Below are 56,303 nucleotides of genomic sequence, written 5' to 3'. Positions count from 1 at the left end.
CGGTGCGGGCGTCACCTTCGGCGCATCCGCGCCCTCCGGCACCCCGCTCACCTCCACCGCCTCGCTCGACGGATCGGGACACGGCTTCCTGACCCCGGGCGCCCCGGCCGTCACCGACACCGCGAAGACCTTCGCCGTCGGCGGCTGGGTGCGGCCGGGACGCGTGGACGGCACCCGTACGGCCCTCTCGCAGGACGCGGGCACGGCGCGCGCCTTCACTCTGGGCCTGACCCAGGTTGCGGGCGGCCCGAAGTGGTCCTTCTCCGTCGGCGGAGCACGGGTCACGGGCGGTCTGCCCGAGACCGGCGCGTGGGCGTATGTGCTGGGCCAGTACGACGCGGAGACCGGAACGGCACGGCTGTACGTCAACGGCCGCGCGGCCGGCGAGGAGGTGGCCGCCGTCCCCGTGGCGGGCGAGGGCGCCTTCCAGATCGGCCGGGCGCGCGGCGCGCAGGGCTACCGGGACCGCTGGCAGGGCGAGATCGGTGACGTGCGCGCGTACGACCGGATCGTCGTGGCCTCCGAGGTGGAGGACCTCGCCACCCGTGCCGCGCGGCGGCTCGGCCACTGGGCGCTCGACACCGCGCCGGGCGGCCTCGCTCCGGAGGAGGGCGGCGGTGCACCGCTGAAGCTGGGAACGGGAGCCTCGCTCTACCGCCTCGACGACCCGTGCGACCCGCTGGACCTGGAGTGCGGCTGGGACTTCCCGCTGGAGGCGGACGGTGACGGCCACCTCCGTCTCGACGGCGTCGCCGGCCACGCGGTCACGGACGCGCCCGTGGTCGACACCTCGGGAAGCTTCACCATCAGCGTCCGCGTCCGGCTCACCGACGACGCGCCGACGAAGCCGATGACCGCGATCTCCCAGGGCGGCGAGCACGGTGACGCCTTCAAGGTGCGCTACGACCCCGAGAACTTCAGCTGGGACCTGGTGATGTCGCACGCCGACGAGCCGGGCGCGCCGGAGACCGTGCTCAGCCGTATCGAAGGGCCGGACGGCAACCAGGGGATCGGCCACCGGCTGACCGTCGTTTACGACGCCTCGGTCAAGCAGGTGTCCTTCTACGTGGACGGGGTGAAGCTCGGCGAAGGCGGTACGGCCGACTTCGCCGCCGCCTGGAAGAGCACGGGCGGGCTCCAGCTCGGCCGGGGCCGCACCGCCGACGGGTGGGGCGAGTATCTGCACGGCGCGGTGGACAGCGTGTTCGCCTACGAGGGCGTGCTGTCCGAGCGGGACATCAACCATTTGCCGTGGCTTCTGGCCGCCGGCCACTGACCGCCGACCGCTTACCGCCGGCCACTGACCGCGGGCCGGTGACCGCTGTTGAAAGCCACCGCCGCCCGGATCTCATGTCCGGGCGGCGGTGGCGTTGCCGCACAGTGGGACGTATGACGACACCCGCAGGGACTCCCTCAGAGATGACCCCCTCAGAGCCGCCGACCCCCGCAGAGCTGCTCCGCTCCCTCGCCCGCACCCGCGCCTCGCTGGACGGTGAGGAGGTCACGTACTGGTGGTCGGGAGACGTGTACTCCTGGGCGCCCGACGAGCCCTATCAGCGCCTCTTCGGCTTCGAGGGGCTCAACGTCGCCCGCCTGGTCCAGGACGCCGAGGCCGGTCCGGACGCGTACCGGCTGCTCACCAGGGAAGCCGCGTTCTACCTGGACCCCGCCACCCGCGAGATCCTGGAGACCTGGCAGGACCGGCCGGTGGTGCACGTCTGGAACGACCCGGCCAACCAGAAGTGGCGGCCCTTCCCCGTCCCGGTGACCGAGCTCGGCGGGCAGGTCTGCTTCAGCCTGGAGATCCCGCTCGCCTACCCGTCGCCGCTGCCGGTCGACCGGTATCCGGAGCACTCGGCCGGTGACACCTACAAGGCGCTGGAGCTCTTCCAGTTCTTCGCCGACCGCGCCGACCTGGCCGGACCGGCGCCGAGCGTCCCGGCCACCATGTCGTGGTCCCGCATGTCGCCGTGGCTGCCGTGGATGGCCCAGGGGCAGCGGCCCGGCGGCCTCACCTTCCACTGCCGGGGCCGCAAGCTGGGCTCGTACGGCGAAGTCCCGGAGCGGACCCGCGCGTACATCGCGGACCGCCACCCGGAGTTCGCCCACGCCCCGGCGGAGTGGAGCGAGCCGAACGAGACGAGCTGGACGTACTTCCGCAAGCTCCACCCGATGCCGTGAGCAGTCATGCCGTGAGCAGTCATGACGCGTACCCCGACCGGCGCCGCCGACTCGCGCATTCCACCCCGAAGGTGTGGGCTGGGACACAAAAGGGAGTGCGCTCCTCCGGTGCTGGGCAGCAGCCTCGTACGAGCAGTTCGGGTCGACACGCCGTACCGGGTTGTGGGCGGGACATCTCACCATCTGGTAGGGACGGGTCGATTCCGGGCTGCTCGTTAAACTGAGCCGACCGCAGTAATGACTGAGCGAGGAGCGCACGTGGGCCTTGTCGTGCAGAAGTACGGAGGCTCCTCCGTAGCCGATGCCGAGGGCATCAAGCGGGTCGCCAAGCGAGTCGTCGACGCCAAGAGGAACGGCAACCAGGTGGTTGTCGTGGTGTCCGCGATGGGTGACACGACGGACGAGTTGATAGACCTCGCCGAGCAGGTTTCGCCGATCCCTGCCGGCCGTGAATTCGACATGCTGCTGACCGCCGGCGAGCGGATCTCCATGGCCCTGCTGGCGATGGCGATCAAGAACCTGGGTCACGAGGCCCAGTCGTTCACGGGCAGCCAGGCCGGTGTCATCACCGACTCGGTCCACAACAAAGCGCGCATCATCGACGTCACGCCGGGCCGCATCCGGACCTCGATCGACGAGGGCAACATCGCCATCGTCGCCGGGTTCCAGGGTGTGAGCCAGGAAGGCAAGAACATCACCACCCTCGGCCGCGGCGGGTCGGACACGACCGCCGTCGCGCTGGCCGCCGCGCTGGACGCCGAGGTCTGTGAGATCTACACGGACGTCGACGGCGTCTTCACCGCGGACCCCCGGGTCGTGAAGAAGGCGAAGAAGATCGACTGGATCTCCTTCGAGGACATGCTGGAGCTGGCCGCGTCCGGCTCCAAGGTGCTGCTGCACCGGTGCGTCGAGTACGCACGCCGTTACAACATCCCGATCCACGTCCGCTCGTCCTTCTCCGGACTGCGCGGAACCTGGGTCAGCAACGAGCCGCAAGGGGACCAGAAGGTGGAGCACGCGATCATCTCCGGAGTCGCCCACGACGTCTCGGAGGCCAAGGTCACCGTCGTCGGCGTCCCGGACAAGCCGGGCGAGGCGGCCGCGATCTTCCGCGCCATCGCCAACGCCGAGGTCAACATCGACATGGTGGTGCAGAACGTCTCCGCCGCGTCGACCGGCCTGACGGACATCTCCTTCACCCTCCCCAAGGCCGAGGGCCGCAAGGCCATCGACGCCCTGGAGCGGGCCAAGGGCGCCATCGGCTTCGACTCCCTCCGCTACGACGACCAGATCGCCAAGATCTCCCTGGTCGGCGCCGGTATGAAGACCAACCCGGGCGTCACGGCCGGCTTCTTCGAGGCGCTCTCCGACGCGGGCGTGAACATCGAGCTCATCTCGACATCCGAGATCCGTATCTCGGTCGTCACGCGTGCCGACGACGTCAACGAGGCCGTGCGCGCCGTGCACACCGCCTTCGGCCTCGACAGCGACTCCGACGAGGCCGTCGTCTACGGAGGCACCGGACGATGACCGTACGCCGCCCTTCGCTCGCGGTCGTCGGTGCGACCGGGGCGATCGGCGGCGTCATGCTCCGGATCCTCTCGCAGCACGCGGACGTCTGGGGCGAGGTCAGACTCGTCGCCTCACCGCGCTCGGCCGGCCGGAAGCTGGTCGTGCGCGGTGAGGAGAGTGAAGTCCTCGCGCTGAGCGAGGACGTGTTCGACGGCATCGACGTGGCCCTCTTCCTGGTGCCGGACGAGGTGTCCGCCCGCTGGGCGCCGATCGCCGCCTCCAAGGGTGCCGTGGTGATCGACGACTCGGCTGCCTTCCGGCTCGACGACGACGTACCGCTGGTCGTCCCGGAGATCAACTCGCACGCCGCCCGGCTCAGACCGCGTGGCATCGTCGCGTCCCCGAACTGCACCACGCTGTCGCTGATCGTCGCGATCGGCGCGCTGCACGCGGAGTTCGGGCTGCGCGAGCTGATCGTCTCCTCCTACCAGGCGGTCAGCGGCGCCGGCCGCGACGGCGTCCGCGCTCTGCGTGAACAGCTCTCGCTGGTGGCCGGTACGGAGCTGGGCACCCACCCCGGCGACGTACGGCGGGCGCTGGGCGACGGCGCCTCCGCCGCGCCGAACAGCCCGAACACCCCGAACAGTCCGTTCAGCCCCTTTGCCGCGCCGGTCGCCCTGAACGTCGTGCCCTGGGCCGGTACGGACGCCGGCGACGGCTGGTCCTCCGAGGAGCTCGCCCTCCGCGAGGAGTGCCGCAAGGTGCTGGGCCTGCCGGACCTGAAGACCACCGCGACCTGCGTGTACGTCCCCGTCATCGCGACGCACTCCATGTCCGTCCACGCGCGCTTCGAGAACGAGGTCGCCGTCGACCGGGCCCACGAGATCCTGGCGACCGCGCCCGGCGTCGTCCTCTTCGACAGCCCGGCCTCCGGCGATTTCCCGACCCCGTCCGACGTCGTGGGCACCGACCCCACCTGGGTCGGCCGGGTACGGCGCTCGCTGGATGATCCCCGGGCCCTGGAAATGTTCATTTGCGGCGATAATCTCCGTAAAGGTGCCGCTTTGAACGTGGCGCAGATCGCGGAATCGGTGGCCGCCGAAATTACTTCTGCCTGAACAGGCCTCGATCTCGTGCGGATTGGTCGAACCTGTTTTGTAGGATCTGTGAACGCCCTATGAGCAATTACCTCGTCGAAACCCCTTGAGCTGGGGCGTTGTCATATCCGACGATGATCTCCCGGCCTTCTGCAACCGCACGTCGGCCGGGCGGCGTCTCAGACGTCACTTCTTGCGTGACGGGGACGCGTTTACGGGGCATTTGGGGAAGAGCAGGTACGTATGAGGGCATGTCGCACAGTGCCGAACGTGGCGCCGTACGCGTACAACCCTGGCGGGGGGAAGCGTGTCCAACAGGCGTGGCAGAGGTTCTCGACATCACTGTGGTGGGCCCGTTCCGAGGTCCGACCGTGCGTCCGCCCCGGCGGCTTCGCGCGCCCGGCGGCATGCCGGTGATCGCGCCCATGCCCGCTGCGCGCCCCGCCCAGCTGCCCTCGCAGCGCGGGGGTGCTGACGAGACGGTGGCAGCAGGAACCACGGTCGACCACCTCACCGAGACCTACCGCGCCCACTACCGCTCGCTGCTCGGCCTCGCGGCGCTGCTGCTGGACGACACCGCGTCCTGCGAGGACGTGGTGCAGGAGGCGTTCATCCGCGTGCACTCGGCACGCAACCGCGTCCGGGAACCCGAGAAGACCCTCGCGTACCTCCGCCAGACCGTCGTCAACCTCTCGCGCTCCGCGCTGCGCCGCCGCATCCTGGGGCTCAAACTGCTCTCCAAGCCGATGCCGGACATGGCGAGCGCGGAGGAGGGCGCGTACGACCAGCTGGAGCGGGACGCGCTGATCAAGGCCATGAAAGGGCTCCAGCGGCGCCAGCGCGAGGTGCTGGTGCTGCGCTACTTCGCGGACATGACGGAGGCTCAGGTCGCGGAGACGCTGGGAATTTCGCTGGGCTCCGTCAAGGCGTACGGTTCCCGCGGTATCGCGGCGCTGCGCGTCGTGATGGAGGCCCAGACGTGAGCGGGCCCCGCCGGCACCACGAGCACAGGCACGAGAATGACCCGACGGGAAACGGAATTGTGAACCACGGGCCGGAGAAGACGCCGCAGACCGGTAAGGACCATCTGGGCCGCCCGGACGGCTTGGACGGTACGGACGGCACGGACCGGCAGGACGGTACGGATCACTCGGGCCGCCCGGAGGCTGCCGAGGCCAGGGACTCCGGTGGCCCGGGTGGCCCGGGTGGCCCGGCCGGTCCTGGTGACGCGGCCGACCTCAGCGCTCCCGCCGACCCTGCGGACCTCGCCGAGTCCGCCGCCGGACCCGCCGGTACGCTCACCGACCTCTTCGGACGCGTCCGGAGCAGGCGCTCAGCCGGTGCCGGACCAGGCTCTGGCGGCGGCCCCAGCGGCCCCAGCGGCTTCGGCGCCGACGGCGAGCTCGACGAGGTCGTCCTGCGACGGATGCTGCACGGTGCCGTGGGGGACCTCGAACCCTCCGACCGGACCCTGGAACATCTCCAGCGCGCGGTGCCCGCCCGGCGGGCCCGTCGGCGCCAGGCCGTCGTCGGCGCGGCCGCGGCGGCACTGCTGATCGGCACAGCGGTCCCCGCCTTCGTACACGTGACGAACTCCGACGGCCCCGCCACCGCATTCCCCGCCATCGCCGGTCACGGCGAGCAGGCCCAGGGCGGCAACGGCGAGGAGCCCGACCCGCAGGCACCGGCAGACCGGACCGTGGAGCCCACCGACCAGGAGAGCCGGGGCGGCACCGGCGAACCGACCCCCTCCGTCAGCCCTTCGGCGGACCGCACCAAGGACCCGGAGGGCGGCGCCGCGACGGGCGGAGTCTCCACGCCGCCGAACATGGACTTCGCCGCCCTGCCGGTCTGCGACCCGAGCCAACTCGGCGTCGCCTCCGCGGCAGCAGGCGCCCCGGGCCCCGACGGCAAGGTGTACGGCAGCTTCAAGATCGCGAACGTCTCCGGCGCCGACTGTACGGTCAGCAGCAACGGCACCGTCGGCTTCACCGCCCTCGGCGCCGCCGACCCGCTCAAGATCACGGTCATTCAGCACACGGCGGGCGACGCGGCCCCCGGTCTGCCCGACCCCTCGCAGGAGCCGGGCACGGTGCTGCTGAAGCCCTCCATGGCCTACGAGGTGCAGTTCGCCTGGGTCCCCGCCGACACCTGCCCGACCGTCGCGCCCTCACCCACCCCGACCCCGTCACCCGACGGCAGCGCCACCGGTGGATCAACGGGCGAAGACTCCGGCCAGTCCGGCACCGACACGCAGTCGCTGCACCAGGACGGCTCCACGGCGGACGGCAGCATCGCCGTCACGCACACCCCGGAGACGGGCGCACCCACGGCCGAGACGAAGATCGAGAACGCCTGCTCGGGCACGATCTACCGGACGGGCGTCCTGGCCACCTCGTAGCCCGCCAGAAGCCCCGCCCTACCCGAAGCCCCGCCCTACCCGAGGGCACGAGCGACCGAGGGCACGAGCGACCGAGGCCACGAGCGAGCCCGAGGCCGCGACCGACCGAGGCCGCGACAAGCTCAGCCCGCCCTGTCGGCGAACCGCGCCTACGACCCCTGCACGCTCCCCGGCGCCTTCGCCGCCACTGCTGCGCCGCCCACCGCTCCGGCCTCGGGCTCCGCAGGGCCCCCGGCCTCGCCCTCGGGCTGAGCCTCGGGCTCCGCAGCGTCCGCCGCCCCCACGGCCTCCCCACTCTCCCCGCCCTCCGGGACCAGCCCGAGAGCGACATCGCGGACGGCCTCGGCCTCCCGGCGGACCAGCCGGAACCACATGAAGAGCACGAAGCCCGCGAAGACGAACCACTCACCCGTGTACCCCAGGTTCTGGAACGCCTTCAGGTCGAGCCCACTGCCCAGCGGTGCGGCGGCGGGCACCGGCTTCATCGCGCCGCCCGTACCGCCCGTCTCCGCCTCGGGCAGCGTCACCCAGGCGTCGTACACGTCGTAGTCGACCAGGTTCACCAGCGACGCGGCACTGATCATGCCGAGCTGGCCCGCCGGGAGCCCGCCCCTGGTGTTGACGCCGTCGCTGTGGATGTTCTCGGAGGCCTGGAGGTCGCCGGTCACGGTGACTTCGCCCTGCGGCGCGGCCGGTACGGGGACGCTGCCCGCGGTGCCGGGCAGCCACCCGCGTACCACCGGCAGGGCCTTGCCCCCCTCGGTCCGCAGCAGGTTCAGGACGTAGAAGCCCTGCCGCTCGTCCAGCTCACGGCCGGGGACCAGGAACTGTTCGCCGTACGTTCCGGTCGCGACGGCCGGGCGGCCGGACGTCACCTTGTCGACGGGCAGCAGCTCGTCCAGCGGCTTCGCGGCCCGGGTGCTCGGATCGGGCTGCTTCTCCGCCTGCTCGTGCGACTGCACACGATCCTCGAAGCGGCCGAGCTGCCAGGTGCCCATGAACACGCAGAACGGGATGGCCAGCACGACGAAGAGGTTGATCCCCCACCATCGCGGGGTCAGCAGGAACCGGTACACCCCACCAAGGTACGGTTCCCCGCTCCGGCCCTCCGGAGCGGGGTCGCCCCTTTATCCACCCCTTACGCCTCCAGCACGTCACCACCCCCCAGATGCTTCAGGGCGAACTCCAGCTCCAGCCGCACCTGCTTGATGCGCTCCTCCACCACGAGCGACCCGTGCCCGGCGTCGTACCGGTACACCTCGTGCACCGCGCCGCGCGCCGCCAGACGGTCCACGTAGTTCTCCACCTGACGGATGGGGCACCGCGGATCGTTGACGCCCGCCGAGATGTAGACGGGGGCGCGCACCGCGTCGACATACGTCAGCGGGGACGAGGCCTCGAACCGCTCGGGCACCTCCTCCGGCGTCCCGCCCAGCAGCGTGCGGTCCATCGCCTTCAGGGCCTCCATCTCGTCGTGGTACGCCGTGACGTAGTCCGCGACCGGCACGGCCGCCAGGCCCAGCGCCCAGGCGTCGGGCTGGGTGCCGAGGCCGAGCAGGGTGAGATAGCCGCCCCAGGACCCGCCGGCCAGCACCAGGCGCTGCGGGTCAGCCAGCCCGGACTTCACCGACCACTCCCGCACGGCCGCGATGTCCTCCAGCTCGATCAGGCCGACCCGGTGCTTGAGCGCGTCCGTCCAGGCGCGGCCGTACCCGGTCGAGCCGCGGTAGTTGACCCGTACGACGGCGAAGCCGTGGTCCACCCAGGCGGCGGGCCCGGAGGCGAAGGCGTCGCTGTCGTGCCAGGTCGGCCCACCGTGGATCTCGAAGACGGTCGGGAACGGGCCGTCCCCGGTGGCGGGCTTCTGCACGAGGGCATGGATCCGGCCCCCAGGCCCCTCCACCCACGCGTCCTCGACGGCCACCGACGCCGGCGCCTTGGCACCGGGCGGGTCCAGGACCACCGCACCGCTCGTCGACCGCACCACCGGCGGCTGCGCGGCCGAGGACCAGAGGTACTCCACCGTCCCGTCCGGCCGGGCCGTGGCGCCCGACACCGTCCCGGCGGGCGTCTCCACCCGCACGGGCTCCGCGGCCCCCGGCTCGTACCGCCACAGCTCGCTGCGGGCCTCGAAGCTGTGCTCGATGAGCAGGGCGGAGCCGTCCGGATACCACTCGGCGCCCACATCACCGGGCAGGTCCACGGGGAGCGCGGTCTCCGTACCCGCGACCGGGTCCCAGATCATCGGCTCCCAGCGGCCCCGGCGCTGGTGCCCCACGAGCAGCCGGGTGTCACCGGCCACCGGCACGAAGCCCAGCACGGCGAGCCCGAGCTCCTTGGTGCCGCCCTCGGTGTCGTCCAGCTCGGCCACCGTGGAGCCGTCGGGCCGCACCACGCGCAGGGCGGAGTGCATGGCGTCGCCGTGCTCGGTGTGCTCCAGCGCGATGAGCGTCCCGTCGTACGAGAGGTCCCCGACCCCGGCGGACTCCCGGTGCCGGTAGATCTCGTGGATCTCGACGGCCGTGCTCCCGCTCCCGTCGCCCGGCTTCCGCACCAGGTGGACGGTGGTCCCGTCCTCATCGGTGGACCGGCCGATCACCGAGGTCCCGTCGCGCCCGATGGCGAGGCCCGCCGGATAGGAAGGCGCGAGGCCCGGGGCGGCGGGCTCGTCCTCCCCGCCGCCGAAGGGCTGGCGCATCCACACGCCGAACTCGTCGCCATCGGTGTCGCTGAACCACCAGATGGCCTCGCCGTCCGGCGTCAGCACGCCGTCGGTGGTCCCGTTGGGCCGGTCGGTGACCTGGCGCTGTTGCCCGCTCGCCCGGTCCCAGGCGTACAGCTCGTAGGTCCCGGTGGCATTGGAGACGAAGAGCGAGCGGTCAGGCGCGTCCTCGGCCCAGTCGGGCAGGGACACCCGGGGCGCGCGGAACCGCTGCTCCCACTCCGGCATGGTCGAGATGTTCTCCGATTCGCTCATGCCTCCATCCAACCCGATCACCGACTCGGCCGGAGAAGCCTGTCCACAACCACGCTCTGATCATCGGACCGGCCCATCCGATGATCGGACCAACCCTGTCCGCCTGTGGATAACGGCTCGCGCCCCTCCCACCCGGTGGGTAACTTTTCGGATATGCACTCCCCGACCCCGGACGACTGGCAGGACGCCAACCGCGCACGCTGGGACGAGCGTGTGCCGATACACGTGGCGAGCGACTTCTACGACCTGGAGGCGTTCCGCGCGGGCACGGACGTGCTGCGCCCGTTCGAGCTCGTGGAGGTCGGCGACGTCACGGGAAGGACCCTGCTCCACCTCCAGTGCCACATCGGCCTCGACACCCTGTCCTGGGCGCGGCAAGGCGCCACGCAGGTGGTGGGCCTGGACTTCTCCGAGCCCGCCGTGGAGACCGCCCGGGGCCTGGCCGAGTCGCTGGGCCTGGGGCCGGACCGCGCGGCGTTCGTGACGGCCGACGTGTACGACGCCCCGACGGCCGTCCCCGACTCCTCGTACGACATCGTCTACACAGGCACCGGTGCGCTGAACTGGCTGCCCGACATAGGTCGCTGGGCCGAGACGGCGGCCTCGCTGGTCGCGCCCGGCGGCTTCCTCTACCTGGCGGAGTTCCACCCGCTCACCGACGCGCTGGACGACGGCACCGGCTCGGTCGTCACCCATGACTACTTCAGCCGCGAGGCTTGGGTGGACGAGACGCCCGGGACGTACGCCGACTTCGACGCGCCGACCGTGCACAACCGCAGCGTCGAGTGGCAGCACCCGCTGAGCGAGGTGGTGACGGCGCTGGCCGCGACCGGCCTGCGGATCGAGTTCCTGCATGAGCACGACGCCACGCTCTTCCCGCGCTTCGGCACGCTGGAGCGCGGCACGGACGGCCACTACCGCTTCCCGGCGGACCGCCCGAGGATTCCGCTGATGTACTCGCTGAAGGCGACGCGCCCCAAGCCGCAAGGGACATGACCACAGCTCAGCGACGGCTCTCCGGCCGATTGTCAGTGCCGCACGACACACTCACTCCCATGACGCACGAGACAAGCGGGAACACCACCACGGCCGGCCTGCGCACGGCGGTGGAGACGTACTGGGCGACGGCCGACGCCCGCGACTGGGACGCCTTCGCGGCGACTCTGGCGGACGACGTGGTGTACGAGCTGCCGCAGACCAGGGAACGCATCCACGGCAAGGAGCGTTACGTCCGGTTCAACCAGGAGTACCCGGGCGACTGGCACATCCGGATCGAGCGGATCGTCGCGGACGCGGAGGGCCGGCAGGCGGCCGCCCGGACCGAGGTCACGGTCGGACCCGAGGAGACACACGCGATCCACTTCTTCACCTTCGACGACCGCGGCCTGATCACCGGTGTGACGGACTTCTGGCCGGAGTCGTACGAACCCCCTGCAGGCCGCGAGCACTTGGTGGAGAGGTACTGAACAAGCGGGCTGGGGAAACGCGCGGAGGCGGCCCGCCGAACCACCCGGCGAACCGCCTCATTTCAGGTACCGCTGCCGCTCCTCCCCGCTACGCCGCGGACCGGAAGGCAGGCAGGTAGCCGCCCGACTGCCCGGCGGCGGTGGGGTGGTAAGAGTTCTGGACGGGCACGGTCACGCTGTGGAGCCAGGGGTCGCCCGAGCACAGCTCATGCCCGGTGAACTCGTCGACGACGCTGGAGAAGGCGAACCCGGCATCGGCGGCCCGCTTGGCGAGCACCCCGTTCAACACGTCCGACGCATCGTTGATCGCGGCCCGCTCGGCCTCGGTGAGCCCCGCGACGCAGCTGCCCGACAGCTGGTAGAAGCGCGGATACCCGAGGACGACGACCTGGGCGGAGGGCGCCCCGGCGCGGATACCGGCATACAGCGAGTCGAGGCTCCCGGGCAGAGAGCTGTTCATCTTGGCGACCGCGGCATCGACACTGCTGATGCAGGTGGCCTCGCTCCCCAGTACGCAGTCCTGCATGACATCGGCGAACCCGACGTCATTGCCCCCGGCCGTAACGCTGACCAGCGAGGTGGAGGCGTCGAGCACCCCCAGCTGACCACTGGCGACGGAGGAAGTGGTGGCGCCGGAACAGGCGACGAAGGCGAACGAGGTGGGGGAGTTCGCCGCCGCCCACAGCTGCGGATAGGCGTTGGCGCTGCGCCGGCAGTCACCGCTGTCGGGGAGATAGTCCCCGGCGCCGACACCGGAGGAGTAGGAGTCACCGAGCGCGACATAACCGCCGGCCGCGACCGAGTCCGCCGCGACGGCGCTCCCGGCAACACCGAGCGTGGCCACGGCGGCGAGAGCGAAAGTGGAGAGGGACGCCCAGAACCTGCGTACGGACATGGCTGCCGACCTTCGAAGTGTGGGGGGCGGGTGGGGGGTTGAAGGAGCGATGCAGTGTCTAGCAGCTCCCGGTACCCACCGGTAATGCCCACGCAAGAAGTCGTCTGATATGCCCGGATGATCGCGCGGGGCCCTATGCTCCGCGCGTAGATAAACGCTCAACTCCGTGTCAAAGCAGTCGAGTTAAAGGACATATTGTGCGCCTGGACGCCCCATGCCCGACCGCGATCAGGCCCCGTGCGAAGGGAGGAGGCGCCGCCACGCCCGACACCGTTTCATCCGTACGGCCCAACCGTGCCAGCCGCCCCTCACCGCCCTCCCCGGACCGCCCGACGTGCCGTGGCGGGCACATCGCGGCACCCCGCCGCGTCGCCCACGCCGCGGACACCCCTCGGAAGGGGAGCGAGCCCCCGCGACCCAGCTGGTCGTTTCCGCCCGCAGGTGTGAGCGTGCGCCTGTGTTCTCTCTGCCCCCAGAAACCACTCAGGGGCCTGATCCACTTAGTGGATCAGGCCCCTGACCTGGTACTTCAGCTGTCGGGGTGGCGGGATTTGAACCCACGACCTCTTCGTCCCGAATGAGGGTCGGGCGAGATCCTGAGCGGCCAAGATGGGTATCAGTGCTGGTCAGGGCCTTGGTCCTGAATGCTTTCGCGTGGTCTCGGCGAGCTTCCAGATGAAGATCATCTCCCAGATTTCTCCCACGCTGGGCGGCGATGACGTCTGGGCAGCGATCGTGTGCAACGTTGCGTGAGCAAGTTCGCGCCAGGTGCGGGGATCCTTGACGTGCTTCAGCAGCGCGGTTGCCCTCCGGGGAAGACTGTCGACCTGGATGCAGCAGTCATCATGGGGCGTGGGAGGAACTGGGCGAAGCCCGGAGTCGATGGAGCTGCCTGCAGAGGCCACCAGCTTGATCGCGTCCTGTTTGAACTCTTCCGGATACCGAGCTGTACCGACCGCGCGCACCTCCACGTCGGATCGCACGATCCGATGCTATGGAGATGTCTCGTCGAGCAGTACGTACTCCGGTTCGTGCTCGCGAAGCACCTTGAGCAGGCCAGGCGCGCACGGCTGGGAGGCCAATCACCGTGACGGTGTAGGCGTCGGCGGTGCCGACCGTATTTCCAAGCCGGCCGCCATCAGGGTCAGGGTGTCTGTTGTGCTTGCGCAGGTACACGAGACAGACGAGCGCGCGTTGGTGCGGCGGGAGCTTGCAGCGGCGGTCACCCTCGCGGGTGACGATGAGCCTAGTGACCCACTCGACCAACACGTGGGGCAGGTCGAGTGGGATACAAGACCCAGGAGGCACCTGTGCTGATGAGCTGAGGCTTCGAACACCTTCCTCAACGGCACGGGTGCCTCGTGCGTTGCGCCCTCGTCGCCGTCACTCCATTAGTGATCGCCCTGAAAACACTCAATGACTCTGCTCGCAACACTCACCAGTGCCATACTTACTACGCCGTCTAGAGGCAGAGAAAGTGGGGGAAAATGACCGAGGAACCGAACTCTACGTACACGCTACACAAGCTCGCCGGGCGCTATGACGTTAGTGATTTCCTGTCTGCAATCAAGAAGTCGCACGACTCCGGCGCAAGCAGTTTTGTGATTGATGCGAGCGACACGAGAGCGATTTATCCGGCGGGGGCCGCACCTACGGCGGCAATCATTGATCACTTTAGATCAGAGGGAATGGATGTAAAATTCACGAACATCCCAGCAGGATCCTTCATTGAGCGCGTAAGGATTCGAAACCCGTTCGTTGCTAGCAAACAAAACTTGAACGAACCCGGCTCCCGACTCAATACCGTGTGGGCCTACACCGAAGACTCGGTATTCGATTTGACGAACTGCGTAATGGAGGAGCTCGCCGAACGCATCGAGTTTGGTAATGGAGTCTACGCCGCCTTGAATTGGTGCCTATTCGAAGTGCTCGACAATGTATTCCAGCATTCCAGTAATGAAGTCGGCTTCTTCATGGCTCAAATCCTGAAGGCGAGCAACAGGCTCCTCCTGTGTGTAGCGGATGCTGGAATTGGCGTGCACCGCTCTTTCTATGTGGGAGGAAAGTACCGCCCGCCCACCGCGTTCGACGCCATCACCCTCGCAGTGCGCCAGGGGGTAAGCAGCACCGGGGACAAGCGAGGGAACGGCCTATACGGACTCAAAGGGGTTATCGAGGCTAATGGAGGGAAGTTGGAAATCAGATCCGGTCGAGGATATCTTCAGATCTCCCCAAATGGCGCAGATGGCGGCGAAACGAGGGGTCTGGTCGTAAATTCAAACGCGCATTGTACGGTTGTTGACTTCGAACTAAAGGTCGGGGCGCCGGTAAACCTAGGTGAAGTGCTGGGCGTGCCAATGCAGGACCTACGGCTTGAGTCTATCGAGAATGAATACGGCGAACATACAATCCACCTTATCGATCATGCGCAGGGGACTGGGACCAGGGCTGCAGCAGAACGGCTTCGCAATTTCCTCATGAGCTACATCAACGATGGTGCGCAGTATCTAATCCTGGATTTTACAGGCGTACCCATGGTGAGTTCCAGCTTTGCCGATGAAACCATCGGAAAGCTAGCTGAGAGGTTTGGCCCGGTGGGATTTGCGCAAAAATTCCGCTTGATCAATATGAATCCAGACGTTCACATGCTCCTAGATCGTGCGATTGCCCTGCGGATCTCGGCTCAATATTACCGAGACGACAGGGTTCCGAATCGCAAATAGGGACTGTCATCCCTCGCGGCACGCGTTGTCGTAACCGTATTTCCTCATCCGTTCCATGAATGCTGTCGTGCGGTCGCGCGGAGCGCGATCGAATATGGCCGTCGTGCCTGCAATCGGGCTCAAAGGGCCACCGGGTGGTGAACTCACTTTGGCCCAGCGCGCCGTCAACCGAGCCTTGGCTGCGGCGAGAGAGCCAGTCGTACGCGGCATGGCACCGCTGTATTCCTGGCAGATTTTCCGCAGATCCCGGGTCAGCCCTAACCGCATGACCGTCATCGCCAAGGCTGTCCTCACACTGGAAAGGCCACGCTGAAAACGCTCACTGTCAGGCGCGTACGCTCTTCGTTCGGATAAGGTATGGGTAGACAGCCTTGGCGTGTACGAGGGCTCGACGCGCGGCATTTCGCGCGTCGAACTACGCATAGGTGTTGCCCCTGATGTGTAGTGCTGCTTGCAAGACGAAGCCTCTGGGAGCTGATGCCAAATACGGCATGTGACGCCTGAACCGTTGATAGCCGGCCGTGCCGAGGTGTCTGGTTTACGTCGGTCGGCGCTTCGGTGGGACGGGCCCTGGGATCACGTCAAGGTTCAAGTGCTCTTTGAACAGGTGGACCAGGTTGGCGCCGTCGAGCAGTTCAAGTCGTCCATGCTCATTGGCGAATGCCTCGCTGGCCCGCCCGAACCACGATGTCGTCACTAGGATTCCCTTCGCCGCCCGTTTGTGTTCCACGACGCCGGCCAAGGCCGAGACGGTTTCGAACGGCACCACGTTCTTGGTGCGCTTCGCCTGGATGATGCACAAGCCCCTCATCACCGGGTCGGTGTTCATCGCGATGGCGTCGACACCCTCGTCCTTGGAGGGCTGAGTGTTCACGCTGTCCAGACCGATAGCCTCGAACAGCTGCCGAATGAGGTGCTCGAACTCCGTGGGCGTCAGGTCCATGAGGACAGGGCGGCTGTCCAATCCTGCCACGACGTCCAAGCTGTCCATGAGGCGGAACTTGCTGAGGTCAAACGTGACCAGAGGCCGCACGGGCTCCAATTCGTAAGGGTTGGGCGAGATCAGTGAGCGGAGCCGCTTCAGGCAGGCGCGGGGGTCTACCTGGGTCAGGACTAGCTGCGCGAATTCCTCGCGATCCGTCTGGAGAGTGATCAGGCAGGGATGGACCTCGCGCCCTGTGGCCCGGTCAATGGTGGCCACATGCCCGTTGAGAGCGATGGACTTGACGGCGCCCTCCGTGTCGGCGGCGAACAGTTCGTGCACCGTGCGCAGCGCGGTTTGGGCAAGGACGGAGGCGTAGAGCTCCTTGCGCTCCTTGTCGGGTCGTGGCACGGGATTGATCTCGTCGCGGGACTTCACGTAGCGGTACGCGCGGGCCGTGGGAACGACGTCCTCAAGCGGGAGGTCGATCTCGACGAGCAGGTCGCCGGTGTCTGCCTGATACGAAACTCGGTGCGCCTTAGGGAAACCATGTGGGTACTTAGAGGCGGCAAGTGCCTGGTCGATGAACCACTCCACGGCTTCGACGTCCCGCTCGCGATAGGCAACCCGGCGTTCTTCGATACGGACGTTCCACTCCTCAACCCGCGCGGCCTCCTGCTCATTCTGCTCCGCATGTCTGGCGCGGAGCTTGTCCAGCTTCTCGACGCGCTTCTTTTCTTCCCTCGCATGGTCACGCAACGCCTTGTCGAACCGCTCGCGGGCCGATTCGACGTCGGCGTCGTATCCCTTGCGCCCGAAGCCCAGCGCACCGAAGAGACCGCGAGGTGGCTCCGGTTCGTACTCCTCCCACCGGGGCTGCGGGGCAGCCTTGGACCGGCCCTTGGGAGGGCTGAACACCGTCGGCGTGAAATCCTGCTTGAGCCGGTCGAACGTCAGAGGGCTACCGTCTAGCACAGCCGTTCGCAGATGATTCGCCAATTGCTCGACGTCGCTCTCGAGCACGTAGGTGCGATCGACAGCGTCCTGTGCGCGCGCTGCCTCATACGCCAGCTTCTCCTCGCGTGCCCTGCGCTTGGCCGCGGCCTCGGCGGCCTTCCGCGCCTTGTCGGCCTCCCTTGCCTGCCGTGCGCGTTCCCTAGCGTAGGGATCGTTCCCGCCGACCCCACTTCTGCCTGCCACTGCGCCCCCAGGTCAGTGCATGATCCTTCTGTCGAACCTCCGCAGTATCGCCTATCCATACGGCTGCGTCAGGAGGCCCCAAAATGTTCGGCGTCTCTGTCGCAGAGACTGGCCAGATGGCGGCCGTGCTCCAATTGGTGCCGGTGGCTCATCGGCGTGGTGGCAGTGGTCTGTACTCACCTACTCACCGGAGCAACGCGCCTGACACACCGGCTCGCCTCTCAAGCGAGCTGCCGCATCTCCCATCGGTCGAGACCGAACTCGGTCATCGTTACGGGTGGGCCCACGCCTGACTGGTCTGGCGGTACTCCTTGACCGGCACCGGGGCGACACAGTTCCTCGTACAGCCGGTGTAGAGCAGGCCGTCAAGGTGGCGGTATCTGTGGGAATGAAGCGTTTAGACCTTGGCCCTGCGCCACGGTGCGGTGGGGTCCGACAGGGTGTCGAGGATCAGCTCGCACCAGGTGACGGCAGCGTTGACCGTGAGTCGGGCGTGGCGTACTCCAAGGCCGGACGGTGCGCTCACCTGGCCGTGACCGCTGCCGAAACCCTGGTTGCGCAGTTCGGCGACTCCGACGGCGATGTTCACTGAGCCCGAAAGGATCTTTTTCACGGCCTTGCTGCCGTCTGGTCCGTCAGGCGCCGAGCCGGCGTCAAGCCTCAACGCCTTCTGGACAGTGCTGATCAGAGCGGGAAGGGCGGCGTTCTTGTCGACCTCGATGCCGAGTTCGTTGAGAGCCGTCTTTGCAGTCGCCTCGATGAGCTGCTTGGCTGCGCCAATGGCACCGTGGGGATCTGTGGTGAGGTCTCTACGGATACGCTCCAACTCGATCGTGATGCCTGAGGCGTCGCTCAGGCCACTCAGATCACGGACGAGCACCGGCGGGTTAGACCAAGAGATCCTGCCCTCCTGATCGAGAGCGAAGCCGTCCCGTTCCAGGCGCGCCCTGATGTCGTCCAACCACTTGGGTGTGCCCTGATCGCCGGGGTCGCGGTACGCGCGAATGAAGTCCTCGAAGACCAGGAGCGCACGCCGCACCTGGTTAGAGTCTGACCAGTCGACACCTTCCGCGTAGAGCATGAACTCGGTTCGACGCTGGCCCGAGTCCTGATACTTCAGCTCGTCAGGGGGGATGGGAGCGAACCCGTGGTCCTCCCACAGCTCGGCCACGATGCGGATGGTCAGGTCCGTGGCAAGAGAACGAAAGGCGTTGCGGGTCGCGGGGCTCACCAGATCCCGCCGCGCGGTAACGGTCATAGTCTGAAGATAAGAGCAGGCGCTGGCGCTCGTCTCGGTCTTTTCGCAGTGGGACGTTTATCGCTGACGAACGTCGACCCTCTACTGTTGCTGGGCCTATGCCTCTCTGAGGAGTGCGAGCCTGAACGCAGCGGCCCGCTTGGCCATCCTCTGCTTCCAGGGCGTTGGGTCCTCCTCGGCGATCTCCTGCCACAGCGCGGCAGATGCGGAACCGAATGCCGCCAGCGCCTCCGGGTCGGTGTTCCGCCACGACGGGAAGCGGCCTGCGAACGCGATCGCGTTCTCCGCCGGGTGGCCGGCGTCCATGAGCCTCAGTGCCAAGGTGCCTGGATCGATCCACGCCGCACCGCGCGTTGGCCACGCCCAGTCGATGAGGCGGGCACGCCCGTCGGCGATCAGGACGTTGTGCGGTTCGAAATCGGTGTGCAGCAGGGTGTTGCCACTGAAGTACTGGAGCGTTCCAGGCGGAGCGTAGCCCGCCCAGCGGTCCATCGCGTCCTTGATCTCGACGTCGGCCGGAGCGGTGGTCCGTTGCAGTTCGGTGAGCGCGGCTTCTACGAGCACCAAGTCGGCGGAGCCGGAGCTGTAGTCGGCGTGGCGACCGCTGAGGACCTCGTATCCGAGAAGGCTCCATCCACCGACTTCCAGGTGCCAGTACAGGCGGGGACAGGACGTGGGCAGGTGGGGGGCGATCTCCGCCTCGCGGCGCTGTGCTGCGAACTGCGCATGATCACTCGCGATGCCCTTCACGAAAACGCTGCCGCTCTCGGTCTCCAGGACGGAGGCGACGCCGGAGTTCATGCCGCCGGTCATGGTCACCGCCTGATGCACGGGGCCGGTCTTGTCAGTGACAGCCTGGCGGACGTCGGCTGGGAGCTGATCGAAGGGAATGCGAGACATGGACACGCGCGGTTCCTCATGGGGCTCGGAGACAGGGGAGTGCCGCCCCGGCCAGGGTACGGCCGGGGCGGCACTCAAGGGGCGCAACGGGCGGCACGTGGGCCCACCCGCGGTGGGTCAGTAGGGCTGGTCGTCACCGGCCGAGCAGCTGCACTCGGCGCCCTCGGCGGCCTCGTCCAGGTCGGTGATGATCTGGACCTCGTCGTCGCGGATGGCCCCGGCCGGCAGTGGCACGGGCAGGGTGCCGGTTGCACCATCGGTGGGGCGCCGTCCGATGGTGAGCAGCATCGGTTCGCGCGGCGGGGTGAGGGTTGTGGTGGGTGGAGTCATGATCCGTAGCCTCCGTGTTGGCAGTAGAGCTCTCGTCGGTCCCCCGCATCCTGGTAGAGCTTGGCCAGCGGCCGGCAGGTACGGCAGGTGCCGACCTTCGTGCAGCCGGAGCATCCACCGGTGCGGAGCTGTAGGGACTCGGCGATGGCGCCGAGCCGGGTGAGGGCGGCGACGCCCTCGGTCACGAGGTTCACGCTCGGGTCGCGGCCGACCTTGCAGACAGACGCGATGCCGTGCGGGTTGACGTGGAAGAACGTCCGGCCGGCATTGCAGCCGGTGAAGACGCTCCGGGCCTTGATGTGGCCCTTGGCCTGCGTCGCCAGCGGGTTCGCTTCACCGTCGATCGTCGGCGACATGTTCGTGAAGACCTGGTGCGGGAAGCTGTAGCGTTCACACAGAGCCACCATCGCGTCGACCTCATGGGCGTTGTCGTCCGAAACGATCACGTTCAGCCGGACCGGCAGCCGGTCCTGGTGGGCCGCGTCCAGACCCTGGATGAACCGGCCGAACGCGCCGCGGTTGCGAGTGACCTTGTCGTACGTGTCCGCGGTCGCGCCGTAGACGCTGAGCGTGAGCCGGTAAGGGCGATGGCGTGCGAACAGCCCGCGGATCGGCGGCTTGCGCAGGGACGAACCGTTCGAGGAGACCTGCACCATCATCCCGAGCTGGTGGGCGTACTCGTAGGCCGCGCCGAACTCGCGGTCGATCAGCGCCTCGCCGCCCGTGATCTGCAGCCAGAGCACGCCCGCGTCGCGCATCGTCCGCAGGAGCTGCTGTTTGCCCGCCCAGTCCAGGCCCTCGAATCGCTTCTCGCCGAGGTAGCAGAACTCGCAGTCGTAGTCGCAGCCGAGGTTGATCTCCCAGGACGCCTTCGCGTACCCGTACGGCGACCGCTCACGCACGAGGACGAAATCGCCGACCGGCCCGTACGGCAGCTCAGTGCCCCACGCCTGCCGCGCGGCATCAACAAGCCAGGCTGGCAGAGGGCCTCCGACGCGGCTCGCGGCGCGCAGCTCCTCATAGCGGACCCCAGGAATGCGCACACCGACCGCTCGGCCTGGCTGAAGAAGGAGGTGCTGGGCGAGGAACGGGCTGGCCACGAGACGCGTGCTTGACGCGGCAGGCGCCGCCGGATCCGGTGTGCCGGTTACGGTCATCGGACCTCCAGAGGGCGGTCGTCGTGGTTTGGGACGGGAGGGCTGATCGACTGTGAGGCGTCGTCCGCGGTCTTGAAGCAGGACCAGATGATCTTCCCGAGCGGCGTACGGTCCCTCACTCCCCACTCGTCGGAAAGCGCGGCCACCAACGTCAGGCCCCTCCCGGAGATGTCTGTGGCGGTCGGCTCGCGAACGACGGGCTGCTGACGACGGCTGTCGTGCACTTCGAGACGTACGCAGTTGTCGTCGATGTCGAGCCGGACGAGGAAGCCGTGCCCGCGGGCGGTGCCGTGGAGAAGGGCGTTCGTGGCGAGTTCGGAGACGCACAGGCGGATGTCCTCGGTGCGGCTCGTCAGGCCCCAGCCGTCCAGCGCTCTGGTGGCGAACTCCCGTGCTTTGCGTACGGACTGGCGGCGGGCCTCGAAGAACTGCTGAAGCGACTCGGGCATGGGGTGCCTCATGACTCCGTGCTCAGGAGGAGGAGTGGCGCGGGAAAGCGGCGGTGGGCGGTCTGCTGACGAGGTACGTGGCCAGGCCCGATGCGGGGGCGGCGGGCCAGCAGCAGGCGGGCGCCGGCGGCCTCGATAAGGCGGGTGCGTTCGGCGGCGAGGTGCTTCGGCCCCAGATGAGACAGGGCGGGGGCGATGACGCCGTAGACGTCAGGAAGGGCCAACGCGTCCAGCAGGCCGGTGAACGCGGTGGAGCTCGGTTCGGTCGTCGCGAGCTTGTCCTTGAAGACGCCGGAGAGCTGCAGCTCATGGATCCGGCAGTACTCCGTCAGTGACGCCTGTAACGCCGTTTGACGGGCTGCGGAGACTCCGGCCAGCCGCAGGAAGCCGTAGACGACGGGCCCGTTGACCGGGCGGTGCTCGGTAAGGAGTTCCATGCTGGTGACCGTCCAAGGGACTCGGCGAAAAGAGACCCCTTGAGCGTCGCCGTACCTCAATGCGCAGGGAATCACCGGCTGTTCCACTTGCGCTCTACTTCCGCCCCACCGGCCGCACGCTTCTGCTTCCATGGCTGGTGGAAGGGAGCGACGCGTGGCGACCGTGCACCACTGGACCGGCCTGGAGGCCAGAGCCCTACGGCTCGCCCTCCGCCTGAGCGTGCGTGCTTTCGCCGAGCGCCTCGGTCTCGCCGTCGCGACCATCTCGAAGTGGGAAAAGCTCCGGTCCGCGACCGAGCCCCGCCCCGACACGCAGGCCATTCTCGACACCGCGCTCGGTCGCGCCGATGCCTCCGTGCACCTGCGCTTCGAAACGCTCCTGTCGGAGATGGCCGGCCCCGGGCAGGTGGCAGCCGGACGCCGGGTGACGGCTGCCGGGCCCAGAGCCTGGGAGTACGAGTCGTGGACCGACGACCTGGACCGTGCCGTCGTCGCCTTGTCCCGGCAGAACTTCACCTTCGCCGACAGCCTGCTGGGCCGATGGCTCAACCGTTTCACGGCCGCCGAACTCGATGACAAGGGCCTGTACCTCTACGCCCGATCCACCGCGTTACTCGGAGACCTCAAGCGCGATCAGGGCGCGGTGCTCGGACCACTGTCCGCGCGCCACTCCTACGCGGGCGCGCGCTCGATCTTCACCCAGCTCGACATTCCCCGCCGTGTCGCCCAGCTCGATCTGTCCCTCGCGGTCGTCGCGGAGATGTCCGGTGACCTGGAGACGTCGGCCCGTACGTACGAGACGCTCGCCGTCGACGACCGGCTCTCTCGCCGTGACCGGGCCAGAGCCCGCCTGTGGGTGGGCACCGCACTCAGCAAGGACGGCAACCACGACTACGCGACCCGCGTGATGCAGGCCGCGACCCGTGAATTCGAAGACCTCACCGAACCCGACGATTGGTCGGTGGCCCATCAGAAGCTCGCCCTGGCCCGCCGGGGCGTCGGGGACCTCACCCAAGCCCTGCACTTCATCGACATTGCCCGAAGCAGCGGGAGCAGCGACTCACCGATGCAACGTGTACGACTGGACACCGCTCACGGCCACATCCTGCTGTCCGACGCGGCGACCCGCGATGATGGGTTACGCGTTCTCGGCCAGGCCGCTGGGACGGCCGCGCAGTACGGCCTCGTGCACCAACTGCGCAGTATTGAGAGCGTCAAGGCCAGCAGTGAGGGGCCGCCCGGGGCCCCGCCGACGGTGATCAGGGAGACGAACGCATGAGTGACAGCCAGCAGGTCATCACTGAAGACCAGTGGCACCAGGCCAAGGCGATCTGGGACTACCACCAGATGCACCACCAGGCCCACCCCGCGGACGTGGCGATCGGCCTGGGCAGCCACGACCTGGGGGTGGCCACGCGCGCCGCCGAGCTGTACCACGCGGGTCTCTTCCCCACGCTGGTCTTCACCGGCGGCAACAGCCCGACCACCGCCAAGGTCTTCCCACGCGGCGAAGCGGTCCACTTCCGCGAGCACGCCATCGACCTCGACGTCCCCGCCTCAGCGATCCTGCTGGAGCCCCACGCCGCGAACACCGGGCAGAACATCACCCTCGCCCGCGAGGTCCTGGCCGACGCCGGCATCACCCCGGAGAAGGTGATGCTGGTCTCCAAGCCCTACATGGAACGGCGGTCGTACGCCACCGCCCGCAAGCTGTGGCCCGAGGCCGAGATGGTGTGCGCCTCGGAAACCCTGGAGTTCGACGACTACCTCAAGTCCATCGGCGACGAGAAGCTCGTGGTGGACATGCTCGTCGGCGACCTCCAGCGGGTGATCGAGTATCCGAAGCTCGGGTTCGCCATCGAGCAGGAGGTCCCGGAGGACGTGCATGCTGCGTACGAGTCCCTCATCCACGCCAGCTTCACCAGCCGCCTCATCGCTTCCTGAACTCTCCTCCCCGGGCAGCCTGTGTGCCATCCACCAGCCCAACTTCATGCCCCGGCTGACCACGCTGGCCAAGTTATTCGCGTCGGACCACTGGATCGTCCTGGACGACGTGCAGTTCGCCCGCCGCGACTACCAGCATCGCGCCCGCATCGCCACACTCGACGGCCTCGGCCCGAACCGGTGGCTGACCATCCCCACTCACCGCCCCTCCGGGCGCGCCACCCTCATCCGAGACACCCTGATCGCCGACCCTGCCACGGCCCGACGCAGAGCCTCATCGATCCTGCGCCAGCAGTACGGGCCCAGTCCTCACTGGCCCGCAGTTGACCGTGCCCTTCAGCCGGTCTGGAATGCGTTCGACACAGGAAGGGTCGCGCCGGTCGCCACGGCCTCGACTCGCGCCCTGCTCGAACTGCTCGGCTGGCGGGGGCAGATCTTCACCAGCAGCGCCCTGCCCGCACGCACGGGTCGATCCGAGCGGCTGGCTGACTTGGCCGACGCCACCGGCGCACGCGCGTACCTGTGCGGCACCGGCGGCATGACCTACCTGGACCATGCCCCCTTCACCGAGCTGGGCGTAGCCGTCGTCCCGTTCCTTTCCCCGGCCACTGGGATGTGGGCCTCGGGGCGACAGGTCAGTGCTCTGCGGGCGCTGGCCTTCCGTGGCCCCGACGCTGTGGGCGCCCGGTTCCGGGCTCTCGCGTTTGCCCACGATGCGCTGGGGTGCGCGGCCTGACACCCGCTTCGGGTACGGAGACGGGTGTGATCAGCGTCGACGTGCCTGGGGCGGCTGTGGCTCCGAGGCCGCGACCGCTGCCGGGCTGACCGATGTGCCTTGCCGCCGTGCCGCGCTCCGCATCCGTGCCACTCGTGCACGGTCGCTCGGAACCGGCCTGGTGCTGAGCCGCTCGATGCGCCAGGTCAGTACCCGTGCAGGGCTGCGGGCGTCGTTGAGCGCCCGCTCGTCGGTGGCCTGCTGCAGTAGCTGCTTCGGATCATGCCCGGCCTTCTCGGCGGTTTCGAGGGCGGCGGTGAGGGCGTCGAAGGCCGGGTCCTCGACCACCTGCTCGGCGTGGGCAGGCATGGCCTGTCGGATGAGGAGGATGTGCCGTTCCACGATCTGCTGGGGTGGCCGGCGCTGGGCGAGGGCGGTCAGGGGTGCGGTGGCTGTCTGCTCGTAGGCGGCTTGCAGGTGGATCAAGGTCTGGTGGGCTGCGGCCACCTGTTGGTCGTGGTGGCGGAGCTGGTGCCAGCGGGCGGCGGCGATGACGGCGAGGATCGCGGCGTCGAGGAACATCGCCAGCAGCGCGCCGTCCTTGGGGGCGGGCTCGCGGACCATGGCTCGTACGGCGCTACGCAGGGCGCGGGCGTGCTGGTGTTCGGCCTGGACGCGGGAGCGGGTGGCGCGCTCGAACGCCTCGGCTGCCTGCCATAGCTGGGGACGAATCTGCTGGGGTGCGCGCATCGGCAGGGCGTCGAGGGCTTCGCCGAAGGCGGCCAGGTGGGCCTGAGCGGCTGCATCGTCATCGCCGTCGAGGTGGTGGGGGATGCGTTCCGCGGCGGCGGTTGCCTGGTGCCACGGGTTGACCCGACGGGGGCTGTGCTGGGGTTCGGTGGTTTCTAGACGCTTGCGGATCTTGGGGAGGGACAGGTCGGGGGAGAGTTCGGAGCCGGAGTACCAGATCAGCTCCTGCTGGGCGTTGACGTCGCCGTCGAGGGCGACGGTGTAGCCGCGTACATCACCGGACGGGAAGTGCTTGATGTCCAGGAGGATGCCGTCGGCGTGTTCCAGCAGGTGGAGAAACTCCTCGGTGCTGGTGGCGGCGGCCACGGCGGTGCGCACGGTGGTGCGCAGGTGTCCGCGGGCGGTGCGAGCTTGGCCGGCGCGCTTGGCCTTCTCCTGCTCGGCACGGGTAGGCCGTTTCGCGGCTGTGCGATCCCCGCGTATCACCTGGAAGAGGCCGTACTCCTTTTCGACGGCTGCGAGTTCGCGGTCGGCGGTGAGGTAGTCGTTCCAGTGCCGGGCGGTGCGCAGGTCGGCGCGAACTGTGCTGGCGGCGATGTGGATGTGGTCGGGGGCGTGGCGGACGGCGACCCAGCGGCAGCCGTCCGGATCGCCGTCGGGTGCGATGCCGGTTGCGGCGACGATCCGGCGGGCGATGTCGCCCCATTCCTCGTCGCTGAGGTGGCGGTCGGTCTTGGTGGCGCGGATCGAGCAGTGCCACACGTGCTTCTCGGGTGCCCGGCCGAGCCGCGCGGCCTGTTTGACGTGCAGGTCGAGGTCGGCGACGAGAGCCCGCTTCGTGGCGTCGAAATCGGGGGCGCGGCCGGGGTCGGGGGCGAAGCCGTCCCAGGAGGCGACCAGGTGCGGGTCGGTGTGGCCCTTCTTCTTCGTGTTGTAGAGGTAGCGGATCAGGTTAGCGGTGTCCTTGCCTCCGGTGATCTTCGCGATCATCGGGCCGCCTTGTGGCTGACGGCCTGGTTTGCGGCGGTGGCGATGTGGCGCACGGCTTCACCCACGGCATTCAGGCTCCGGTCGGTCTGGGCGAGGAGGGCGCTGTCCCCAGGGTGTGGATGGCCGCCGGAGTTGAGCTTCTTGGCGATCTGGTTGACGTTGCGGCCGATGGCGGTGACCTGCTCGCGCAGGGCATTGATCTCGTCGATGTAGTCGTCGAGCTGGGTGCGCTGGCCGGCCAGGGTGAGGTCGCCGTGGACGTGGGCCAGAGTGGCTGCGGCAACGTAGTGGGCGCCGCTGAGGTTCAGCGACGCTGCCTTGGCGCGTATGTCGGCCTCTTCCTTTTCGCTGTAGCGGACGTCGACTCGTCCCTCGCGACGGCCGTTGGGGTCGGGCTTGCGACGTTGGGCGACGCGGTGCAAGGCGGCTTCTTCTGCGGCACGCGGCAATGGCATCTCGACGGCAGCAGTGCTGTCGGCGACGGCGGTGGGCTGTTCCTGCTTGGGCACCCCCTGGTGCCCGAGTGCCTCCGCCACCCCCGGGGCGGAGGCTTCCGCGTGAGGCCGGCCCTTGGACGGTCCAGCGGGATACCTTGCTGCGCTGTTGAGGCCAGTGTTCATCACCTGCTGGTGGACGGGGAGTTCGTGGTGCGGATCGTGCATGGGCTGGTTCTCCTACGGGTGCTGGGGTGTCGGGGTGCATCGCTGCGCCGGGCCCCCGTGTCCCCAGTGCCTGGCTGCACGGGGGACACGGGGCGAGCCCGGAGGCGGGGCGACCGGCGTGGACGCAGGGGTCAGGCGGCGGTACTGGCGGGGACCGCTTCGAGTTCCTGCGGCCGCTCGGCGGCGGCTGCGTCGAGCTCGGCCTGCAGGGTGTCCTTGAGCTTGTCCGCCTCCGCCCTGCCGATGGTCAACTCCCTGCTTCGGAAGGTGGCTTCGATGTGGCGACGCGAGGCGCGGCCCTTGCGCCCGAGTGGCGCGGTGCGCGCGAGGGCGAGCCGTTCGGGAGAGATCTCACGGGGCTCGTGATCCTCTGGGTCGGCAGGGGGCTGAGGGGTGTCGGCCACATCTGTGGTGTCCGAAGCCACGTCGGCAGAGTCCCGCGCCACATCGGCGGGGCTGTGGGCAGCGGGGTGGTGGTGGATGACGATGTAGAGGTGGACGGCGCCGGCCAGAGCGAGCGGGGCGATGGCGGACAAGGCGCCGACGGTGACGTTGTCGAGGCGGAGGCCATCACCGTGGCGGGCCTGCTCGTTGAGGCGGACGGCGTGTACGGCGTTGGCCCAGATGCTCGTCATCGTGGCCGTACCGACGAGCAGCCACACGTACAGGCGGGAGTACCAGGGGGCGGTGCGAAGCATGAGCAGGGCGCCGACGCCGACGGCGATGAACCCGTCGATCACCAGCGGGAAGGCGTAGGTGAGCAGTCCGCGGATGTGGATGGCGACTCCCATCTGGCGCAGGGCGTCGTAGGAGAGGGCGAAGGCGAATACGGCGAGCAGGGTGATGCCGAGGCGGATCAGGTCGGTGCCGCGTATGGCGGCGATACGTGCGAACAAGCGGGGTGCTCCAGGTGGCTTGGGGCGGCGGCTGCGGTGCAGAGGGAGGGCAGGGCGTGGCCGCCGTGGGGTGCTGGGACTCGTACCACTCGTCGCGTGCCAGGTCAGAGCAGGTACGAGTGGCGTGGTGATGTCGACTCGACTCGTTGCGGGCTGCTCACTCGTCCCCGCGCTGACCTGCGCAGGGACGAGTGATGCGAGTGGAGTCGGGTCAGGCTGCGGCGCCGGATTGCGGCTCGTCCGCCGACTGCGCGGGCTCGGCCGATGGCTTCGGCTCGGGGCAGTAGCGCGCCCAGGTGTCGAGGAATTGGTTGCGCGCGAAGCCCTTGGCCTGGGTGCCGTCGGGGAAGCGGCGGTTGGCCGAGCTAATGCCGTAGGGCTTCAGGAGCAGCTGCAGTCCGCGCGGGGTCAGGCCGTTGGCGCCGTACTCCGCCCAGGGCGCTTCCTTGTCCGCGTTGAGCGCCTCCAGCAGGAACTTCGTGCTGAGCACGGCTGGATCGTCCACGGTGGCGAAGGCGCGGCGGATGCCGACCAGGAGGCGGGTGCGCAGACCGCCCTCCTCGTCCTGGCCGGCCTCGTAGTCGGTCATGGCGCGACAAGCGGCGCGGGCGAGCACCGGCCAGTCGCCTCCTGCGAGGTCGGCGATGGTGACCAGCGGCTCCCAGGTGTCCGCCGCGCGGTCCTCGACCGGCATGGGCGGCTCCATCTCCATCGCCTGCGCGTACAGCGGCTGGAGCCAGGCATGGAGGCGGTCACGGATCGCGTTCAGGGCGGGGGTGTCCCGGCCGGTGCGGAAGGACGCCACCTTCTCGCCCGCCGCACGGCGCCGCATCCGGATCACCACCGCACGGTCCATGATCGTGTCGGGCAGGTCACCGATCCCGGCGAGCGCGGCCATGGCGAAGGTGGGGAACTCCTGCACCTGGTGCTCGGGCCCGGACACCCGCAGGGTGGGCCGGCCGCGCTGGTGTCCGGCGTTGATCAGGCCGCGGACCTCCTCGTTCTTCTCCGCGGCCTTGGTGGTGCTGAACATGGCGTCGGCCTCGTCGACCAGGAGGGTCGGCGGGTCATCCCCGTCGATCGACCGGAAGATCGCCGCCGCGGTGGCGTTGACGGTGATCAGGCGGTTGTGCACGGTCTCGGTCACCACGTCCAGCAGCCTGGATTTACCGCACCGCTTCTCCGGCGCGACGATCGCCAGGCGCGGTGCGTGCTGCCACGCACGCTGTAGATGCGTCGCCGCGATCCACAGCGCCACCGCCGTGACGGCCTCCTCGCTCGGCATCGCCACGTACCGCTTGATCTGCGTCCGCAGGTCGTCCAGGACCTGCGCCCCCTCGAGCAGGGGTGTTGACGAGGCGTCGTCGTCGCGGTCCTCCTCTGCCGAAGGCGCAGCGGCGCCGGACGGTTGGCCGGGCACGGCGACTGGGGGCCACGGCGTGCCGGAGCCGTCGGGAAGGGATGGCGTACTCGGCTGGGTATCGGTCATACTGGGCATCAGCTCCTCTGCTTGCGGGCCATATGGGACGGCAATCCCGGTCTCCGCAGGTTGATCGCTAGGGATGGCGGTTGAGAGGTTTGCTCTTGAGCCCCCGGCATCGCCGGGGGCTTCTTTCATGTGAAGTGCGGGCGTGCGGACTCCTGAGGTTGGCGGGGTGGGGTGCCATCACTATGCCACACGAATTGCAGATCGCAGAAGCGCTTTGCTTCTCGCAGTGGCGATGCTACTGTTTAGGCTGCGCTGCAAACCGCAGTGCATCGCTACGAACGGAAGGAGGTGCTGGTGGCGGAGGAAGAACCGTCCGAGGGCGTCCTGCTCAGCGGCGAGGCGAACGTCGCGACCCGCATCCGGGTGGAGCGTGAGGCGCGCGGCTGGAGCACCAACGCTCTGTCCGACCGGCTCAACGAGGCTGGCTTCGAGATGAACCCGTCCGCGGTCTGGCGGATCGAAAACGGGAAGCGCCGCATCAACCTCGACGACGCCATCGGCTTCGCCGAGGTCCTCGGCATCGATCTGCGCAATCTCGTCGGGCCGCCGCAGCTGGCTGCCAAGGCCCGCGCCATGGAGCTCATCGACGAGGTCGTGGATGCGTTCCGCGCGACCCAGAGAGCCAGCATGGCCTTCACGCAGGCGCGCGAAGCGTTCGACGCCTACCTAGCCGAGCACCCCGACATCCGCGAGGAAGCCGACCTCATGGTCCAGAGCGCCATCGCGGAGGAGGCCAACAAGACCATGCTGAAGATGCACGGCCCTCCGCCCGGTGACAGCGACGGCCACTCCACCGACGAGGCATAGCTTCCGGCACCCCCTCCCTGTCTGGGCCCGCAAACCCCCAGGCAGGGCATCTCACCTTCATCCCTAGCGATCGACCGGCGGGTCGGCGTTGCCGCGCCCACGCCCGCCACAACCTGTAGAGGACTCACTCCTTGCGCCTACCCGCAATACCCCCTGCCTCTGTTCCGACTCCGTACGCCGAGGTCGCCCTGCCACGCCTCTACGTCCCCGAGGAAGTCGCGGCCGTACTCGGCTGCTCCGCCTGGTGGGTCAAGGACCGAGCGCGGCGTCGGCTCATCCCGTTCACCCGCGTCGGCCGCGCCTACCGCTTCTCGGACGAGCATCTCGCCGAGATCATCCGCATGCACGAAGAGCGCCCGGCCCGGACTCCGCAGCGCCCTGGCGTCATTGCTGCCCCGACCCGGAAGCCTCGCGCCCGGCGGCAGGCCGAGAGGGTTGTGTCCACCGTTCGTCTCAAGGCCCGGCCACCGCGCCGGATGACCAAGTCCCAGTTCGGAACCGCTGCTTAACGCGCCCCACACGACAGAAGGGAGGGAAAACTGTGGGGTACGCAGAGAAGCGCGGCGGCTACTGGCGAGGTCGCTACAAGATCGAAGACGGCAAGTACGGCACCGTCGCCGATTCCGCAGGCGTCGTGGTCAAGTTCGCCACCAAGCGGGAGGCCAAGCAGGCCGCAGACGCGGAAGAGGTGACCGTTCGGCGCGGTCAGTGGCGCGACCCGGGGCTCGGTCAGGAGACGTTCGGCGAGTACGCGAGCCGCTGGTACGCGGCCCAGGATCTGGCCGCCTCGACGATGCAGAACTACAAGCGCCACATTGAGGAGCACCTGCTCCCCGACTTCGAGGACAAGGCGCTTGTCGGCATCCTGCGCGCGGACGTCGATGCCTGGGAGAAGAAGGAGCGGGCCGCGTACGCGGCCTCCAGCGTCAAGACCTGGCGCTCCACGCTCCACCTGATCTTCGAGGACGCGATCGACGAGGGCCTGCTCACGTCCAACCCGGCAGCGAGGCGCCGAGGCCGGGGTAAGCGCGCCGGCCGCTCCCGCGACCGCGGCCCGGAGAAGGTCGTCACCGACGCGCTCGGCATCCTGCTGACCGCCGAGCGGGCTTCCCTGCTCTCCGGTCGCGACGACGAGTTCGTCGCCACGGTCCTCAAGGGTTACACCGGCAAGCGCTGGGGCGAAATCGTCGGCCTGGAAACGGAGTTCGTTCGGCCCCGCGCCTTCCGCGTCGAGTGGCAGCTGTACGAGCTTGACACCGGCGAGCTGGTCCGCTGCCCGCCCAAGGACGACAGCTACCGCGACATCGACTCGATGGACTGGCTGTCGGCCTTGGTCTTCAACCACATCGCCCGCACGAAGCCGACGCCCTGCCCCTGTCACGGCAGGACGTACGTCTTCCGCGGCCAGGGTGCGGCGCGCACCGGCGGCCACCAGGGCGCGAGGCTCGTCGACGTCGCCCGCCGCGCCGAAGTCTCCACGGGCACGGTCTCAAACGTCCTCAACTACCGCGACCGCGTACGCGAGGACACCCGCGTACGCGTCGAACTCGCCATCGCAGAGCTCGGGTTCGTACGCGGAGGCGCCCCGTCCGAGCACGCCGCTCACTGGCGCCGCAACGGCTTCGCGACCTGGCTGTTCACCCCGGCGTCCTCGGGTTGGTACCCGAAGAAGGCCCCGCAGGAGGCCCGCCCGGTACCGATCCTCGGCGAGCCGTGGCCCGGCATCCCGGCACGAGGTCGAGGGGCAGCTGCTCGGGCGGACGCCTGCTGGCTCCCGATCGCCAAGGGCCTCACGCCCCACGGGCTCCGGCACACCCACCGCACGATGATGGAGGACCTCGGCACCGAGAAGGTCCTCATGGACGAACGTATGGGCCACATTGACGGCTCGGTCTCGGCGCGCTATGCGCATGTCACTCGTGGCATGCGTGAACGCCTGATGCTCGGCCTGACGCAGCAGTGGGAGGCAGCACTCGATGCTCGTCTGGCCATGTGTCCGACGTCCCCTGTAGAGGTGCTCAATGATCTGCTGCGCACACACGCGGCAGACCTCCCCTAGCCCCGCCTGGTGCCCACGGCCGTGGGCACCAGGCGGGGCTAGGGGAGGTCCATGTCATGGAGTAGCAGGTAGTGCCGTTTCCTGTGGTGTTCCTGACCTGTTGTGTGCTTGTGCTTGTGCTGATGCGACCGTTGGTGTGACCCTTCTTATGGACGAGAAGGACGCACGACATGGCATACGCGAGATGGCGCCACATCCTCCTGGAGTCGCAGCGGCACGCCCTCAAAGCAGTGGATGAGTGGAATTGCACGACTGGTAACTACAGCGATTTCCTCACGCACATGCACAAGGCGTGGCACTACCTGCTTCATGCGGAGTTCCACAAGGCGAAGATCGACTATCACTATAGGGACCCCAAGACGGGTCACCACCAGCTGATCGACGGCGAACCCAAGGCTTGGGATCTGGACCGTTGCTTGAGAGAGCGCTTTCCCGACAATCAGGATCCTGTGCGCTTGAACGGGGAACTCTTCGTGGCGCTCCGCAACAAGGTGGAGCACCGGTACGAGCACAACCTGAAGATCGTGACGGGTGGCCGGGCTCAGGCGCTCGTCATGAACTATGAGCAGGAAGTGGTCGCTCGCTTCGGCTCCGAGTGCAGCCTCGCCGATCGGCTCCGATTCCCGATCTCGGTTCAGGCCCTTACCGCTGAGGGGCGGGAACAACTCCAGGCTGCGGCCAAGAAGCTGCCGAAGCACACTCGTGATCTGGTGGCGAAGTTCGAGGCCGCCATCGATCCTGCACTGCTCGACGATCTTCGATACGACTACCGCGTGCGGCTCGTGCCCATTATCGGGTCGAAGACGGACGCCGACCTCGCAATTAACTTTGTCAAGCTCGACGAACTGAGCGAGGAAGAGCGCAGGACGATGGTCGAGGCCGGGCGCCTCGGAACGGTGATCGAGAAGGTCAAGCATGTCGAAGTGGCAGACAAGGACAAGCTGCTTCCGGGGCAGGTGGCTCGCCTCGTCGAAGACCAGGTGCCCTTCGAATTCAGCGCCAGCCACGAGCACGCGCTGATGTGGCGACGTTTCGGAGTCAGACCTGCCACCGGGGCTCCCGATCCCTGTGCCACGGACGCGAAGTACTGCATCTACAGCGAGGCGTTCGGCGCGTATGTCTACACACCCGCGTGGGTGAAGAAGATCGTCAGGGAGATCGGCACGGTCGAGAAGTACCGTTCGGTCTTCGGTAGGGAGCCTCGCACGAAGAGGGTTACCCAGTTTCCGAAGCAGCCGAAAGCGAGCAGCCCGCAGCAGCACAGCAAGTCCGCCTGAGTACGCAGCGGGAGCGTTACTCACCCGCCGAACAGACCGTCCTGCACGTACTCGACGACCTTCCGCTCCGGATAGAAGACGGCCAGCAGCATGAACGTCTTGGGGTGGGCCGCGATGTTCCCGACGAAGAAGTGAACGGCCCTGTTCGGGGCACACATCCGGGTGTACCAGCGTTCGCGGAGCGCATCACGGACCCCGTGCTCGCCGTACTTACGCAAGAACTTGCGGTACGACTGGCCTGCCTCCCAGTCCTTCAACCCCATGTCGTGTGTCGGGCAGTCGTCCTCGGCGCAGTGAAAGCTGTAGCGGAGGTCGAGCGGCACCCACTCCAGTGGGCTCAGCTCCTGCTCGAACAAGTCGAGTTGGTCGGCCAGCGCAGCTTTGGAGACGGACCAGGGCTCGGCGGCCTCCAGCCGGAAGCGGGTGATTTCGGCGGGCCGGAAGACGCCGAGGGACGTTCCTCGCTTCTCCTGGTCCCGCTTGATGGCGCAGAGCGACGGGGCAACCAAGGGCTCCACGTGCCGGTACCGCTTCCGCCAGCCGCCGTCGGACGGCACCTCACCCACCACCTCTAATGTGTCGAGATAAGGCCGGAGACTCTCCGGGCGAGAGTCCCGTTCGGGGCGGTGTGGTTCGACGTCGACTTCGATGATCGAGTACTTGGAGAACTGCGCCTCTTCGCTGAGGAGCCGGAAGGGCACAGGGAAGAGCCGCACGTGCTGTGGCTCGCCTTGGTCGAGTCGTATACCGGCCACACAGCTTGTCTCGCGGTACTTGCTGGACAGCTCCGGATACGTCTTGACCGTGATCATGATCCGTGCACGCTGTCGCTTCCCGGATGCCGACGACGCCATGGTGTGCCCCCTCCATCGATCTCCCCGATCTGATTGGACGAGAGGCATGCACCGCTGGCAAGGGCGCCTGCGAAAGCCGGGGGCGAAGTCAGGCCAAGGGATTCACGGGCACTTGGACCCGGCTGCGGACCGTCTCCAAGACGACCTGCCGGTGACAGCGACTCTCGTCCTTCTCGAAGCACAGCACCGCGACCCGTGACGCTCGGGCGTGTTCTGCCAGGCGGTCGAGGTCGGCCTGCGCCTCTTGGGATCGCAACAGGCCACGGAAGCGCGCGCACCCCACTTCGACGCGGCCGTCCCAGAAGGGCTCCCGATTGTCCTTCGGATTACCCAGGCCACGAAGGTGCGTGTACTCGATGCCGGCTTCGGCCAGAGCCTCCCCGAGGCGGGTCTTACTGAAGCCCTTCTTGCGGCTGATCGGGGTGAGCCGTACGTCCGCTACGACACCGATGTGACTGTCGACGAGAGAGGCGACGAATGAGTCGATGTCTCGGCCTTCGTATCCGGCTGACCAGAGACCGGGAGTAACGGGCGGGACCTGGGTCACCCGGAAAAGATCATCGAGGGAGATGGAAAGAGCCTCAGCCACCGCGCCGACGGTGAAGAAACCTGGCTGGATCGCTCCCTCGCTCTCCAGGCGGCGCAGCGTTACGGCGGCGATACCTGCTTCTTTGGCCAGCCGTTCACGCGTCCACCCGCGGTCCTCCCGTAACGCCCGTACTCGCTGGGCAAGCGCATGGGCGGGGCCTTGAGGAGGAGCTGAGCGATGACCTGCCATGTGCGGTGTTCCTAACGACCGTTGGGGCGGCCCGCCGCGGCGTTCCTGGTCAGCTACGAGCCCTGGATTCGCGAACGCGCAGGTCCGAGAGCGCTTGGGCGTCACTCATCCTGCGGCACTGGAGACCGGTCCTGGGAGAAGCCGACCAAGATCTTCTCCCAGATTTCTCCCAAACGATCTCCAGGAACCACTCAGGGGCCTGACCCGCTCTGCGGATCAGGCCCCTGACCTGGTACTTCACTGTCGGGGTGGCGGGATTTGAACCCACGACCTCTTCGTCCCGAACGAAGCGCGCTGCCAAGCTGCGCTACACCCCGATGTCCACCGGTCTCCCGGCGACATCGATTACTTTAGCCCACCTGCGCCCGGAGGCGAAATCCGCTTTCTCCGGGCCCGGCCTCCGCCCCGCGAGAGCGTCACTCCCGCCCCGTCAGCGTCAGCAGGGTGACCTCCGGTGGGCAGGCGAAGCGGACCGGGGTGTAGCGGTTGGTGCCGCAGCCTGCGGAGACGTGGAGGTAGGCGCGGTGGCCGCCCGCCGTGTGGGTGGACAGGCCCTTGACCCGGTCGGTGTCCAGGTCGCAGTTGGTGACCAGGGCCCCGTAGAAGGGGATGCACAGCTGGCCGCCGTGGGTGTGGCCGGCCAGGATCAGGGGGTAGCCGTCGGCCGTGAAGGCGTCCAGGGAGCGCAGGTACGGGGCGTGGACCACGCCGATGGAGAGGTCGGCGCCGGTCTCGGGGCCGCCCTGGACCTCGGCGTACCGGTCGCGCTTGATGTGCGGGTCGTCCAGGCCCGTGAACGCGATCTCCATGCCGTCCAGCTTCAGCCGGCCGCGGGTGTTCGACAGGTTCAGCCAGCCCGCCTCGTCGAAGGCGTCCCGCATCGGCTCCCACGGGTTGTGCACCACGCCGACCGCGGGCTCGTTGCCGTTGAGGCCGTGCTTGCCCTGCACCTTCTCCAGGAGGTAGCGGCCCGGGTTGCGCAGCTTGGGCCCGTAGTAGTCGTTGGAGCCGAAGACGTACACCCCCGGGAACTCCATCAGTGGCCCCAGCGCGTCCAGCACCTCGGGCACCGCCTCCGGGTCGGAGAGGTTGTCACCGGTGTTCACCACGAAGTCGGGGCGCAGGCCGGCCAGCGACTGGAGCCAGGCGCGCTTCTTGCGCTGCCCGCTCACCATGTGGATGTCGGACACCTGGAGGACGCGCACCGGACGGGCACCGTGCGGGAGCACCGGAACGGTGACCCGCCGCAGGCGGAACGAGCGGGCCTCGAATCCGGCGGCGTAGGCCAGGCCGGCGGCACCCACCGCTGCGCCGACTGCCGTGACTTTCAGGGGTACTCCGTAGCGTGCGCGCATGGGCCCATCGTCGCAGACGCGGTGCGGCGAGCGGAAAACCGGAGGGCGGCGGGCGCCCCGTACCTGTCACAATCACGGCATGACCACGCTCAAGTCCAAGCTCAAGGAAGACCTCCACACGGCCATGAAGGCGCGTGACGAGCTGACCTCGTCCACCCTTCGGCTCACCCTCACCGCGATCACCAAGGAAGAGGTCAGCGGCACGTCTGCGCGTGAGCTCTCCGACGACGAGGTGCTGAAGGTGATCGCCAAGGAGGCGAAGAAGCGCCGCGAGGCGGCCGAGGCGTTCGCCCAGGGCGGTCGGACCGAGCAGGCGGAGCGGGAGAAGGCGGAGGGCGAGCTGCTGGACGGCTACCTCCCCAAGCAGCTCACCGACGACGAGCTGAACGCGATCGTGGCGTCCGCCGTCGAGGAGGCCAGGGCCGCCGGCGCCGAGGGGCCGCGCGCCATGGGCGCCGTCATGAAGATCGTCAACCCCAAGGTGGCCGGTCTCGCCGAGGGCGGCCGCGTCGCCGCCGCGGTGAAGAAGCTCCTCGCGGGCTGACCGTACAACGTACGAACGGGTGACCGTACCAACGTACAAAAGGGTGGGGCGCCCCGGTCCGTCGACCGGGGCGCCCCACCCTTCGTATGCCGTACGTGCAGGTCAGGGCCCGGACCTGCCGCCGCCCCGCTGGTCGTCATCGCCGCCGCCGGAGCCGCCGATCAGGCCGCCCGGGAGCTGGATGCCGCCGGGGCGGTCGGAGCCGGGCTTGCCGTCCTCGCGGTCCTCGTCGCCGCCACGGTCACCGTCGCGGTCGCCCTTCTCCTTGTCCTCCTTCTCCTTCTCCTTCATCCGGGGGACGGAGACGGGGTTGAACTGCGGAGTTTCGGAGGCGTCCAGCGCGCCGGTCATCGCGATCCTCCAGATCGGACCGGGGAGGCAGCCACCGCAGACCTTGTCGTAGTACTGGCCGCCGATGGTGACGCCGAACATCGAGCTCTTGTCGCCGATGTCGTCCCCGACCCACACCGCGGTGGACAGGTTCGGCGTGTACCCGACGAACCAGGCGTCCTTGCGGTCGTTGGTCGTGCCGGTCTTGCCCGCGTTGTCCCGGTCGCTCAGACCGGCCTGGATACCGGTCCCGTCCTCCACCACGCCCTTGAGCATCTGGTTGATGGTGTCCGCGGTCTTCTCGCTCATCGCCCGCGAGCACTTCGACTGGGGGACCTTGAGCTTTTTGCCGTTCGGGTCGGTGATCGACTCGATGGCGATCGGCGTGCAGTATGTGCCCCGGTTGGCGAACGCGGCGTACGCGCCGGCCATGGAGAGCGGGGTGCTCACCTCACTGCCGAGGGTGATCGAGGGGGCTTCGACGATCTTCTTGCCGTCGCCGCGCTCGTAACCGACCTTCTTCGCCAACTCCACCGTCTCGCAGAGGCCGGCCTTCTGCTCCAGCAGCGCGAAGTAGGTGTTGATGGACTTGCCGAGCGCGCTCGTCATGTCCCAGGAGCCCTTCTCGGACTCCAGCTCGTTCTGCAGGGGCCACTCCGCGTAGCCCGCCGGGGAGCCGGTGCAGTTCCGGAAGTCCTTCTCCTGGAGGGTGATCTTCCAGTCCGTCGAGAACGACGTCGCCGGGGAGATGCCCTTCTCCAGCGCCGCCGCCGCGGTGAACGGCTTGAAGGTCGAGCCGACCTGGAAGCCGTAGGTGCTGCCGCCCATCTTGTTGCTGACGGACAGGTTGAGGACGGTCTCGTTCTGCTTCTGGTCCAGGCCGTACGGGCGGGACTGGCCCATGGAGAGGATCTTGCCGCTGCCCGGCTGCACCTGCACCACGGAGGCCGCGAACTTGTCGTCCTTGTTGACCTTCGCCGTCGCGGCCTCGTTGGCGGCCTTCTGGGCGCGCGGGTCGAGCGTGGTCCTGACGGTGAGCCCGCCGAGGTTCCAGAGCTTGGAGCGCTCCTCCTCGGTCTTGCCGAACGCCGGGTCGGTCAGGATCGTCTTGCGTACGTAGTCGCAGAAGAAGCCGGAGCCGCTGACGGCCGTGATGCAGCCGTTCTTCGGCTTGCTGACCTTCAGCTTGATCGGCGTCTCCATGGCCTTGTCGGCCTCGGCCTGCGTGATCGCGCGGGTGGCGGCCATCCGGGTGAGCACGGTGTTACGCCGCTTGGTGGCCTCCTCCGTGTCGTTGACCGGGTCGTAGCGGGTCGGCGACTGGACGATGCCGGCGAGCAGCGCGGCCTCCTCCACCTTCAGGTCCTTGGCGTGCTTGGAGAAGTACCGCTGGGACGCGGCCTCGACGCCGTACGCCTGCTGACCGAAGAAGGTGATGTTGAGGTAGTTCTCCAGGATCTTCTTCTTGCCGAGCTCTTCCTCGACCTGGATCGCGTACTTCAGCTCGCGGACCTTGCGGCCGAGCGTCTGCTGGGTGGCCTGCGCGACCTTCTCCTGGTCGTCGCCGGCCTCCTCGACGAACACGTTCTTCACGTACTGCTGGGTGAGGGTCGACGCGCCCTGCGCGGTCCCGCCCGTCTGTACGTTGCGGTTCATCGCGCGCAGGATGCCCTTGAGGTCGACCGCCCCGTGCTCGTAGAAGCGGGAATCCTCGATCGCGATGATCGCGTCCTGCATGTACGGGGAGATGTCCTTGAGCGGGACCACCGTGCGGTCGCGCGAGTAGACCGTCGCGATCGCCCCGCCGTCGCGGTCCAGGATCGTGGTCCGCTGGCTGAGCGGCGGAGTCTTGAGGTTGGAGGGGATCTCGTCGAACCCTTCGACCGTCCCCTTGGCGGCGAGCCCCAGCGCTCCGGCTGCGGGCAGCGCGATGCCTGCCAGGACAGCTCCGGAGAGTGCGGCGACACCGAGGAACTTGGCGGCCTGCTGGGTCGTGGTGAGACCCCCGCCCGAGCGCTTCTTTGGCATGAGGGCAGCCTAATCCGTAGTTATGAGCGTTCTGTAGGAGCGGGGGCCTCTCGGAGCGTTCGCGTACCAAGCCGTGACATCCGGGTGCGTTGCGTAGGCATCCAGGTGCGGTTACGGGGTCGCGGAAGCGCTCGCGGACCCGGTACGGAGGACGGCACGGCGAAGGAAGCGGCCGAACGGCCCACCTATAGGAAACAGCCCCCAGGGCCCCTACAGGAAACGGCACACCCACAGGAGGCGCCTACGTTCTCATTCGCCGGACAGGCGCACAGGCCTTGGCCTAAGCTGCTCTCAACTGTCACAGCAGTCCGGTTCCGTATCAACCCCCCTGCGGCCCCATGCACCTCTTCTGGTCATTCTTCTCCCGGCCGACGCACAGCTGAATCGCACATCGCGGCGCTCCCGAAAACGCCCCGTGTGTCACTGAAGGTCCGTTGCCATTCGGGTGTACTGTCCCGATTTCGCGAAGTTAATCGCGCATGTCTTCCCCTCACTCCCCTGGGTGATCTGCCGCATACGCATAGTCCGTTCGGACCATTCAAGATTGGGCCCGAAGGGGGTGTTGTGCTGTCCCCACCTTCCGTAACGTCCTCAACTGGCAGCGGTGAATATGCCGCTACCGCCGTGGGGGAGCCTCGATTCGGGAGAGGACGGCGCCGGCATGGGCTGGGTAACCGACTGGAGTGCGCAGGCAGCCTGCCGCACTACCGATCCGGATGAACTGTTCGTACAAGGGGCAGCGCAGAACAGGGCCAAGGCGGTGTGCACCGGATGCCCGGTGCGGACCGAGTGCCTGGCCGACGCGCTGGACAATCGCGTCGAGTTCGGCGTGTGGGGCGGAATGACGGAGCGGGAGCGCCGCGCACTGCTGCGCCGCCGGCCCACCGTCACGTCCTGGCGCCGTCTGCTGGAAACCGCACGCAGTGAGTACGAGCGGTCCACCGGCATGCTGCCCGCGGTGATCGGGCTGGAGGACGACGAACTGCAGGAGACGTACGCCGCTGTGGGGTAGGGCGGCCGCGGGGCCGACCTCATGAAGCGGGGGCGCTCGGGCGGCGCGCTGCGGAGGGTTACGCGGCTCCGGACGGAGTGTTCGGGGCTGAGCCGGACGCCAGGCGGTCGCCGATGGCCCGCAGGCCGTCCAGGTCGTGCACATCGCCGGGCAGCGCGGCCACCGCGGTCACCGGGACCTTGGGGTGCAGTTCGGTGAAGCGGTCACGTGTGTGCTGTTCGCGCGCGACGACCTGCATGCGCTCGGCATGCAGCCGCAGCAGACCTGCCGTCAGTTCGTCGACGTCCAAAGGGGTTTCGGCACTGTCGTCCGTCGTGTTCTGCGCATGCGGCTCGTGCTTGTCCTCGGGGCTGTTGCCGTGGTCGCGGTCGTGTTCTCCGGTGTTCTCGGGCTCGGGGGAGAGCGGCGGCGCGGTGGCTTCGGGGTCGGAGGCCTTCCGGTCACCAAGGCCAGCTTTCCCGGCCGTCTGATCCACAATGCGGGCGTCGTCAAGATTTTCTGCGGCGGTCAGCGCCTGCTCGGCGGAGAGCCGGGAAGCTTCGCTGCCGTGCGCCCGGTTGAGGACGAGACCGGCGAGCGGCATGTCCTCCGCGGCCAGCCGCTCCACGAAGTAGGCGGCCTCGCGCAGCGCGTCCCGCTCCGGCGTCGCGACCACGAGGAACGCGGTCCCGGGGGCCTGGAGCAGCTTGTACGTGGCGTCCGCGCGGCTGCGGAAGCCGCCGAACATGGTGTCCATCGCGGCGACGAACGTCTGCACGTCCCGCAGGAACTGGCCGCCCAGCAGCTTGCCCAGCGTCCCGGTCATCATCGACATACCGACATTGAGGAACTTCATCCCGGCCCGGCCGCCGACCTTCGCGGGCGCCATCAGCAGCCGGATGAACTTCCCGTCCAGGAACGAGCCGAGCCGCTTCGGCGCGTCCAGGAAGTCCAGCGCGGAGCGGGAGGGAGGGGTGTCGACGACGATCAGGTCCCACTCGTCGCGCGCCCGCAGCTGCCCGAGCTTCTCCATCGCCATGTACTCCTGCGTACCGGCGAACCCGGCCGACAGAGACTGGTAGAAGGGGTTCTCCAGGATCGCGCGGGCCCTCTCCGGATCCGCGTGCGCCTCCACGGTCTCGTCGAAGGTGCGCTTCATGTCGAGCATCATGGCGTGCAGTTCGCCCTCGCCCGCGACGCCGTCGACCCGGCGCGGAACGTTGTCCAGCTGGTCGATGCCCATGGACTGCGCGAGCCGACGGGCCGGGTCGATGGTGAGGACGACGGCCTTCCGGCCGCGCTCGGCCGCCCGGACGCCGAGGGCCGCGGCCGTCGTCGTCTTGCCGACGCCGCCGGAGCCGCAGCAGACGATGATCCGGATGGCCGGGTCGTCGAGCAGCGCGTCGGTGTCCAGCCCGGGAAGCTCCTCCGCGACCGTGACCGTACCTCTGGACCCGCCCGTACCCCTGGACCCGCCTGTACCTCTGAACCCGCCCGTGCTCCTGGACCCGTCCGTACTCATGAATCCGCCCCTTCCCCTACGCCCTGTTTACGGAGCTCCGTGGCCAGGTAGTGCAGTGCGGCCGGATCCACTCCGTCGCCGATCAGCGGCAGCTCGGCGGTCGGCAGGCCGAGTCCGGCCAGTACGGCGCGCTGCTCGCGCTCCAGGCCGACGCGCTGGGCGTGCTCGGAGGCCTGCTCGATCAGAGGCCGTACGAGGGCGGCGGAGCCGGTCACACCGGCGCGGGTCAGCGTCTTGGCGATCTCCTTGCGGCGGCCGGTCGCGGCGGTGCGCAGGGTCTCCTCGTCGACCAGGTGCGGGCGCACCATGTTCACGATGACGCGGCCCACGGGCAGCTCGGCGGCGCGCAGTTCGGCGATGCCGTCCGCCGTCTCCTGGACGGGCATCTCCTCCAGGAGGGTCACCAGGTGGACCGCGGTCTGCGGGGACTTCAGGACCCGCATCACAGCCTGGGCCTGGTTGTGTATCGGGCCGATCCTGGCCAGCCCGGCCACCTCGTCGTTGACGTTGAGGAAGCGGGTGACGCGGCCGGTCGGCGGGGCGTCCATGATCACGTAGTCGTAGACGAACCGGCCCTGCTTGTCCTTGCGGCGTACGGCTTCGCACGCCTTGCCGGTCAGCAGGACGTCCCGGACCCCGGGCGCGATGGTGGTGGCGAAGTCGATCGCGCCGAGCTTCTTGAGCGCCCGGCCCGCGCTGCCGAGCTTGTAGAACATCTGGAGGTAGTCGAGGAGGGCCTGCTCGGCGTCGATCGCCAGGGCGTGCACCTCGCCGCCGCCGGGCGCGACGGCGATCCTGCGCTCCTCATAGGGCAACGCGTCGGCACCGAAGAGCTGCGCGATGCCCTGTCTGCCCTCGACCTCGACGAGGAGGGTACGCCTGCCCTCGGTGGCGAGGGCGAGCGCGAGGGCGGCGGCGACCGTGGTCTTACCGGTACCGCCCTTGCCGCTGACGACCTGGAACCTGCTCACGTATTCGAGCCTAACCAGTCAGGCCCCGGCCTACGCACGGGACCGTACGTGCCAGGCGTTACAGTCAGGCCCATGACCAAGTGGGAATACGCGACCGTGCCCCTTCTCGTGCACGCGACGAAGCAGATTCTGGACACCTGGGGCGAGGACGGCTGGGAGCTGGTCCAGGTCGTTCCCGGCCCGAACAACCCCGAGCAGCTCGTGGCCTACCTGAAGCGGGAGAAGGCGTGATGGCGGGCGCCGTCGAGGCTCGTCTCGCCGAGCTCGGACTGACCCTGCCCGGTGTCGTGCCGCCGCTGGCCACGTACCAGCCGGCCGTGCAGTCCGGTGTGTACGTCTACACCTCGGGCCAGCTCCCGATGGTCGACGGCAAGCTCCCGGTCACCGGCAAGGTCGGCGCCGAGGTGACGCCGGACGAGGCGAAGGAGCTGTCGCGGACCTGCGCGCTCAACGCCCTGGCCGCCGTGAAGTCGGTCGCCGGTGACCTGGACCGGATCAAGCGCGTCGTGAAGGTCGTGGGCTTCGTCGCCTCGGCCGCCGACTTCACCGGGCAGCCCGCCGTCATCAACGGTGCGAGCGAGCTGCTGGGCGAGGTCCTCGGCGACAAGGGCGTGCACGCGCGCAGCGCCGTGGGCGTCGTCGTGCTGCCGCTGGACGCGCCGGTCGAGATCGAGATCCAGGTCGAACTCGACGAGGCCTGAGCCGTACGAACACCCTTCTCGGCGTTCCTCCCGATCCCGTCCGGTCACCGACCGGGCGGGATCGCGTGTGTACGGGCATGCGCGTGTCTGCGGGACACGGCCGTGTGTACGGGCATGCGCGTGTCTACGGGACACAGCCGTGCGTACGGGACATGCGCGTGTCCACGGGACGTGCGCGTGTGTACGGGACATGTCGGCTCCCTGTGGTGATCACGGAGCCCCTCGAACATCGGCGCGGTTCCGGATAGCCTCCGGCCATGTCCCAAGGTCAGTGGTACCCACCGGAATGGCCCGACCGGATCCGGGCGCTCGCCGCCGGTGAGCTGACGGCCGCGACACCCAGGCGGGCCGCCACCGTGATGCTGCTCCGCGATCCGGCGCCCCGGGCCGCGACGCCCGGCCCTGTGGTGCACATGCTGCGCCGGCGCACCTCCATGGCGTTCGCCGGAGGCGCGTACGCCTACCCGGGTGGCGGCGTCGATCCGCGCGACGACGACCGGCTGATCGGGTGGGCCGGGCCCTCCCTGGAGCGCTGGGCGGCCCGGCTCGGTGTGGCGACGGTGACCGAGGCGCAGGCCATCGTCTGTGCGGCGGTGCGCGAGACCTTCGAGGAGGCGGGCGTCCTGCTCGCCGGAGAGAGTGCCGGGACGGTGGTCGGCGATACGACCGGGGCCGACTGGGAGGCCGACCGTGAGGCGCTGGTCGCCCGGGACCTGTCCTTCGCGGAGTTCCTGGACCGGCGCGGGCTGCTGCTCCGCTCGGACCTGTTGGCCGCCTGGGCGCGCTGGATCACGCCGGAGTTCGAACCGAGGCGGTACGACACCTGGTTCTTCGTCGCCGCACTCCCTGAAGGCCAGCGCACTCGTGCCGTCTCCACCGAGGCGGACCGTACGGTGTGGATCGCGCCGGCGGAGGCGGCCCGCCGCTACGACCTCGGCGAGCTGCTGATGATGCCGCCCACCGTGTCGACGCTGCGGGCCCTGACGCCGTACAGGACGGCCGCCGAGGCGCTCGGGGCGGCGGATGTCCAGGACCTGACTCCCGTACTCGCGCAGGCGCGTCTGAAGGGGGATGAGCTGGTGCTGAGCTGGCCGGGGCACGACGAGTTCACCAAGCACGTACCCACGGCGGCCGAGCGTTCCACGGCGGGCGGGAGCTCCACGGGGGAGAGCGGCGGTGCGGGATGAGCGACGCGGCCGCCCTGCCGGGACAACCGCGCGGAACCGTGTCCTCCGGGCCCGCGACCATCCGTACGGTCAACGTCCTCGCGCCGAACCCGTCCGCGATGACGCTGGACGGCACGAACACCTGGATCGTCGCCGAGCCCGACTCCGATCTCGCGGTGGTCATCGATCCCGGGCCGCTCGACGACGGCCACCTGAGGGCGGTGATCGACGCGGTGGAGCGGTCCGGGCGTCGCGTCGCCCTTACTCTGCTCACGCACGGCCATCCTGATCACGCGGAGGGTGCGGGGCGGTTCGCCGAGCTGACGCGGACGAAGGTACGGGCCCTGGACCCGGCGCTGCGGCTCGGGGACGAGGGCCTCGGCGCGGGCGATGTGATCACCACGGGCGGTCTGGAGCTGCGGGTGGTGCCGACGCCGGGCCACACCGCCGACTCGCTCTCCTTCCATCTGCCCGCCGACCGGGCGGTGCTGACGGGCGACACGATCCTCGGCCGCGGTACGACGGTGGTCGCGCACCCGGACGGGCGGCTCGGCGACTACCTGGACTCGCTGCGGCGGCTGCGCTCGCTGACGGTGGACGACGGCGTGCACACGGTGCTGCCGGGCCACGGGCCGGTCCTGGAGGACGCACAGGGGGCCGTGGAGTTCTATCTGGCCCACCGCGCGCACCGGCTGGCCCAGGTCGAGACGGCGGTGGAGGCGGGCCTCCGTACGCCGTCGGAGGTGGTGGCCCGGGTCTACGCCGACGTGGACCGCTCCCTGTGGCCGGCCGCCGAGCTGTCGGTACGGGCGCAGCTGGAGTACCTCGCCGGGCACGGGCTCATCTAGAGCGGCCGTGTGAACGTCATAGAGCCCCGCGGATACGTAAGGGCTCCGCGTACGTAAGGGCCCCGCGCCGGCCGGACGTACTCCGGTCGGCGCGGGGCCCTTCGCGTCAGGTCAGCGCGAGCGCTTCGCGAGGCGCTCCACGTCCAGCAGGATGACCGCGCGGGCCTCCAGCCGCAGCCAGCCGCGGCCCGCGAAGTCCGCGAGGGCCTTGTTGACCGTCTCGCGGGAGGCGCCGACCAGCTGGGCCAGCTCCTCCTGCGTGAGGTCGTGCACGACGTGGATGCCTTCCTCCGACTGCACGCCGAAGCGGCGCGACAGGTCCAGGAGGGCGCGGGCGACCCGGCCCGGCACATCGGAGAAGACCAGGTCGGACATCTGGTCGTTGGTCTTGCGCAGGCGCCGGGCGACCGCGCGCAGCAGCGCGGTGGCGACCTCGGGCCGGGCGTTGAGCCAGGGCTGCAGGTCGCCGTGGCCGAGGCCGAGGAGCTTGACCTCGGTCAGCGCGGAGGCGGTCGCCGTACGCGGGCCGGGGTCGAAGAGCGAGAGCTCACCGATCAGCTCGCCGGGGCCGAGCACGGCCAGCATGTTCTCGCGCCCGTCGGGCGAGGTGCGGTGGAGCTTCACCTTGCCCTCGGTGACCACGTACAGGCGGTCACCCTGGTCGCCCTCGTGGAAAAGCGCGTCGCCGCGCGCGAGGGTCACCTCACTCATCGAGGCGCGGAGCTCCGCGGCCTGCTCGTCATCGAGCGCCGCGAAAAGCGGGGCGCGCCGCAGAACGTCGTCCACGAGTTCTCTCCTTGTCGGCCTGTTCAGGGAACCGTGGTCCCCATCATGCCGGACGGTAAAACAGTGCGATCAATCACAAACCAGTTTGACGCACGGGCGTGCCGGTCCCTACGGCAGGGGCCGATCGGGGGTGGATACGCGGTGACCGGGGCGGTTGTCAGTGGCTGGCTCTAGGCTGGCCGGGTGTCCAGAATGCCGGGGAGTACGCGGTCCGAGGGGGCTGATGGGGTGTCGGGAAGGCGCGATTCCGCTGTGGGCGAACACCCCCCGGTTGGCTCGGAGAGTGGAGCGAATGGCTCCCCGGGAGGGCCGGGGAAGCCGGTCCCGAAGTCGGCCAGGAGGTCCGCAGTGACATCGTCAGAGTCCGGTACGACGCCCAGGACCTCGGCCGCGCCGAAGAAGCCCCGGGCCACCAAGGCGTCGACGACACCGAAGGCGTCCAGGACGTCCACGAAGGCGTCCAAAGCGGCGCCTGAAGAATCCAAGGCACCCAAGACGTCTTCGGCATCCAGGGCGTCTTCGGCACCCAAGGCGCCGAAGATCCCCAAGGGCGAGTCGCACCTCGCGCTGGTCCGCCGCGCCCGCCGGATCAACCGCGAGCTCGCCGAGGTCTATCCGTACGCCCATCCCGAGCTGGACTTCCGCAACCCCTTCGAGCTGCTCGTCGCCACGGTCCTCTCCGCCCAGACCACCGACCTGAGGGTCAACCAGACCACTCCGGCGCTCTTCGCCGCTTATCCGACGCCCGAGGACATGGCGGCGGCCGTCCCGGAGGAGATGGAGGAGCTGATCCGGCCGACCGGCTTCTTCCGGGCCAAGACCCGGTCGCTCCTCGGCCTCTCCGCCGCGCTGCGGGACGACTTCGGCGGCGAGGTGCCGGGCCGCCTGGAGGACCTGGTCAAGCTGCCCGGCGTCGGCCGTAAGACCGCCAACGTGGTGCTGGGCAACGCCTTCGGTGTTCCCGGCATCACCGTGGACACGCACTTCGGCCGCCTGGTCCGGCGCTGGAAGTGGACGGACGAGGAGGACCCGGTGAAGGTCGAGGCGGTGATCGCCGACATCTTCCCGAAGAGCGAGTGGACGATGCTCTCGCACCGGGTGATCTTCCACGGCCGCCGCATCTGCCACGCCCGGAAACCGGCCTGCGGCGCCTGTCCGATCGCGCCGCTCTGTCCTTCGTACGGTGAGGGCGAGACCGACCCCGAGAAGGCCAGGAAGCTGCTGAAGTACGAGATGGGCGGCTATCCGGGCCAGCGGCTCAGCCCGCCCGCCGACTTCCCGGGCAAGCCCGCTCCCGCTCTGGGAGCCGCATGAGGGAGTGCCGCAGCGAGCACCCTCCCGACGGGACCACGAAATGGCTCGGAACGAAATGGCCGACGACAGGCGTTGTGAAACCAGGCGAACGAGGGGGGTGCCGATGACGCACACGCACACCGAGAACACGCATACGGACATGGACACACACGCGGACACCCACACGGACAACCCTGCGCGCGGCCACCAGGCCGACCCCCGCACGGGCGCCCACGCGGCCGACACCCACGCACCCGACACCCGTGCGGCTGTCGACGTGACCACCGCCGGTCTGCCCGCCTGGCTCGACCCCGTGGCCGAGGCCGCCCGCAGCGTCCGTCCGCACCAGCTCAGCCGCTTCCTGCCGCCCGAGAGCGGTGCGGGCAGGCAGTCCGCCGTCCTCGTCCTCTTCGGCGAAGGAGCGCGCGGCCCGGAGCTGCTGCTGATGGAGCGTTCCGGCACCCTGCGCTCCCACGCCGGACAGCCCTCCTTCCCCGGCGGCTCGCTCGACCCCGAGGACGGCGACCAGGCCACCACCGGGCCGCTGCGGGCCGCACTGCGCGAGGCCGAGGAGGAGACCGGCCTCGATCCCCGAGGCGTCCAGCTCTTCGGCGTGCTGCCCCGGCTCTACATCCCGGTCAGCAGCTTCGTCGTGACGCCCGTCCTCGGCTGGTGGCGTGCGCCCAGCCCGGTCGGGGTGGTGGATCCGGCGGAGACGGCCCGGGTCTTCACCGTGCCCGTGGCGGATCTCACCGACCCGGCCAACCGGGCCGTGGCCGTCCATCCGAGCGGCCACACCGGCCCGGCCTTCCTGGTCGAATCGGCCCTGGTCTGGGGATTCACGGCCGGAGTGATCGACCGGATCCTGCACTACGCGGGCTGGGAACGGCCCTGGGACCGGGCGAGACAGGTGCCGCTCGACTGGCGCGCATGACACGCTGGCTGTCCTGCTGCGCTGTACCGGGCCCGGCCCGGACCCCGTCACCCCCGACGGGCCAGGTGACGAAACTGCGAGGCTATCGACGGTGAACGTGCTGGACATCCTGCTGCTGCTCGCCGCCGTATGGTTCGCGGTCATCGGCTACCGACAGGGTTTCGTCGTCGGCATCCTGTCGGTGATCGGCTTCCTCGGCGGCGGCCTCGTCGCCGTCTATCTGCTGCCGATCATCTGGGACCGGGTGACCGAGGGGGCGGAGGTCTCCACCGCGACCGCCATCGGCGCGGTCGTCATCGTCATCGTCTGCGCCTCGATCGGCCAGGCCTTCACCACGCACCTCGGCAACAAGCTCCGCCGACACATCACCTGGTCGCCCGCCCGCGCGCTGGACGCCACCGGCGGCGCTCTGGTCAACGTGGTGGCCATGCTGCTGGTCGCCTGGCTGATCGCGCTGCCGCTGGCCCGCACCTCGCTGCCGACCCTCGGCAAGGAGGTCCGCAACTCCTCGGTCCTCCTCGGGATCTCCCGGGTGATGCCCCAACAGGCGCCGCCCTGGTTCCGGGACTTCTCCTCCGTCCTCGCGCAGAACGGCTTCCCGCAGGTCTTCAGCCCCTTCGACAACGAGCCGATCACCGACGTCAAGCCGCCGGACCCGGCACTGGTCGGGAGCCCGGTCGCCGCCCGCGCCAAGAAGTCGATCGTCAAGGTCGTCGGTACGGCTCCGAGCTGCGGCAAGGTCCTCGAAGGCACCGGGTTCGTCTTCTCCGACCGCCGTGTGATGACCAACGCCCACGTCGTCGGCGGCGTCGACGAGCCGACCGTGCAGATCGGCGGTGAGGGCCGGCTCTACGACGCCAAGGTGGTCCTCTACGACTGGCAGCGCGACATCGCCGTCCTGGACGTCCCCGACCTCAAGGCCACGCCTCTGGAGTTCACGGACGACGACGCCCGGACCGGCGACAGCGCGATCGTCGCCGGCTTCCCGGAGAACGGCGCCTACGACGTACGCTCCGCCCGCGTCCGCGCCCGTATCGACGCCAACGGCCCCGACATCTACCAGCGCGGCACGGTGCTCCGCGACGTCTACTCCCTCTACGCGACCGTGCGCCAGGGCAATTCGGGCGGCCCACTGCTCACTCCGGACGGCAAGGTGTACGGAGTGGTGTTCGCCAAGTCGCTCGACGACCCCGACACCGGCTACGCGCTGACGGCCGACGAGATCCGCGAGGACATCGAGATCGGCCGCGCGGCCAACCAGCAGGTCGACAGCCAGGGCTGCGCCCTCTGAGACGGGACAGTCAGGGCTGCGCCCTCTGAACCGGGTCAGGCCCTGAAAGACCCCCGCCGGTCAGCGCATGCGGATCGGCGGGGGTGAGGTGGTCGGAAAAAAGCGTCAGGGGAGTCCGGGGAGGTCAGCTACGGGGATGGCGCAGCCGCGCCGAGACCCAGCGGGCCCGACGGCGGAGAATGCGCGAGATCCCGAGCCGGTGGTTCCCGAGCCGGTGGTGGTGAAGGTCCTGCACATCGTGCACCCGGCCCAGAGGGCCGCCCCCCTCATGAATGCTCGCACCGGCTGTGGCGGTGGAGCGGCGGTTGCGTGCTTCGTCAGTGAAGTCGTGCGTCCAGCCCATACCCCGACGTCTGCCCGTGACCCAAGGTCGGTAATCGTGCGCGCGTCAGCCAATTGGCTTATGCGGCAGGCAAGTGGCTGTTCGTCGGACAGGTGTGCCCCTGGCGGGGTTGCGGCTACCGGTCGGGCTCAGGATCCTTGAGCCAGTTGATGAGTTCGGTGGAGAAGCCGATCGGATCCTCCTCGTGCGGGAAGTGGCCGACACCGTCGAAAAGTCGCCACCGGTAGGGCGCCTCGACGTACTGGCCGGACCCCGCCGAACTCCGCGTCCGGACCGCCGGATCGAGGGACCCGTGCAGGTGCAGCGTGGGTACGCGGACGGGCCGCTTCATCCGCCGGTTGAACTGGACCCCGTCGGGACGCGCCATCGAGCGGACCATCCAGCGGTACGGCTCGATCGAGCAGTGGGCGGTCGACGGGATGCTCATGGCCCGCCGGTAGACGGCCAGGGTCTCCTCGTCCGGGAACTCCGGGGTCCGCGGCCCGGCCCACTCCTGGACCAGCCGGCCCACCAGGTCGGCGCCGTCCGCGACGAGCTGACGCTCCGGCAGCCAGGGCCGTTGGAAGCCCCAGACGTACGAGCCCGCCCGCGACTGCGCGAAGTCGGACAGCATCGACGAGCGCCAGCGGCGCGGGTGGGGCATGGAGGAGACGGCGAGCCGCCGCACCAGCTTGGGCCGCATCACGGCGGCCGTCCAGGCGAGGTAGCCGCCCAGGTCGTGGCCGACCAGGGCCGCGTCCGGCTCGCCGAGGGAGCGGATCACCCCGGTGACGTCGAGCGCCAGGTTGGCGGGGTCGTAACCGCGCGGCGTCCGGTCGCTGCCGCCGACGCCGCGCAGGTCCATCGCGACGGCCCGGAAGCCCGCGTCGGCGAGCGCGGGCAGCTGGTGGCGCCAGGTCCACCAGAACTGCGGGAACCCGTGCAGCAGCAGGACCAGCGGCCCTTCACCCATTTCGGCGATGTGGAACCGCGCCCCGTTGGCCGCCACATCGCGGTGGGTCCAGGGGCCGTCGAGCCGTACGGGGCCTCCGGCACCGGCCGGGCTCATCGATGAGCCCGCCGGGCCGGCCGAACCCTGCGGGCTCGCCGAATCCGCCGGGCCGAATGCGCTGGAATCGGGAACCGTCATGTGGACGAGCGTGCCACAGCGGAGGCCCTGTCCTTACCCGGCGGCAGGCTCTCCACGCCCGTACCGGCCGCGAGGCTGGAGCCGGAGCGCCGGAGGATCGCGTCGGCCTCGATGGCCGGACGCGGGTGCGGCTTCGCCTTCTGCAGGACGGCGGCGGTCTGCTTGGCGGAGGCGATGGACTTCTCCGGCGGCTTGATCTTCTTGAACTTCCGCAGGCCGATGAACCCGATCAGGGCGGCCAGCAGGATGAAGGCGCCGGCCACGATCAGGAACGACCACGCCAGGCCGAGACCCAGGTTGTGGATCCCGTACGCGGCGGCGAAGCTCAGCATCGGCATCGTGAAGAGGAGCAGCACTCCCGCCGCGATGAAGGCCGCGCTGCCGATCGCCCCGCGCTTGACGTCCTGGCGCACCTCCGCCTTCGCCAGGGCGATCTCGTCGTGCACCAGCGCGGACATCTCGGCCGTCGCCGCGGCGACCAACTGCCCGATGCTGCGGTCCGCGCTGCCCACGTAGTTGCCGGGGTCGCTCATCCCTGACTCCCTCTCCGTCTTCGACACACCTGATGTCAGATCATGCCGGACTGTCCGGCTCGTTGCTCGTTGCCCCCGCCTGTTCGGCGCGATGGCGGTGTTCGGCCGCCTTCTTCTCGTAGATCGCGGCCATCCGCAGGTGGTACCCCGGATCGTCCTGTTCATAGACGTCGGGCACCCCGGAAGCGTCCTCGTCCAGCTCTTCGGCGTCGAAGAGGGCGCGGTACCGGCGTACGCGCATCCTGAGCAGCACGCAGGCGAGCAGGGCCGAGACCAGCGAACCGATCAGGACGGCAGCCTTGATCTCGTTGGTCATCTCCGCATCGTCCGAGAAGGCGAGTTCGCCGATGAGGAGGGAGACGGTGAAGCCGATGCCCGCCAGGGAGGCGAGTGCGAGGACGTCGGCCCAGGCCAGGTCCTTGTTCAGTTCGGCCTTGGTGAAGCGGGCTGCGAGATACGTTCCGCCGAAGATGCCGAACGTCTTGCCGAGGACCAGCCCGAGGACGACGCCGAGGGTCTCCGGCCTGGTGAAGACGCCCGCCAGAGCCTCTCCGCTCATGGTCACCCCGGCCGCGAACAGTGCGAAGAGCGGGACGGCGACCCCGGCCGACACCGGGCGGACGAGGTGTTCGATGTGCTCTCCGGGGGAGTGGGCTTCACCCTCGCGGCGGCTGCAGCGCAGCATCAGCCCCATGGCGACACCGGCGATGGTGGCGTGGACGCCGCTGTTGTACATCAGGCCCCAGATCGTCAGGGCCAGAGGGACGTACACGTACCAGCCCCGGACCTCGAAGCGGAGCAGCAGATAGAAGGCGGCCAGGCCGACGACAGCTCCACCGAGCGCCAGGAAGTTCAGGTCCGACGTGAAGAAGACCGCGATGATCAGGATGGCGAAGAGGTCGTCGACGACGGCCAGCGTGAGCAGGAAGGCCCGCAGTGCGGACGGCAGCGAGGCCCCGATCACCGCGAGGACGGCGAGCGCGAAGGCGATGTCCGTCGCGGTCGGCACGGCCCAGCCGGCAAGGGAGCCGCCACCGACGACCACGGTGAGTGTGTAGACGAGAGCGGGCACCGCCATGCCGCACAAGGCCGCCACTACGGGCAGGGCAGCGGCCTTGGGGTCACGGAGCTCGCCGGCGACCAGCTCTCGCTTCAGCTCGACGCCTGCGACGAAGAAGAACACGGCGAGCAGTCCGTCGGCCGCCCAGTGCGCCACAGAAAGGTCCAGGCCGAGAAAGCCCGGACCGAAGTGGAAGTGGCTCACGGAGTCGTACGAGCCGCCGAAGGTGTTCGCCCAGACGAGTGCCACGACGGCCGCGACCAGGAGGAGCACACCGCCCACCGTCTCGGTGCGTAGGGCTTCGGCGACGTAGTTCCGCTCCGGAAGCGGAAGCCGTCCCATCAGGGTGTGGCGGGGCGGAGAGGGAGAGGGGGTGGGCGGGGCCACGAGGGAGTCCTCCGGATCTGTACAGCGAAAATGGCATGGATGATGACACATGCCGACCAGACTTCCCGGCGCCCCTGTGGAGATCTGTATGAAGTTATGACTGGCAGGGCCCACTCTACCTGGGGCTCTTCAACCTCTACCCGATGATCACCCCGGTAGACGCCGATGGGCACCCGGCAGGTCGCCGGGTGCCCATCGGCACTGCCACGGAAGGCGCTTTCAGTCCTCGGAGGAGGAGGACGGCAGCTGGGTGGTGATCAGGTCCATCACCGAGGAGTCGGTGAGCGTGGTGACGTCGCCCAGCTCGCGGTTCTCGGCGACATCGCGCAGCAGGCGGCGCATGATCTTGCCCGAGCGGGTCTTCGGCAGCTCGGCGACCGGCAGCACGCGCTTCGGTTTCGCGATCGGGCCGAGCGTGGCGCCGACGTGGTTGCGTAGCTCCGCCACCAGCTCGTCGGAGGCGGTCGCGCTGCCGCGCAGGATCACGAACGCGACGATGGCCTGGCCGGTCGTCTCGTCGTTCGCACCGACCACGGCCGCCTCGGCGACCGACGGGTGGGAGACGAGCGCCGACTCGACCTCGGTGGTCGAGATGTTGTGGCCGGAGACGAGCATGACGTCGTCGACGCGGCCGAGCAGCCAGACGTCGCCGTCCTCGTCCTTCTTGGCGCCGTCGCCCGCGAAGTACTTGCCCTCGAAGCGCGACCAGTAGGTGTCGAGGAACCGCTGGTCGTCGCCCCAGATGGTGCGGAGCATGGACGGCCACGGCTCGGTGAGGACCAGGTAGCCGCCACCGCCGTTCGGTACCTCGTTCGCCTCGTCGTCGACGACGGTGGCGGCGATGCCCGGCAGGGCGCGCTGGGCGGATCCCGGCTTGGTCTCGGTGACGCCCGGCAGCGGCGAGATCATCATCGCGCCGGTCTCGGTCTGCCACCAGGTGTCCACGATCGGGCACTTGTCGGCGCCGATGTGCTTGCGGTACCACATCCACGCCTCGGGGTTGATCGGTTCACCGACCGAACCGAGGACCCGGAGGCTGCTCAGGTCGAACTTGGCGGGGATGTCGTCACCCCACTTCATGAACGTACGGATCGCGGTCGGCGCGGTGTAGAGGATCGTGACGCCGTACTTCTGCACGATCTCCCAGAAGCGCCCTTGGTGCGGGGTGTCGGGCGTGCCCTCGTACATGACCTGGGTGGCGCCGTTGGCCAGCGGCCCGTACACGATGTACGAGTGGCCGGTCACCCAGCCGACGTCGGCGGTGCACCAGTAGACGTCGCTCGAAGGCTTGAGGTCGAAGACCGCGTGGTGCGTGTATGCCGCCTGGGTGAGGTAGCCGCCGGAGGTGTGCAGGATGCCCTTCGGCTTACCCGTCGTGCCCGAGGTGTAGAGGATGAAGAGCGGCTGCTCCGCCTCGAACGCCTCGGGGGTGTGCTCGGCGGACTGGCGCGCGGTGATCTCGTGCCACCAGACGTCGCGGCCCTCGGTCCAGGCGTTGTCCTGACCGGTGCGGCGGACGACGAGGACGTGCTCGACGGTCTTGATACGGGAGACGGCGTCGTCGACCGCGGGCTTGAGCGCGGAGGGCTTGCCGCGGCGGTAGCCGCCGTCGGCCGTGATGACGACCTTGGCGTCCGCGTCCTGGATACGGGCGGCGATGGCGTCGGCGGAGAAGCCGCCGAAGACCACCGAGTGCGTGGCGCCGATGCGGGCGCAGGCCAGCATCGCGACGGCGGCCTCGGGGATCATCGGCAGGTAGACGGCGACCCGGTCACCCTTGCTGACGCCCAGTTCGGTCAGCGCGTTGGCGGCGCGGGAGACCTCGTCCTTCAGCTCCGTGTAGGTGATGGCGCGGCTGTCGCCGGGCTCGCCCTCGAAGTGGATGGCGACCCGGTCGCCGTTGCCCGCCTCGACGTGCCGGTCCACGCAGTTGTACGCGACGTTCAGCTTGCCGTCCGCGAACCACTTCGCGAAGGGCGGATTGCTCCAGTCGAGGGTCTCGGTCGGCTCGGTCGCCCACGTCAGGCGGCGGGCCTGCTCGGCCCAGAAGCCCAGCCGGTCCGCCTCGGCCTGCTCGTACGCCTCTGCGGTGACGTTGGCGTTGGCGGCCAGAGCGGCAGGTGGAGCGAACTTCCGCTCTTCCCGAAGCAGGTTGGCCAGGCTCTCGTTACTCACGACTTCTCCCAGTCCCAGGGTGTCCGTTGTGTCCCGGGGCATAGCTCATCAGGCGCGGGGCCGGGTGACAAGTGTCTGCCGGGAATTGGTTTAGACCTGTGTCTTCGTGTATGGAAGCATGATCCCGCTCCGCTGGTCAGGACGGCTTTACGACGCGTGTTGGTGGTGTTTGGCGCAAAGTCGCTGCGCGGAGTGGGGTCATCAGGTCTCACGGTTCCGGGGGCTGTCCGGTTCAGAGCCGCCGGGGGCCTGTGCCGGGGCCGGGCTCCTCGGGTCGGCGGTTCGCCTGTGCAGCATTCGGGTCAGTTCCGCGCCCATTCCAGTGAATAGGCAGCTTTTCATTCGGTATGTCGTCCTCTTCCCGCCGGGCCGCGTGCGAGTTTGGCCGCGCCGTGTCGGCACTCAACGCAGATGACCTGCAAGGAAGAGGGTGGGCGGATGATGGCCGCCACGAAGAGGATCGCCTCGGGCGTCATGACCACGGCGCTGGTCGCCGTACTCGCGGGCTGCTCCGGTATGGGATCCGGAGGTTCCGAGCCGGGCGGGGCCGGTGCCGGCGCGGAGAAGGGGGCCCACGGCGCGAAGGAGAACGCTCCGGAGGCCGCCGCACCGAAGGGCGCCGTCAAGCTCATCGGGGACGGCTCCACCGCCTTCACCGGAGTCCAGCCGAAGGTGCCGGCCGCCCAGCGCCTGGCGCCCGGTCAGAAGCCGCCGCAGTTCGTGGTGTTCTCCTGGGACGGCGCCGGAGAGGACAGCCAGAAGCTCTTCTCGCACTTCCGCGGCGTCGCCA

53 protein-coding genes, 1 tRNA gene and 2 pseudogenes (2 of these 56 only partly in view) are annotated in these 56,303 nt (G+C 68.8%); 27 read left to right on the top strand and 29 right to left on the bottom strand.

The window, feature by feature from the left end; translation table 11 throughout:
• The 6 genes from ACQP09_RS15645 to ACQP09_RS15620 form a co-directional block, all read left to right on the top strand.
• Positions 1-1,276, top strand: the 3' portion of a protein-coding gene (locus ACQP09_RS15645) for a LamG-like jellyroll fold domain-containing protein (protein ID WP_433399825.1). Its footprint begins 869 nt before the window's first position; the window shows 1,276 of its 2,145 coding nt (coding positions 870-2,145); the start codon falls outside the window, past its left edge; its stop codon occupies positions 1,274-1,276.
• Positions 1,277-1,419: 143 nt separating this feature from the next.
• Positions 1,420-2,181 (top strand): DUF1838 family protein, encoded by a 762-nt coding sequence (locus ACQP09_RS15640; protein ID WP_433399822.1) that lies wholly within the window; start codon positions 1,420-1,422, stop codon positions 2,179-2,181.
• Between the two features lie 258 nt (positions 2,182-2,439).
• The gene (locus tag ACQP09_RS15635; RefSeq protein WP_404062028.1) at positions 2,440-3,711 is read left to right on the top strand and encodes an aspartate kinase; all 1,272 of its coding nucleotides are present in this window, start codon (positions 2,440-2,442) and stop codon (positions 3,709-3,711) included.
• A complete protein-coding gene (locus tag ACQP09_RS15630; RefSeq protein WP_433399818.1) occupies positions 3,708-4,811 on the top strand; it encodes an aspartate-semialdehyde dehydrogenase in 1,104 nt (367 codons plus the stop codon). Before ACQP09_RS15635 ends, ACQP09_RS15630 begins: the two co-directional genes overlap by 4 nt.
• 299 nt (positions 4,812-5,110) lie before the next feature.
• On the top strand, positions 5,111-5,773 hold the full coding sequence (locus tag ACQP09_RS15625) for a SigE family RNA polymerase sigma factor (RefSeq protein WP_432151612.1): 663 nt from the start codon (positions 5,111-5,113) through the stop codon (positions 5,771-5,773).
• 59 nt (positions 5,774-5,832) lie between these two features.
• The gene (locus ACQP09_RS15620) at positions 5,833-7,191 is read left to right on the top strand and encodes a hypothetical protein (protein ID WP_433399815.1); all 1,359 of its coding nucleotides are present in this window, start codon (positions 5,833-5,835) and stop codon (positions 7,189-7,191) included.
• Positions 7,192-7,340: 149 nt separating this feature from the next.
• Here the strand turns inward: ACQP09_RS15620 and ACQP09_RS15615 are convergent, their stop codons facing one another.
• Both ACQP09_RS15615 and ACQP09_RS15610 read right to left on the bottom strand, forming a co-directional pair.
• Positions 7,341-8,267 carry an SURF1 family protein gene (locus ACQP09_RS15615; protein WP_433399812.1) on the bottom strand — a complete coding sequence of 309 codons (927 nt, stop codon included), beginning with the start codon at positions 8,265-8,267 and terminating at the stop codon, positions 7,341-7,343.
• A gap of 62 nt (positions 8,268-8,329) precedes the next feature.
• Positions 8,330-10,141 carry a S9 family peptidase gene (locus tag ACQP09_RS15610; protein ID WP_433406608.1) on the bottom strand — a complete coding sequence of 604 codons (1,812 nt, stop codon included), beginning with the start codon at positions 10,139-10,141 and terminating at the stop codon, positions 8,330-8,332.
• Positions 10,142-10,321: 180 nt separating this feature from the next.
• On the opposite strand from ACQP09_RS15610, the gene ACQP09_RS15605 reads away from it, so the two are divergent.
• Both ACQP09_RS15605 and ACQP09_RS15600 read left to right on the top strand, forming a co-directional pair.
• Entirely contained in the window at positions 10,322-11,164 is an 843-nt protein-coding gene (locus ACQP09_RS15605) for a class I SAM-dependent methyltransferase (protein ID WP_433399809.1), read from the top strand.
• A gap of 59 nt (positions 11,165-11,223) precedes the next feature.
• Entirely contained in the window at positions 11,224-11,634 is a 411-nt protein-coding gene (locus tag ACQP09_RS15600; protein WP_380958829.1) for a nuclear transport factor 2 family protein, read from the top strand.
• 88 nt (positions 11,635-11,722) lie between these two features.
• Here the strand turns inward: ACQP09_RS15600 and ACQP09_RS15595 are convergent, their stop codons facing one another.
• From ACQP09_RS15595 to ACQP09_RS15585, 3 genes and pseudogenes are all read right to left on the bottom strand, one after another.
• Positions 11,723-12,529 (bottom strand): SGNH/GDSL hydrolase family protein, encoded by an 807-nt coding sequence (locus ACQP09_RS15595; protein ID WP_433399805.1) that lies wholly within the window; start codon positions 12,527-12,529, stop codon positions 11,723-11,725.
• A gap of 626 nt (positions 12,530-13,155) precedes the next feature.
• On the bottom strand, positions 13,156-13,512 hold the full coding sequence (locus ACQP09_RS15590; RefSeq protein ID WP_158714950.1) for a hypothetical protein: 357 nt from the start codon (positions 13,510-13,512) through the stop codon (positions 13,156-13,158).
• An 18-nt stretch (positions 13,513-13,530) separates the two neighbouring features.
• Positions 13,531-13,819, bottom strand: a pseudogene (locus tag ACQP09_RS15585) (IS5/IS1182 family transposase); the annotation flags it as partial.
• Positions 13,820-14,016: 197 nt separating this feature from the next.
• Between ACQP09_RS15585 and ACQP09_RS15580 the strand changes: the two are divergent.
• Both ACQP09_RS15580 and ACQP09_RS15575 read left to right on the top strand, forming a co-directional pair.
• Positions 14,017-15,252, top strand: a complete 1,236-nt coding sequence (locus ACQP09_RS15580; protein WP_433399801.1) for an STAS-like domain-containing protein — start codon at positions 14,017-14,019, stop codon at positions 15,250-15,252.
• 115 nt (positions 15,253-15,367) lie between these two features.
• Positions 15,368-15,565, top strand: a pseudogene (locus ACQP09_RS15575) (IS5/IS1182 family transposase); the annotation flags it as partial.
• 225 nt (positions 15,566-15,790) lie between these two features.
• On the opposite strand, the gene ACQP09_RS15570 reads toward ACQP09_RS15575, so the two are convergent.
• The 7 genes from ACQP09_RS15570 to ACQP09_RS15540 all read right to left on the bottom strand — a co-directional run bounded on the left by ACQP09_RS15570 (position 15,791) and on the right by ACQP09_RS15540 (position 21,905).
• Entirely contained in the window at positions 15,791-17,374 is a 1,584-nt protein-coding gene (locus tag ACQP09_RS15570; RefSeq protein ID WP_381907091.1) for a restriction endonuclease, read from the bottom strand.
• A gap of 397 nt (positions 17,375-17,771) precedes the next feature.
• Complete coding sequence (locus tag ACQP09_RS15565) at positions 17,772-18,632, bottom strand: abortive infection family protein (RefSeq protein ID WP_433399797.1); 861 nt, start codon at positions 18,630-18,632, stop codon at positions 17,772-17,774.
• A gap of 96 nt (positions 18,633-18,728) precedes the next feature.
• Positions 18,729-19,532: an aminoglycoside phosphotransferase gene (locus ACQP09_RS15560; RefSeq protein WP_433399795.1), complete on the bottom strand. Its 804-nt coding sequence runs from the start codon at positions 19,530-19,532 to the stop codon at positions 18,729-18,731.
• Between the two features lie 117 nt (positions 19,533-19,649).
• A complete protein-coding gene (locus ACQP09_RS15555; RefSeq protein WP_069735528.1) occupies positions 19,650-19,862 on the bottom strand; it encodes a hypothetical protein in 213 nt (70 codons plus the stop codon).
• Positions 19,859-20,962: a radical SAM protein gene (locus ACQP09_RS15550; RefSeq protein WP_030295318.1), complete on the bottom strand. Its 1,104-nt coding sequence runs from the start codon at positions 20,960-20,962 to the stop codon at positions 19,859-19,861. Before ACQP09_RS15550 ends, ACQP09_RS15555 begins: the two co-directional genes overlap by 4 nt.
• Before the next feature lie 53 nt (positions 20,963-21,015).
• Positions 21,016-21,468, bottom strand: a complete 453-nt coding sequence (locus ACQP09_RS15545) for an ATP-binding protein (protein WP_032760435.1) — start codon at positions 21,466-21,468, stop codon at positions 21,016-21,018.
• An 8-nt stretch (positions 21,469-21,476) separates the two neighbouring features.
• Positions 21,477-21,905 carry a hypothetical protein gene (locus tag ACQP09_RS15540; protein WP_383594034.1) on the bottom strand — a complete coding sequence of 143 codons (429 nt, stop codon included), beginning with the start codon at positions 21,903-21,905 and terminating at the stop codon, positions 21,477-21,479.
• A 154-nt stretch (positions 21,906-22,059) separates the two neighbouring features.
• On the opposite strand from ACQP09_RS15540, the gene ACQP09_RS15535 reads away from it, so the two are divergent.
• The 3 genes from ACQP09_RS15535 to ACQP09_RS15525 are packed head-to-tail and all read left to right on the top strand — an operon-like array spanning position 22,060 to position 24,585.
• Positions 22,060-23,184, top strand: a complete 1,125-nt coding sequence (locus ACQP09_RS15535) for a helix-turn-helix domain-containing protein (protein ID WP_030295311.1) — start codon at positions 22,060-22,062, stop codon at positions 23,182-23,184.
• Entirely contained in the window at positions 23,181-23,849 is a 669-nt protein-coding gene (locus ACQP09_RS15530; protein ID WP_030295308.1) for a YdcF family protein, read from the top strand. The genes ACQP09_RS15535 and ACQP09_RS15530 overlap by 4 nt, the downstream gene beginning before the upstream one ends.
• 46 nt (positions 23,850-23,895) lie before the next feature.
• Positions 23,896-24,585 (top strand): WbqC family protein, encoded by a 690-nt coding sequence (locus ACQP09_RS15525; protein ID WP_433399787.1) that lies wholly within the window; start codon positions 23,896-23,898, stop codon positions 24,583-24,585.
• A 30-nt stretch (positions 24,586-24,615) separates the two neighbouring features.
• Here the strand turns inward: ACQP09_RS15525 and ACQP09_RS15520 are convergent, their stop codons facing one another.
• The 4 genes from ACQP09_RS15520 to ACQP09_RS15505 all read right to left on the bottom strand — a co-directional run bounded on the left by ACQP09_RS15520 (position 24,616) and on the right by ACQP09_RS15505 (position 29,351).
• Positions 24,616-26,304, bottom strand: coding sequence for a relaxase/mobilization nuclease domain-containing protein (locus tag ACQP09_RS15520; RefSeq protein WP_433399785.1), 1,689 nt, complete (start codon positions 26,302-26,304; stop codon positions 24,616-24,618).
• Positions 26,301-26,966 carry a plasmid mobilization relaxosome protein MobC gene (gene mobC / locus ACQP09_RS15515; protein ID WP_078879446.1) on the bottom strand — a complete coding sequence of 222 codons (666 nt, stop codon included), beginning with the start codon at positions 26,964-26,966 and terminating at the stop codon, positions 26,301-26,303. Before mobC ends, ACQP09_RS15520 begins: the two co-directional genes overlap by 4 nt.
• Before the next feature lie 131 nt (positions 26,967-27,097).
• A complete protein-coding gene (locus ACQP09_RS15510; protein WP_355868860.1) occupies positions 27,098-27,862 on the bottom strand; it encodes a DUF2637 domain-containing protein in 765 nt (254 codons plus the stop codon).
• A gap of 211 nt (positions 27,863-28,073) precedes the next feature.
• Positions 28,074-29,351, bottom strand: a complete 1,278-nt coding sequence (locus ACQP09_RS15505; protein ID WP_199807168.1) for a DUF3631 domain-containing protein — start codon at positions 29,349-29,351, stop codon at positions 28,074-28,076.
• A 294-nt stretch (positions 29,352-29,645) separates the two neighbouring features.
• On the opposite strand from ACQP09_RS15505, the gene ACQP09_RS15500 reads away from it, so the two are divergent.
• The 4 genes from ACQP09_RS15500 to ACQP09_RS15485 all read left to right on the top strand — a co-directional run bounded on the left by ACQP09_RS15500 (position 29,646) and on the right by ACQP09_RS15485 (position 33,494).
• On the top strand, positions 29,646-30,158 hold the full coding sequence (locus ACQP09_RS15500; protein ID WP_030295298.1) for a helix-turn-helix domain-containing protein: 513 nt from the start codon (positions 29,646-29,648) through the stop codon (positions 30,156-30,158).
• A 131-nt stretch (positions 30,159-30,289) separates the two neighbouring features.
• Positions 30,290-30,667 carry a helix-turn-helix domain-containing protein gene (locus ACQP09_RS15495; RefSeq protein ID WP_078879445.1) on the top strand — a complete coding sequence of 126 codons (378 nt, stop codon included), beginning with the start codon at positions 30,290-30,292 and terminating at the stop codon, positions 30,665-30,667.
• Positions 30,668-30,699: 32 nt separating this feature from the next.
• The gene (locus ACQP09_RS15490; RefSeq protein WP_030295297.1) at positions 30,700-32,217 is read left to right on the top strand and encodes a LacI family DNA-binding transcriptional regulator; all 1,518 of its coding nucleotides are present in this window, start codon (positions 30,700-30,702) and stop codon (positions 32,215-32,217) included.
• Between the two features lie 170 nt (positions 32,218-32,387).
• Entirely contained in the window at positions 32,388-33,494 is a 1,107-nt protein-coding gene (locus tag ACQP09_RS15485) for a DUF3644 domain-containing protein (RefSeq protein WP_433399778.1), read from the top strand.
• 20 nt (positions 33,495-33,514) lie between these two features.
• Here ACQP09_RS15485 and ACQP09_RS15480 read toward each other — a convergent pair whose 3' ends face one another.
• From ACQP09_RS15480 to ACQP09_RS15465, 4 genes are all read right to left on the bottom strand, one after another.
• Positions 33,515-34,306, bottom strand: coding sequence for a hypothetical protein (locus tag ACQP09_RS15480; RefSeq protein ID WP_433399775.1), 792 nt, complete (start codon positions 34,304-34,306; stop codon positions 33,515-33,517).
• 130 nt (positions 34,307-34,436) lie between these two features.
• Positions 34,437-35,126 (bottom strand): DUF488 family protein, N3 subclade, encoded by a 690-nt coding sequence (locus ACQP09_RS15475; RefSeq protein WP_030295294.1) that lies wholly within the window; start codon positions 35,124-35,126, stop codon positions 34,437-34,439.
• Positions 35,127-35,369: 243 nt separating this feature from the next.
• Positions 35,370-35,443, bottom strand: a tRNA-Pro gene (locus ACQP09_RS15470).
• 99 nt (positions 35,444-35,542) lie between these two features.
• Positions 35,543-36,481 (bottom strand): metallophosphoesterase, encoded by a 939-nt coding sequence (locus tag ACQP09_RS15465; RefSeq protein WP_366422447.1) that lies wholly within the window; start codon positions 36,479-36,481, stop codon positions 35,543-35,545.
• A 79-nt stretch (positions 36,482-36,560) separates the two neighbouring features.
• Between ACQP09_RS15465 and ACQP09_RS15460 the strand changes: the two genes are divergently transcribed.
• Complete coding sequence (locus ACQP09_RS15460; RefSeq protein WP_432151640.1) at positions 36,561-37,025, top strand: GatB/YqeY domain-containing protein; 465 nt, start codon at positions 36,561-36,563, stop codon at positions 37,023-37,025.
• Positions 37,026-37,127: 102 nt separating this feature from the next.
• On the opposite strand, the gene ACQP09_RS15455 is transcribed toward ACQP09_RS15460, so the two are convergent.
• Positions 37,128-39,383, bottom strand: coding sequence for a transglycosylase domain-containing protein (locus tag ACQP09_RS15455; protein ID WP_433399772.1), 2,256 nt, complete (start codon positions 39,381-39,383; stop codon positions 37,128-37,130).
• 661 nt (positions 39,384-40,044) lie between these two features.
• Here ACQP09_RS15455 and ACQP09_RS15450 point away from each other — a divergent pair.
• Complete coding sequence (locus ACQP09_RS15450) at positions 40,045-40,395, top strand: WhiB family transcriptional regulator (protein WP_018489477.1); 351 nt, start codon at positions 40,045-40,047, stop codon at positions 40,393-40,395.
• A 58-nt stretch (positions 40,396-40,453) separates the two neighbouring features.
• Here the strand turns inward: ACQP09_RS15450 and ACQP09_RS15445 are convergent, their stop codons facing one another.
• Positions 40,454-41,896 carry an ArsA family ATPase gene (locus ACQP09_RS15445; RefSeq protein ID WP_433399767.1) on the bottom strand — a complete coding sequence of 481 codons (1,443 nt, stop codon included), beginning with the start codon at positions 41,894-41,896 and terminating at the stop codon, positions 40,454-40,456.
• A complete protein-coding gene (locus tag ACQP09_RS15440) occupies positions 41,893-42,867 on the bottom strand; it encodes an ArsA family ATPase (RefSeq protein WP_433399764.1) in 975 nt (324 codons plus the stop codon). The genes ACQP09_RS15445 and ACQP09_RS15440 overlap by 4 nt, the downstream gene beginning before the upstream one ends.
• 72 nt (positions 42,868-42,939) lie before the next feature.
• Here ACQP09_RS15440 and ACQP09_RS15435 point away from each other — a divergent pair, with 72 nt between their 5' ends.
• From ACQP09_RS15435 to ACQP09_RS15420, 4 genes are all read left to right on the top strand, one after another.
• Positions 42,940-43,098 (top strand): DUF4177 domain-containing protein, encoded by a 159-nt coding sequence (locus ACQP09_RS15435; RefSeq protein ID WP_003967454.1) that lies wholly within the window; start codon positions 42,940-42,942, stop codon positions 43,096-43,098.
• Entirely contained in the window at positions 43,098-43,568 is a 471-nt protein-coding gene (locus ACQP09_RS15430) for a RidA family protein (RefSeq protein WP_432151404.1), read from the top strand. The genes ACQP09_RS15435 and ACQP09_RS15430 overlap by 1 nt, the downstream gene beginning before the upstream one ends.
• A 257-nt stretch (positions 43,569-43,825) precedes the next feature.
• The gene (locus ACQP09_RS15425) at positions 43,826-44,755 is read left to right on the top strand and encodes an NUDIX hydrolase (RefSeq protein ID WP_433399759.1); all 930 of its coding nucleotides are present in this window, start codon (positions 43,826-43,828) and stop codon (positions 44,753-44,755) included.
• On the top strand, positions 44,752-45,582 hold the full coding sequence (locus ACQP09_RS15420; RefSeq protein ID WP_433399756.1) for an MBL fold metallo-hydrolase: 831 nt from the start codon (positions 44,752-44,754) through the stop codon (positions 45,580-45,582). Before ACQP09_RS15425 ends, ACQP09_RS15420 begins: the two co-directional genes overlap by 4 nt.
• A 111-nt stretch (positions 45,583-45,693) precedes the next feature.
• Here the strand turns inward: ACQP09_RS15420 and ACQP09_RS15415 are convergent, their stop codons facing one another.
• Entirely contained in the window at positions 45,694-46,368 is a 675-nt protein-coding gene (locus ACQP09_RS15415) for a Crp/Fnr family transcriptional regulator (RefSeq protein WP_003967450.1), read from the bottom strand.
• A 348-nt stretch (positions 46,369-46,716) separates the two neighbouring features.
• On the opposite strand from ACQP09_RS15415, the gene nth reads away from it, so the two are divergent.
• From nth to ACQP09_RS15400, 3 genes are all read left to right on the top strand, one after another.
• Positions 46,717-47,682 carry an endonuclease III gene (nth, locus tag ACQP09_RS15410; RefSeq protein WP_433399752.1) on the top strand — a complete coding sequence of 322 codons (966 nt, stop codon included), beginning with the start codon at positions 46,717-46,719 and terminating at the stop codon, positions 47,680-47,682.
• Positions 47,683-47,785: 103 nt separating this feature from the next.
• Positions 47,786-48,595, top strand: coding sequence for an NUDIX hydrolase (locus ACQP09_RS15405; RefSeq protein ID WP_433399750.1), 810 nt, complete (start codon positions 47,786-47,788; stop codon positions 48,593-48,595).
• A 91-nt stretch (positions 48,596-48,686) separates the two neighbouring features.
• Positions 48,687-49,886, top strand: a complete 1,200-nt coding sequence (locus ACQP09_RS15400) for a MarP family serine protease (protein ID WP_432151409.1) — start codon at positions 48,687-48,689, stop codon at positions 49,884-49,886.
• Between the two features lie 124 nt (positions 49,887-50,010).
• Here ACQP09_RS15400 and ACQP09_RS15395 read toward each other — a convergent pair whose 3' ends face one another.
• The 5 genes from ACQP09_RS15395 to acs all read right to left on the bottom strand — a co-directional run bounded on the left by ACQP09_RS15395 (position 50,011) and on the right by acs (position 55,555).
• Positions 50,011-50,229 (bottom strand): hypothetical protein, encoded by a 219-nt coding sequence (locus ACQP09_RS15395; protein ID WP_404062181.1) that lies wholly within the window; start codon positions 50,227-50,229, stop codon positions 50,011-50,013.
• A 115-nt stretch (positions 50,230-50,344) separates the two neighbouring features.
• Positions 50,345-51,358 carry an alpha/beta fold hydrolase gene (locus ACQP09_RS15390; RefSeq protein ID WP_433399745.1) on the bottom strand — a complete coding sequence of 338 codons (1,014 nt, stop codon included), beginning with the start codon at positions 51,356-51,358 and terminating at the stop codon, positions 50,345-50,347.
• Entirely contained in the window at positions 51,355-51,891 is a 537-nt protein-coding gene (locus ACQP09_RS15385; protein ID WP_432151411.1) for a phage holin family protein, read from the bottom strand. Before ACQP09_RS15385 ends, ACQP09_RS15390 begins: the two co-directional genes overlap by 4 nt.
• A gap of 40 nt (positions 51,892-51,931) precedes the next feature.
• Complete coding sequence (gene nhaA / locus ACQP09_RS15380) at positions 51,932-53,338, bottom strand: Na+/H+ antiporter NhaA (protein WP_433399742.1); 1,407 nt, start codon at positions 53,336-53,338, stop codon at positions 51,932-51,934.
• Positions 53,339-53,557: 219 nt separating this feature from the next.
• The gene (gene acs, locus ACQP09_RS15375) at positions 53,558-55,555 is read right to left on the bottom strand and encodes an acetate--CoA ligase (RefSeq protein WP_433399739.1); all 1,998 of its coding nucleotides are present in this window, start codon (positions 55,553-55,555) and stop codon (positions 53,558-53,560) included.
• A gap of 396 nt (positions 55,556-55,951) precedes the next feature.
• Between acs and ACQP09_RS15370 the strand changes: the two genes are divergently transcribed.
• Positions 55,952-56,303 carry the 5' portion of a hypothetical protein gene (locus ACQP09_RS15370; protein WP_433406607.1) on the top strand. 995 nt of this gene lie beyond the right edge of the window, so 352 of the gene's 1,347 nt are visible here — the first part of the coding sequence; the start codon lies at positions 55,952-55,954; the stop codon falls past the right edge of the window.

Origin of the sequence: Streptomyces sp. CA-146814 (genome assembly GCF_050942385.1) — a bacterium.
Classification (GTDB): Bacteria; Actinomycetota; Actinomycetes; order Streptomycetales; family Streptomycetaceae; genus Streptomyces.
Note: the sequence above shows the minus strand (reverse complement) of the source record. Positions and strands in the feature narration are given on the sequence as shown.

Bases quoted from the DNA above. Each gene is read 5' to 3' on its own strand.
- ACQP09_RS15595 (WP_433399805.1), bottom strand. From the start codon at position 12,529: ATGTCCGTACGCAGGTTCTGGGCGTCCCTCTCCACTTTCGCTCTCGCC.
- ACQP09_RS15545 (WP_032760435.1), bottom strand. From the start codon at position 21,468: ATGCCCGAGTCGCTTCAGCAGTTCTTCGAGGCCCGCCGCCAGTCCGTA.
- ACQP09_RS15465 (WP_366422447.1), bottom strand. From the start codon at position 36,481: ATGCGCGCACGCTACGGAGTACCCCTGAAAGTCACGGCAGTCGGCGCA.
- ACQP09_RS15540 (WP_383594034.1), bottom strand. From the start codon at position 21,905: ATGGAACTCCTTACCGAGCACCGCCCGGTCAACGGGCCCGTCGTCTAC.
- ACQP09_RS15460 (WP_432151640.1), top strand. From the start codon at position 36,561: ATGACCACGCTCAAGTCCAAGCTCAAGGAAGACCTCCACACGGCCATG.
- ACQP09_RS15405 (WP_433399750.1), top strand. From the start codon at position 47,786: ATGACGCACACGCACACCGAGAACACGCATACGGACATGGACACACAC.
- ACQP09_RS15480 (WP_433399775.1), bottom strand. From the start codon at position 34,306: ATGATCACGGTCAAGACGTATCCGGAGCTGTCCAGCAAGTACCGCGAG.
- ACQP09_RS15420 (WP_433399756.1), top strand. From the start codon at position 44,752: ATGAGCGACGCGGCCGCCCTGCCGGGACAACCGCGCGGAACCGTGTCC.
- acs (WP_433399739.1), bottom strand. From the start codon at position 55,555: ATGCCCCGGGACACAACGGACACCCTGGGACTGGGAGAAGTCGTGAGT.
- ACQP09_RS15565 (WP_433399797.1), bottom strand. From the start codon at position 18,632: ATGACCGTTACCGCGCGGCGGGATCTGGTGAGCCCCGCGACCCGCAAC.
- ACQP09_RS15520 (WP_433399785.1), bottom strand. From the start codon at position 26,304: ATGATCGCGAAGATCACCGGAGGCAAGGACACCGCTAACCTGATCCGC.
- ACQP09_RS15530 (WP_030295308.1), top strand. From the start codon at position 23,181: ATGAGTGACAGCCAGCAGGTCATCACTGAAGACCAGTGGCACCAGGCC.
- ACQP09_RS15385 (WP_432151411.1), bottom strand. From the start codon at position 51,891: ATGAGCGACCCCGGCAACTACGTGGGCAGCGCGGACCGCAGCATCGGG.
- ACQP09_RS15455 (WP_433399772.1), bottom strand. From the start codon at position 39,383: ATGCCAAAGAAGCGCTCGGGCGGGGGTCTCACCACGACCCAGCAGGCC.
- ACQP09_RS15560 (WP_433399795.1), bottom strand. From the start codon at position 19,532: ATGTCTCGCATTCCCTTCGATCAGCTCCCAGCCGACGTCCGCCAGGCT.
- ACQP09_RS15505 (WP_199807168.1), bottom strand. From the start codon at position 29,351: ATGACCGATACCCAGCCGAGTACGCCATCCCTTCCCGACGGCTCCGGC.
- ACQP09_RS15600 (WP_380958829.1), top strand. From the start codon at position 11,224: ATGACGCACGAGACAAGCGGGAACACCACCACGGCCGGCCTGCGCACG.
- ACQP09_RS15445 (WP_433399767.1), bottom strand. From the start codon at position 41,896: ATGAGTACGGACGGGTCCAGGAGCACGGGCGGGTTCAGAGGTACAGGC.
- mobC (WP_078879446.1), bottom strand. From the start codon at position 26,966: ATGCACGATCCGCACCACGAACTCCCCGTCCACCAGCAGGTGATGAAC.
- ACQP09_RS15395 (WP_404062181.1), bottom strand. From the start codon at position 50,229: ATGGGCTGGACGCACGACTTCACTGACGAAGCACGCAACCGCCGCTCC.
- ACQP09_RS15425 (WP_433399759.1), top strand. From the start codon at position 43,826: ATGTCCCAAGGTCAGTGGTACCCACCGGAATGGCCCGACCGGATCCGG.
- ACQP09_RS15630 (WP_433399818.1), top strand. From the start codon at position 3,708: ATGACCGTACGCCGCCCTTCGCTCGCGGTCGTCGGTGCGACCGGGGCG.
- ACQP09_RS15390 (WP_433399745.1), bottom strand. From the start codon at position 51,358: ATGACGGTTCCCGATTCCAGCGCATTCGGCCCGGCGGATTCGGCGAGC.
- ACQP09_RS15525 (WP_433399787.1), top strand. From the start codon at position 23,896: ATGCCCCGGCTGACCACGCTGGCCAAGTTATTCGCGTCGGACCACTGG.
- ACQP09_RS15450 (WP_018489477.1), top strand. From the start codon at position 40,045: ATGGGCTGGGTAACCGACTGGAGTGCGCAGGCAGCCTGCCGCACTACC.
- ACQP09_RS15555 (WP_069735528.1), bottom strand. From the start codon at position 19,862: ATGACTCCACCCACCACAACCCTCACCCCGCCGCGCGAACCGATGCTG.
- ACQP09_RS15435 (WP_003967454.1), top strand. From the start codon at position 42,940: ATGACCAAGTGGGAATACGCGACCGTGCCCCTTCTCGTGCACGCGACG.
- ACQP09_RS15430 (WP_432151404.1), top strand. From the start codon at position 43,098: ATGGCGGGCGCCGTCGAGGCTCGTCTCGCCGAGCTCGGACTGACCCTG.
- ACQP09_RS15610 (WP_433406608.1), bottom strand. From the start codon at position 10,141: ATGCCGGAGTGGGAGCAGCGGTTCCGCGCGCCCCGGGTGTCCCTGCCC.
- ACQP09_RS15640 (WP_433399822.1), top strand. From the start codon at position 1,420: ATGACCCCCTCAGAGCCGCCGACCCCCGCAGAGCTGCTCCGCTCCCTC.
- ACQP09_RS15475 (WP_030295294.1), bottom strand. From the start codon at position 35,126: ATGGCAGGTCATCGCTCAGCTCCTCCTCAAGGCCCCGCCCATGCGCTT.
- ACQP09_RS15485 (WP_433399778.1), top strand. From the start codon at position 32,388: ATGGCATACGCGAGATGGCGCCACATCCTCCTGGAGTCGCAGCGGCAC.
- ACQP09_RS15605 (WP_433399809.1), top strand. From the start codon at position 10,322: ATGCACTCCCCGACCCCGGACGACTGGCAGGACGCCAACCGCGCACGC.
- ACQP09_RS15580 (WP_433399801.1), top strand. From the start codon at position 14,017: ATGACCGAGGAACCGAACTCTACGTACACGCTACACAAGCTCGCCGGG.